This is a genomic window from Mesorhizobium sp. M0062 (genome assembly GCF_040323125.1).
Lineage (GTDB): Bacteria > Pseudomonadota > Alphaproteobacteria > Rhizobiales > Rhizobiaceae > Mesorhizobium.
The window spans coordinates 57,217-114,887 of record NZ_JAMYUO010000008.1; the positions used below are offsets into that span (position 1 = coordinate 57,217).

48 protein-coding genes and 2 pseudogenes (1 of these 50 running past the window's edge) are annotated in these 57,671 nt (G+C 61.9%); 20 read left to right on the forward strand and 30 right to left on the reverse strand.

All coding sequences use genetic code 11. The annotated features are described in order from the left end of the window. On the forward strand, positions 1-494 hold the 3' portion of the coding sequence (locus tag NKJ64_RS12180; protein ID WP_081725414.1) for an AraC family ligand binding domain-containing protein. Its footprint begins 349 nt before the window's first position; 494 of the gene's 843 nt are visible here — the last part of the coding sequence; its start codon lies beyond the left edge, outside the window; it ends in the stop codon at positions 492-494. Between the two features lie 2 nt (positions 495-496). On the opposite strand, the gene NKJ64_RS12185 is transcribed toward NKJ64_RS12180, so the two are convergent. The 7 genes from NKJ64_RS12185 to NKJ64_RS12215 all read right to left on the reverse strand — a co-directional run bounded on the left by NKJ64_RS12185 (position 497) and on the right by NKJ64_RS12215 (position 7,667). Then, positions 497-1,564 carry an ABC transporter ATP-binding protein gene (locus tag NKJ64_RS12185; protein ID WP_023687909.1) on the reverse strand — a complete coding sequence of 356 codons (1,068 nt, stop codon included), beginning with the start codon at positions 1,562-1,564 and terminating at the stop codon, positions 497-499. Positions 1,565-1,567: 3 nt separating this feature from the next. Continuing rightward, positions 1,568-2,416: a carbohydrate ABC transporter permease gene (locus NKJ64_RS12190; RefSeq protein ID WP_023687908.1), complete on the reverse strand. Its 849-nt coding sequence runs from the start codon at positions 2,414-2,416 to the stop codon at positions 1,568-1,570. Continuing rightward, a complete protein-coding gene (locus NKJ64_RS12195) occupies positions 2,416-3,339 on the reverse strand; it encodes a carbohydrate ABC transporter permease (protein WP_023829175.1) in 924 nt (307 codons plus the stop codon). The genes NKJ64_RS12190 and NKJ64_RS12195 overlap by 1 nt, the downstream gene beginning before the upstream one ends. Positions 3,340-3,607: 268 nt before the next feature. Then, positions 3,608-4,885 carry an ABC transporter substrate-binding protein gene (locus tag NKJ64_RS12200; protein ID WP_023687906.1) on the reverse strand — a complete coding sequence of 426 codons (1,278 nt, stop codon included), beginning with the start codon at positions 4,883-4,885 and terminating at the stop codon, positions 3,608-3,610. A gap of 25 nt (positions 4,886-4,910) precedes the next feature. After that, entirely contained in the window at positions 4,911-6,107 is a 1,197-nt protein-coding gene (locus NKJ64_RS12205; RefSeq protein ID WP_023691355.1) for a PLP-dependent transferase, read from the reverse strand. After that, entirely contained in the window at positions 6,104-6,838 is a 735-nt protein-coding gene (locus NKJ64_RS12210; protein WP_023668124.1) for a FadR/GntR family transcriptional regulator, read from the reverse strand. The genes NKJ64_RS12205 and NKJ64_RS12210 overlap by 4 nt, the downstream gene beginning before the upstream one ends. Positions 6,839-6,959: 121 nt before the next feature. Further along, positions 6,960-7,667 carry a DJ-1/PfpI family protein gene (locus NKJ64_RS12215; RefSeq protein WP_023691357.1) on the reverse strand — a complete coding sequence of 236 codons (708 nt, stop codon included), beginning with the start codon at positions 7,665-7,667 and terminating at the stop codon, positions 6,960-6,962. Between the two features lie 86 nt (positions 7,668-7,753). Between NKJ64_RS12215 and NKJ64_RS12220 the strand changes: the two genes are divergently transcribed. Then, complete coding sequence (locus NKJ64_RS12220) at positions 7,754-8,701, forward strand: GlxA family transcriptional regulator (protein WP_352462641.1); 948 nt, start codon at positions 7,754-7,756, stop codon at positions 8,699-8,701. A gap of 62 nt (positions 8,702-8,763) precedes the next feature. Here NKJ64_RS12220 and NKJ64_RS12225 read toward each other — a convergent pair whose 3' ends face one another. The 4 genes from NKJ64_RS12225 to NKJ64_RS12240 all read right to left on the reverse strand — a co-directional run bounded on the left by NKJ64_RS12225 (position 8,764) and on the right by NKJ64_RS12240 (position 13,101). After that, a complete protein-coding gene (locus tag NKJ64_RS12225; RefSeq protein WP_352462642.1) occupies positions 8,764-9,543 on the reverse strand; it encodes an SDR family oxidoreductase in 780 nt (259 codons plus the stop codon). A gap of 24 nt (positions 9,544-9,567) precedes the next feature. Further along, positions 9,568-10,518, reverse strand: coding sequence for an L-arabinose ABC transporter permease AraH (gene araH, locus NKJ64_RS12230; protein ID WP_023687901.1), 951 nt, complete (start codon positions 10,516-10,518; stop codon positions 9,568-9,570). 11 nt (positions 10,519-10,529) lie between these two features. Then, positions 10,530-12,041 (reverse strand): L-arabinose ABC transporter ATP-binding protein AraG, encoded by a 1,512-nt coding sequence (gene araG, locus NKJ64_RS12235; RefSeq protein ID WP_023696262.1) that lies wholly within the window; start codon positions 12,039-12,041, stop codon positions 10,530-10,532. Positions 12,042-12,111: 70 nt separating this feature from the next. Then, positions 12,112-13,101 (reverse strand): arabinose ABC transporter substrate-binding protein, encoded by a 990-nt coding sequence (locus tag NKJ64_RS12240; protein WP_023668118.1) that lies wholly within the window; start codon positions 13,099-13,101, stop codon positions 12,112-12,114. Between the two features lie 245 nt (positions 13,102-13,346). Between NKJ64_RS12240 and NKJ64_RS12245 the strand changes: the two genes are divergently transcribed. Further along, the gene (locus NKJ64_RS12245; protein WP_245259915.1) at positions 13,347-14,036 is read left to right on the forward strand and encodes a FadR/GntR family transcriptional regulator; all 690 of its coding nucleotides are present in this window, start codon (positions 13,347-13,349) and stop codon (positions 14,034-14,036) included. A 7-nt stretch (positions 14,037-14,043) separates the two neighbouring features. Further along, a complete protein-coding gene (gene dgoD / locus NKJ64_RS12250; protein ID WP_352462644.1) occupies positions 14,044-15,192 on the forward strand; it encodes a galactonate dehydratase in 1,149 nt (382 codons plus the stop codon). 239 nt (positions 15,193-15,431) lie between these two features. Here the strand turns inward: dgoD and NKJ64_RS12255 are convergent, their stop codons facing one another. The 5 genes from NKJ64_RS12255 to uxuA all read right to left on the reverse strand — a co-directional run bounded on the left by NKJ64_RS12255 (position 15,432) and on the right by uxuA (position 23,449). Further along, positions 15,432-17,084, reverse strand: a complete 1,653-nt coding sequence (locus tag NKJ64_RS12255) for an FAD-binding dehydrogenase (protein ID WP_023702125.1) — start codon at positions 17,082-17,084, stop codon at positions 15,432-15,434. Positions 17,085-17,133: 49 nt separating this feature from the next. After that, positions 17,134-18,846 (reverse strand): aldehyde dehydrogenase family protein, encoded by a 1,713-nt coding sequence (locus NKJ64_RS12260; RefSeq protein ID WP_023830834.1) that lies wholly within the window; start codon positions 18,844-18,846, stop codon positions 17,134-17,136. A gap of 79 nt (positions 18,847-18,925) precedes the next feature. Continuing rightward, positions 18,926-20,098 carry an alanine racemase gene (locus NKJ64_RS12265; protein ID WP_031193055.1) on the reverse strand — a complete coding sequence of 391 codons (1,173 nt, stop codon included), beginning with the start codon at positions 20,096-20,098 and terminating at the stop codon, positions 18,926-18,928. Next, positions 20,095-21,384: a D-arabinono-1,4-lactone oxidase gene (locus NKJ64_RS12270; RefSeq protein WP_352462646.1), complete on the reverse strand. Its 1,290-nt coding sequence runs from the start codon at positions 21,382-21,384 to the stop codon at positions 20,095-20,097. The genes NKJ64_RS12265 and NKJ64_RS12270 overlap by 4 nt, the downstream gene beginning before the upstream one ends. 880 nt (positions 21,385-22,264) lie before the next feature. Further along, positions 22,265-23,449 carry a mannonate dehydratase gene (gene uxuA, locus NKJ64_RS12275; protein ID WP_352462648.1) on the reverse strand — a complete coding sequence of 395 codons (1,185 nt, stop codon included), beginning with the start codon at positions 23,447-23,449 and terminating at the stop codon, positions 22,265-22,267. Positions 23,450-23,532: 83 nt separating this feature from the next. Here uxuA and NKJ64_RS12280 point away from each other — a divergent pair. Further along, positions 23,533-24,317: pseudogene (locus NKJ64_RS12280) on the forward strand (SDR family NAD(P)-dependent oxidoreductase). 49 nt (positions 24,318-24,366) lie between these two features. Here NKJ64_RS12280 and NKJ64_RS12285 read toward each other — a convergent pair. Beyond that, positions 24,367-25,203, reverse strand: coding sequence for an amidohydrolase family protein (locus NKJ64_RS12285; RefSeq protein WP_352462649.1), 837 nt, complete (start codon positions 25,201-25,203; stop codon positions 24,367-24,369). Between the two features lie 67 nt (positions 25,204-25,270). Then, positions 25,271-26,800 (reverse strand): MDR family MFS transporter, encoded by a 1,530-nt coding sequence (locus tag NKJ64_RS12290; protein WP_352462650.1) that lies wholly within the window; start codon positions 26,798-26,800, stop codon positions 25,271-25,273. Positions 26,801-26,916: 116 nt separating this feature from the next. Between NKJ64_RS12290 and NKJ64_RS12295 the strand changes: the two genes are divergently transcribed. Further along, a complete protein-coding gene (locus NKJ64_RS12295) occupies positions 26,917-27,555 on the forward strand; it encodes a MarR family winged helix-turn-helix transcriptional regulator (RefSeq protein WP_023829168.1) in 639 nt (212 codons plus the stop codon). A gap of 74 nt (positions 27,556-27,629) precedes the next feature. Here NKJ64_RS12295 and NKJ64_RS12300 read toward each other — a convergent pair whose 3' ends face one another. From NKJ64_RS12300 to NKJ64_RS12320, 5 genes are read right to left on the reverse strand one after another with little or no spacing between them, the layout of a single operon-like run. Then, complete coding sequence (locus NKJ64_RS12300; protein ID WP_352462652.1) at positions 27,630-28,832, reverse strand: mandelate racemase/muconate lactonizing enzyme family protein; 1,203 nt, start codon at positions 28,830-28,832, stop codon at positions 27,630-27,632. Between the two features lie 8 nt (positions 28,833-28,840). Then, positions 28,841-29,167 (reverse strand): NIPSNAP family protein, encoded by a 327-nt coding sequence (locus tag NKJ64_RS12305; protein ID WP_352462654.1) that lies wholly within the window; start codon positions 29,165-29,167, stop codon positions 28,841-28,843. A 45-nt stretch (positions 29,168-29,212) separates the two neighbouring features. Beyond that, positions 29,213-30,571 (reverse strand): mandelate racemase/muconate lactonizing enzyme family protein, encoded by a 1,359-nt coding sequence (locus tag NKJ64_RS12310; RefSeq protein ID WP_352462655.1) that lies wholly within the window; start codon positions 30,569-30,571, stop codon positions 29,213-29,215. Between the two features lie 56 nt (positions 30,572-30,627). Continuing rightward, entirely contained in the window at positions 30,628-31,794 is a 1,167-nt protein-coding gene (locus NKJ64_RS12315; RefSeq protein WP_023681194.1) for a mandelate racemase/muconate lactonizing enzyme family protein, read from the reverse strand. 54 nt (positions 31,795-31,848) lie between these two features. Continuing rightward, positions 31,849-32,559: a GntR family transcriptional regulator gene (locus NKJ64_RS12320; RefSeq protein ID WP_023681193.1), complete on the reverse strand. Its 711-nt coding sequence runs from the start codon at positions 32,557-32,559 to the stop codon at positions 31,849-31,851. A gap of 204 nt (positions 32,560-32,763) precedes the next feature. Here NKJ64_RS12320 and NKJ64_RS12325 point away from each other — a divergent pair, with 204 nt between their 5' ends. The 6 genes from NKJ64_RS12325 to NKJ64_RS12350 all read left to right on the forward strand — a co-directional run bounded on the left by NKJ64_RS12325 (position 32,764) and on the right by NKJ64_RS12350 (position 39,354). Further along, complete coding sequence (locus NKJ64_RS12325; protein ID WP_023696294.1) at positions 32,764-34,242, forward strand: ABC transporter substrate-binding protein; 1,479 nt, start codon at positions 32,764-32,766, stop codon at positions 34,240-34,242. Positions 34,243-34,323: 81 nt separating this feature from the next. Beyond that, on the forward strand, positions 34,324-35,283 hold the full coding sequence (locus tag NKJ64_RS12330; RefSeq protein WP_023729477.1) for a carbohydrate ABC transporter permease: 960 nt from the start codon (positions 34,324-34,326) through the stop codon (positions 35,281-35,283). Then, positions 35,280-36,170, forward strand: coding sequence for a carbohydrate ABC transporter permease (locus tag NKJ64_RS12335; RefSeq protein ID WP_023729478.1), 891 nt, complete (start codon positions 35,280-35,282; stop codon positions 36,168-36,170). The genes NKJ64_RS12330 and NKJ64_RS12335 overlap by 4 nt, the downstream gene beginning before the upstream one ends. Before the next feature lie 124 nt (positions 36,171-36,294). Continuing rightward, positions 36,295-37,392 carry an ABC transporter ATP-binding protein gene (locus NKJ64_RS12340; RefSeq protein ID WP_023829164.1) on the forward strand — a complete coding sequence of 366 codons (1,098 nt, stop codon included), beginning with the start codon at positions 36,295-36,297 and terminating at the stop codon, positions 37,390-37,392. Positions 37,393-37,423: 31 nt separating this feature from the next. After that, positions 37,424-38,587: a mandelate racemase/muconate lactonizing enzyme family protein gene (locus NKJ64_RS12345; RefSeq protein ID WP_023829163.1), complete on the forward strand. Its 1,164-nt coding sequence runs from the start codon at positions 37,424-37,426 to the stop codon at positions 38,585-38,587. A gap of 23 nt (positions 38,588-38,610) precedes the next feature. Then, the gene (locus tag NKJ64_RS12350) at positions 38,611-39,354 is read left to right on the forward strand and encodes a ribonuclease activity regulator RraA (RefSeq protein ID WP_023829162.1); all 744 of its coding nucleotides are present in this window, start codon (positions 38,611-38,613) and stop codon (positions 39,352-39,354) included. An 83-nt stretch (positions 39,355-39,437) separates the two neighbouring features. Here NKJ64_RS12350 and NKJ64_RS12355 read toward each other — a convergent pair whose 3' ends face one another. Together NKJ64_RS12355 and NKJ64_RS12360 are read right to left on the reverse strand one after the other, a co-directional pair. Next, positions 39,438-40,544 carry a DUF930 domain-containing protein gene (locus NKJ64_RS12355; RefSeq protein WP_050590963.1) on the reverse strand — a complete coding sequence of 369 codons (1,107 nt, stop codon included), beginning with the start codon at positions 40,542-40,544 and terminating at the stop codon, positions 39,438-39,440. Positions 40,545-40,686: 142 nt separating this feature from the next. Next, a complete protein-coding gene (locus tag NKJ64_RS12360; RefSeq protein WP_081730988.1) occupies positions 40,687-40,842 on the reverse strand; it encodes a YjiS-like domain-containing protein in 156 nt (51 codons plus the stop codon). Between the two features lie 236 nt (positions 40,843-41,078). On the opposite strand from NKJ64_RS12360, the gene NKJ64_RS12365 reads away from it, so the two are divergent. The 7 genes and pseudogenes from NKJ64_RS12365 (at position 41,079) to NKJ64_RS12395 (ending at position 46,510) form a co-directional block, all read left to right on the forward strand. Next, positions 41,079-41,948, forward strand: a complete 870-nt coding sequence (locus NKJ64_RS12365; RefSeq protein ID WP_023829160.1) for a LysR family transcriptional regulator — start codon at positions 41,079-41,081, stop codon at positions 41,946-41,948. A gap of 229 nt (positions 41,949-42,177) precedes the next feature. After that, positions 42,178-43,158, forward strand: coding sequence for a cell division protein FtsZ (gene ftsZ, locus NKJ64_RS12370; RefSeq protein WP_031198409.1), 981 nt, complete (start codon positions 42,178-42,180; stop codon positions 43,156-43,158). A gap of 452 nt (positions 43,159-43,610) precedes the next feature. Next, complete coding sequence (locus NKJ64_RS12375) at positions 43,611-44,120, forward strand: hypothetical protein (protein WP_023829157.1); 510 nt, start codon at positions 43,611-43,613, stop codon at positions 44,118-44,120. A 199-nt stretch (positions 44,121-44,319) separates the two neighbouring features. Next, positions 44,320-45,291, forward strand: a complete 972-nt coding sequence (locus tag NKJ64_RS12380; protein ID WP_023687856.1) for an SDR family oxidoreductase — start codon at positions 44,320-44,322, stop codon at positions 45,289-45,291. 263 nt (positions 45,292-45,554) lie between these two features. Continuing rightward, positions 45,555-45,871 (forward strand): annotated as a pseudogene (locus NKJ64_RS12385) (plasmid stabilization protein). 26 nt (positions 45,872-45,897) lie between these two features. Beyond that, entirely contained in the window at positions 45,898-46,089 is a 192-nt protein-coding gene (locus NKJ64_RS12390; protein WP_023687853.1) for a PPC domain-containing DNA-binding protein, read from the forward strand. After that, positions 46,082-46,510 carry a GFA family protein gene (locus tag NKJ64_RS12395; RefSeq protein ID WP_280799882.1) on the forward strand — a complete coding sequence of 143 codons (429 nt, stop codon included), beginning with the start codon at positions 46,082-46,084 and terminating at the stop codon, positions 46,508-46,510. Before NKJ64_RS12390 ends, NKJ64_RS12395 begins: the two co-directional genes overlap by 8 nt. Positions 46,511-46,635: 125 nt before the next feature. Here the strand turns inward: NKJ64_RS12395 and NKJ64_RS12400 are convergent, their stop codons facing one another. From NKJ64_RS12400 to NKJ64_RS30495, 5 genes are all read right to left on the reverse strand, one after another. Then, positions 46,636-48,774, reverse strand: a complete 2,139-nt coding sequence (locus tag NKJ64_RS12400; protein WP_286488118.1) for a PAS domain-containing hybrid sensor histidine kinase/response regulator — start codon at positions 48,772-48,774, stop codon at positions 46,636-46,638. Beyond that, positions 48,722-54,433 carry a HAMP domain-containing protein gene (locus NKJ64_RS12405; protein ID WP_032900108.1) on the reverse strand — a complete coding sequence of 1,904 codons (5,712 nt, stop codon included), beginning with the start codon at positions 54,431-54,433 and terminating at the stop codon, positions 48,722-48,724. The genes NKJ64_RS12400 and NKJ64_RS12405 overlap by 53 nt, the downstream gene beginning before the upstream one ends. Positions 54,434-54,616: 183 nt before the next feature. Then, on the reverse strand, positions 54,617-54,748 hold the full coding sequence (locus NKJ64_RS12410) for a hypothetical protein (RefSeq protein ID WP_280799881.1): 132 nt from the start codon (positions 54,746-54,748) through the stop codon (positions 54,617-54,619). A gap of 449 nt (positions 54,749-55,197) precedes the next feature. Further along, positions 55,198-55,818 carry a cysteine hydrolase family protein gene (locus NKJ64_RS12415; RefSeq protein WP_023687850.1) on the reverse strand — a complete coding sequence of 207 codons (621 nt, stop codon included), beginning with the start codon at positions 55,816-55,818 and terminating at the stop codon, positions 55,198-55,200. Between the two features lie 23 nt (positions 55,819-55,841). Further along, positions 55,842-56,639 carry a DUF6894 family protein gene (locus NKJ64_RS30495; protein WP_502902863.1) on the reverse strand — a complete coding sequence of 266 codons (798 nt, stop codon included), beginning with the start codon at positions 56,637-56,639 and terminating at the stop codon, positions 55,842-55,844. Between NKJ64_RS30495 and ku the strand changes: the two genes are divergently transcribed. Next, positions 56,538-57,365, forward strand: a complete 828-nt coding sequence (gene ku, locus NKJ64_RS30500; protein WP_023681176.1) for a non-homologous end joining protein Ku — start codon at positions 56,538-56,540, stop codon at positions 57,363-57,365. The two genes, NKJ64_RS30495 and ku, sit on opposite strands and share 102 nt — an antisense overlap. Positions 57,366-57,671 lie beyond the last annotated feature (306 nt).

Here is a 57,671-nt window from a genome sequence, read left to right on the forward strand (position 1 = left end):
TGCAGCCGGAGACGATCGATCATCTCGCCGATTGCAGCCTGCGCCTGATCAAGGGCGGCGCTTCGCCTGGCGCTGCTTCGGCAATCGCCTATGAGGCGGCGATGGCGCTTTACGACGATGTCTTCGGCTCGCACGCCTTCACTGAGAAACAGAGCGTCATGCAGCCGGTCATCGATCATATCAACGCCAATCTCGACAAGCCCTTGCCCGTGGCCGAGCTCGTCCAGATCAGCGGCCTCAGCCGCGCCCATTTCTCGCGCTGCTTCGCCGAGAGCGAAGGCGTTCCGCCGGCCGAGTTCGTGCTGCAGCAGCGGCTGCAGCGGGCGGCGAAGCTGCTAACCAAAGCCGATTTCCTGCCGGTCAAGGAGGTCGCCATCCTGTGCGGCTTCGAGGACGCCAACTATTTCTCGAAAGTCTTCCGCCGGCTCTACGGCATCAACCCGACGCAGTTCCGCACCACCGGCATGTATGCCAGCCTGGGCAGCCTTCGATAGGATTACCCGATGCGGTTGCCACTTGCGGGATCGAACAGATGCAGCGCCGCCGGATCGGCAGACAGCCGCACCTTATCGCCAGGCCGGATAGTGCTGCGTCCCATGACGAAGACACAAACCAGCTGGTTGGCGAGCCGGACATAGAACTGCGTCGACAGGCCGAGCGGCTCGACCACCTCGACCTCTGCCCTGAGCGGACCATCGTCGGCAAGCTGGATGTGCTCCGGCCGTAGCCCGACAGTAAGCACATCGCCATCCTTCAACGGCAAGCCATCAGGCAACCGCAGCTTCTGGCCGTCGGCCAGCACCGCGTCCACCTTGCCGCCCTTGGCCACTGTCGCCGGAAAGAAGTTCATGCCGGGCGAGCCGATGAAGCCGGCGACGAAGGTGTTGATCGGCCGATCGTAGAGTTCGAGCGGATGGCCGACCTGCTGGACGTAACCGTCATGCATGACGACGATGCGGTCGGCCATGGTCATGGCTTCGATCTGGTCGTGGGTGACATAGACCGATGTGGTCTTGAGCTGCTGGTGCAGCGCCTTGATCTCGGCGCGCATATGCACGCGCAATTTGGCGTCGAGATTGCTGAGCGGCTCGTCGAACAGAAACACTTTGGGATCGCGCACGATGGCGCGGCCCATGGCGACGCGCTGGCGCTGGCCGCCGGACAGTTGCCTGGGCAGACGGCCGAGGAAACTGTCGAGGCCGAGGCGCTTGGCCGCCGCCCCTACCCTGCCGTCGATCGTCGTCTTCTCCGCCTTCTTCAAAAGCAGGCTGAAACCCATATTCGACGACACATCCATGTGCGGATAGAGCGCGTAGGACTGGAACACCATGGCAATATCGCGGTCCTTCGGCGCGACATCGTTGACCAGCCGATCGCCGATATGGATCTCGCCGCCCGACACCTCCTCCAGCCCGGCAATCATGCGCAAAAGGGTCGACTTGCCGCAGCCGGACGGGCCGACCAGCACGACGAACTCGCCATCGGCGATCTCGAGGTCGACGCCGTGCAGGATGCGCAGCGAACCGTAATCCTTCTCGACGTTTTGCAGCGTGACGGAAGCCATCGATTATCCTTTGACCGCGCCGGCGGTGAGGCCGGTGACGAGATAGCGTTGCAGGAAGGCGAAGAAGATGCAGACCGGGATCAGCGCCAGGATCGACGCCGCCATCATCTGCCCCCAGTCCACGGCGAACTTGCCGATATAGGTGAGCAGGCCGACGGCAAAGGTCTTCTGGTCGTCGCTGGAGATCAGCATCAGCGCGAACAGCAATTCGCTCCAGGCGGCGGTGAAGACGAAGCCGAGCGTGGCGCCCATGCCGGGCAAGGTCAGCGGCACGATCACCTTGCGCATCGCCTGCGCCCGCGTGCAGCCGTCGATCATCGCCGCTTCCTCCAGATCCTTCGGAATGCCGTCGAAGAAGGACTGCATTAGAAAGGTGGCGAAGGCGGTGTTGAAGGCGGTGTAGATGATGATCAGACCAACCAGACTGTTGGTCAGGCCAAGCTCGCCCATGACGCGGTAGATCGGCGGAATGACCATCACCAGCGGGAAGGTTTGCGTCAGCAAAAGCATGATCGCCAGCGTTGCCTTGCCGCGAAAGGTGAAGCGCGACATGGCGTAGCCGGCGAGCGTGGCGATGACTGTCACCAGGGCCGCCGTCGACACCGAGACGATAACGCTGTTGAGGAAATAGCGGGGGAAGTCAGAGGCTTCCAGGACAGTGATGAAGTTGCGGAAGGAGGTCTGCGACGGCCACAGCGTGATGCCCTCGGAATAGAGCAGCCGCTCCGGCGTTACCGAAATCTTCAGCGTCCAGAAGATCGGAAACAGCGCAAAGATCATATAGGCGGCAATCGCCGCGTAGAGGCCGATGCCGCTGAAGATGCGCGAGGAGGTGGAGCGTCCGGCAATCATCAGACGTGCCTCACCAGCAAGCGGCGGATGGCGATCAGCGCGATCGCATAGGCGATCAGCAAGATCAAGAGCAGCACCGCCACCGCGGAGGCATAGCCCTTGTCCAGCGACTTGAAGGCACTGACATAGATGTAGACCGGCACCGTGCTGGTCGAGCCTGCCGGCCCGCCCTCGGTCATGACGAAGATCAGATCGGCGAAGGTCGCGATCCAGATCGTACGCAGCATGACGGTGATGACGATGGTCGGCGCCAGGAACGGCAGCGTCACCTTGGTGAAGCGCTGCCAAGGCGAAGCGCCGTCGATTGCGGCCGCCTCATGCAGTTCCGACGGGATCGACTTCAGCGCCGCCAGCAGCGTGATGGCGAAGAACGGAATGCCGAACCAGATGTTGGCGATGATCGGCCCCCACATGGCGGTCGCCGGATCGGACAGCACATTGGTCGGCTCGGCCTTCAGCCCGAGCGTGAAGAGCCAATGCGGCAGTGGTCCGATGATCGGATTGAACAGCCACGCCCAGGTCAGGCCCGACAGGAAAGATGGCACCGCCCAGGGCAGGAACACCACCGCCTGCACGAACTTGCGCCCGACAAACGGTTTGTCGAGCAGCAACGCCAGACCCAGGCCGAGGAAGAACTGGAAGAACAGGCTGGCGACGGTCCACCAGAGCGTGTTGACCAGCGCCTGCCCCAGCACCTGGTCGGTCAGCATCGCCTGATACTGGCCGAGGCCGACATATTCGGATTTGAAGGCGGAGAACTTCCGGAACGAATAGCTGATGCCGATGATCAGCGGCACCAGCAGCACCACGCCCAGCAGAACGATCGCCGGGCTGAGATAAAGCCAGGGCTCGATTGCTGCATGCGTCAGCCGCTTCTTTCGCGGTCGGCCTGCGGATCGTATTTCGGGTACGGCGTAGGTCATTGGCTTCTGGATCGTCTCCTGGAGGAGCGGATTGGCAACAAGCGTCGCCGTTCATTGGGGAACAGATGCCGGTCCACCCTCCGTAGCTGCAGCACAGCTGCTGCGGAGGACGGGCAGGCAGATGAGGGGCGGCGCCAGCCTTGGGGTGCTCGAGCTGCCCCTCATCCGGGCCTGTCTGTGCATGTCGTTGTCCCAAAACCGCTACGCACTTTTGGGCGACATGCATTCGGGCCACCTTCTCCCCGTAAACGGGGAGAAGGTGGAAGAACTACTTCTTGTTCTTGGCCAGCCAGTCCTGCTGTTCCTTGGTCAGGAACGCGGCCCATTGATCGGCAACGTCCTTGGCCGACTTCTGGCCGAGCAGCACTTCCTGGAAATTCTTGATCGCCACCTGGTCGACGAAATTGCCGAGGTTCTCCAGATGTGTCGGCGGCGTCACCATTTCATATTTGGAAGCGTCGCTGAGTTCGGTGAACCAGCCTTTGAACTGCTCGGTCTTGAAGTGGGCATCCTGGTCGGCGCCATTGTGGATCGGCACGACGCCGACTTCCTTGGCCCATTCGAGATTGTCCTTGGGCGACAACAGCGTCGCCATCAGCTTCCAGGCATCGTCCTTGTGCTGCGAGTTGGCGAACATCGCCCAGCCGGCATAGCCCAGCGTCGGATAGGATTTGCCGCTTGGCCCCACAGGCAGCGGCGCCACTGCAAAATCGTCGGCACTCATCTTGTCGGCAATGCCGATCAGCGCATCCGGATCCTGGTTGAGCATGGCGCAGGTGCCGGAATAGAAGCCGGTGACGGTCTCGTTAAAGCCCCAGCTCACCGCATCCTTGGGCGCCAGCCCGTCCTTGTACATGTCGGCCAGCATCTGCAGGCCCTTGACCGAGCCCTCCTCGTTGATGGTCGAGGTGCCGTCCTCGTTGAAGTAGCCGCCCTTGCCAGCGGCGATGTTCATGAACATGTGCATGCCGTTGAAGGCGCCCGGCCCACCGCGCAGGCAATAGCCGTACTTGCCTGGAATGGCGGAGATCTTCTTGGAGTCGGCGATGAAGTCGTCGAGTGTCGCCGGCGGGCCGTCGAGACCGGCCTCCTTGAACAACTTCTTGTTCCAGAACAGCGCATTCACATAGTAGCCGTACGGGATCATGAACTGGGTGTTGTTGACGGTCGAGCCGAATTGCTTGGCGCGGTCGCCCAGCGTCTTGGCGTCGTCCCATTTGGCCATGTAAGGGCCGAGATCCTCGAGCTGGCCGTTGGTGGCGTACAGGCCCATCCAGCGCTCCGGCATCTCGACGATGTCGGGCGTATCGCCGGCCTGCACCATGGTGAGGAATTTCTCGAAAGCCTGCCCCCAGGGCAGCGAGACCACCTCGACCTTGACGCCGGCATTGGCGGCCTCGAACTCGGCGATCTGCTTCTTCAGGAATTCGGTGCGCTGCGGGCTGGTGATGACCTCGACCAGCTTGAGGGTGGTATCGGCCAGCGCGCCGCTGGCGGACATCGCCAGGCCGGCAGCGGTGGCAAGCATGATGCTCAGTCGTTTCATGTTCAGAACTCCCATTTGAACCCAGTCATTTTTTTGCTTTGTCGAAGGCCTGGCCGATGTCGGCCCAGAGGTCTTCGACGCTTTCCAATCCGACATTGAAGCGGATGGTTCGGGGGCTGACGCCGAAGCGCGCCATCGAATTGAGACCCGGTGTCTGCTCGAGCGAGGCCTTTGCCGGCACGACCAGGCTTTCATGACCGCCCCAGCTGACGCCGATGCGGAAAAATTTCAGCGCATCGACGAAAGCGGGAATGTCGACATCCTCCGTCACCTCGAAGGAGAACAGCCCGGCATAGCCGGCAAGCGTCTTCTTGCCGGGATGGTTGGAATAGGCGGGATGATTGACCCGCTCGACCTTGTCATGCGCCTTCAAGCGCTCGGCGATGATGAGCCCACTCTTCATGTGATGCGGCAGTCTCAGCGGCAGCGTGCGCAGGCCGCGCAACAGCAGCCAGCCCTCGAAGGGCGACAGCTTTGCGCCGAGCTGCGAATAGGTCTGGTCGTTGATATGCTTGATGTGAGCGGCCGAGCCGGCCACCACGCCGGCGACGGTGTCGCTGTGACCGCCGAGATATTTCGAGGCGGAATGCAGCACCAGATCGACGCCGTGCAGGATCGGCTTCTGGAACACCGGCGTCGCCCAGGAATTGTCGATGGTGGTGACGATGCCCTGCTCTTTCGCCAGCCGCGTCAGATGTTCGAGATCCTGCAGCTCGAACGTCATCGAGGTCGGGCTTTCCAGGTAGAGCAGTTTGGCGCCGGGAAGAGCCGCGGCCACCGCATCCGGATCGGAGCCGTCGACATAGTCGACCTTGATGTGCAGGCGCGGGAACAACCGCTCGAACAGTCGGTAGGCGTCACCATAGCAGTTGCGCACCGCAACGATGCGCTCGCCGGCGCCGACAAAGGCAAGCAATGTCGCGCTGATCGCCGCCATGCCGCTGGAGAATCCGCGCGCGGCTTCCGCACCTTCGAGCGCTGCGACGCGTGACTCGAATTCCATCACCGTCGGGTTGTCGCCGCGCGAATAGATCGGCTGCTTCCTGCGCCCGGCAAAGGTGTCGGCCATGTCGGCATAGCTGGCGAAGGTGAACAGCGAGGTCTGGTAGATCGGCGGCACCACCGCATTGCCAGGGAACGGGTCGTCATGCGCCAGAAGCGTCGCCGCCTCGGCGAGATAGTCGCTGCCGGAAATGCCGGGGTCGAAGCTGTGCTCGTTCATGTGCGGACCGAAAGTTTGAGGTTGGCGGCGCCGCGCTTCAAATCGTCCTCGACCGTGGCGATCAGCTTCAGCGCTTCGGCCCGGGCGCCTTCCGGATCGTGCGCGGCGATGCAGTCGAACATGGTGCGGTGGTAGGGAAAGCTTGCGTGGCCGAAATCGCGCACGCCGAGCGGATGTTCCCAGAAGCGGTGGAACAGTTCGTGCATGGCGGCGATAATCTGCTCGAACAGCGGATTGCCGCAGGCGCGGTAGATCGCCTGATGGAATTCCCAGTCCTCTTCCGACGACATGCCGGCGCGGCTGAGAAACTCTTCCTCCATGATGTCGAGCTTGCGCTCGATCTCGGCGAGGTCGTCCTTGTCGGCACGAATGGCGCAAAGGGCGGCGGCCTCCGCTTCCAGCGCGCGGCGGATTTCCAGCGTGCGCATCAGGCCGGTGAAATCATTGCCGCCGGCAAGCGTCAGCGGCATGTGCAGCATGTCGAGCGAGACGGCGGCCTTGAGATAGGTGCCCGAGCCCTGCCGGCGCTCGACCAGGCCAAGCCCTTCCCAGCGCGTCAGCGCCTCGCGCACCGTGTTGCGGCTGACCTTCAGACGCTCAGCGAGGATGCGTTCGGTCGGCAGCCTCTCACCGGGTTCCAGCTTCTCGCGCATGACGAAGCCGGCCAACGCCTTCAGCACCGCGTCGTCGCGGGCCGTCGTCTGGATCGGCGGAAGGCTGAATTCGGTCACCGGGGCTATTACCGAAGTGGTTCAATGGTCCAACCAATTTCTGCACAGACGAAGGGACCTGTCAACAGTGGAAACGCAGCGAGGCCGAAGGGCCAGGGGATGCACCTTCGGCCTTGCTGCTTCAGCCGTGGATGCGCGCCGGCGCAGCGGCGGCGCGAGCCTCGCGCCAGCGAGCGAAGATTGCCTCGCGAACCCGCCTCGAACCAGAGAGGCGCTTTTTTGCCTGCGCCAGCACCGCAGGCGACGCCTCGGCGGGCGTGCCGGACCGAAAGGGAGGAGCCGGGGCGTATTCGAGCGAGAGCTGCACGATCTCGGCCTCCTCCTGTCCAAGCAGCCTCGCAACCAGCGCCAGGCCGAAGTCGATCCCCGAAGTGACGCCGCCGGCGGTGATGAGCTTGCCGTCTTCGACGATACGCTCGTCGACCGGGATCGCTCCGAACTCCTCAAGGAAATCATGCGCATACCAGTGCGTGGTCGCGCGCTTGCCCCTCAGCAGTCCGGCCGCCCCAAGCACCAGGGCACCGCTGCAAACGGAGGTGATGTAGCGCACCTGCCCCGCGCGCTCCCACACGAAATCGAGGACTGTCTGGTCCTCCAGCAGCGCGTTGACCCCGCCCCCGCCAGGAATGCACAGCACGTCGAGGGGCCGGCAATCGTCAAAGGTCGCGGTTGGCGTCAGCGAGAGGCGCGTCGATGACGTCACCGGGTTGCGATCCTTCCAGATCAGTTCCACCTCGGCATCCTTGGCCGATGCCAGGACTTCGTATGGGCCGGTGAGGTCGAGTTGTTGGACGTCGGGGAATACGAGGATGCCGAAACGAAGGGGCATGGAAATCTCCGTGGGTTGACTTCCGGCAATCTACGGCATCATGGTTTGGCACGATTGCCATTCATCCCTCGCTTCGGGCCAAACCAATGCGCCGTATCGAAGTACTTGCCTATCCCGACATCCAGCTCCTCGACGTCAGCGGACCGCTGCAGGTCTTTGCCAGCGCCAATGATTTCAAAGGGCAGGCCGGCGAACCGGCTCCTTACGAGGTCGTGGTCGTCGCCGCCTCACCGCGCATCCGGACATCGGCCGGTCTCGTGCTGGAGGCAGCAGTGCTGCCAACCCACGGAGGTAAGATCGACACGCTGCTTGTCCCCGGAGGATGGGGCGTCAACGCGGCCTGCGACGATCCCGTGCTGGTCCAGTGGATCGCCGGTCGCTCGCGCGATGCCACCCGAACCGCTTCCGTCTGCAGCGGCGCCATGCTGCTGGCGACGGCTGGCCTGCTCGACGGCCGCCGCGCGGTGACCCATTGGGGACGCTGCGCGGAGTTCGCCCGGCGCTTTCCCGCGGTCCGGCTCGAACCCGATCCGATCTTCATCCGCGACGGCAATGTCTGGACATCCGCCGGCGTAACGGCGGGGATCGATCTCGCCCTCTCCCTCGTCGAGGCCGACCTTGGCCGGCACACGGCGCTCGGCGTGGCGCGCGAGTTGGTGGTCTTCCTGAAACGTCCCGGTGGCCAGGCGCAATTCAGCCAGACCCTCAAGCTGCAGCAAGGCGACGGGCGCTTCGACCGGCTGCATGGCTGGATCCTTGAAAATCTGGCCGGTGACCTGTCGCTCACGCAGTTGGCCGACCACGCCAATATGAGCCCGCGCAGCTTCTCGCGGCGCTATCGCGAGGCCACCGGCCGGACACCTGCCCGCGCGATCGAGGAGATCCGGATCGAGGCGGCGCGGCGGATGCTGGAGCGGGGCCAGCCCGTCAACCAGACGGCCCGCCGCTGCGGTTTCGGCTCGGAAGAAACCATGCGGCGCGGCTTTCTGCGCGTGCTGGGCACCAATCCGCGCGCCTATCGCGAGCGGTTCTGATCGCGACTGCTTGCTCCATTAGGCCGGCGGTCGATGCCGTAGAAATAGAGCCTCTCCAGCGTTCAGGCGGGATGCTGTAGCTGGCTGAGCCCGCCATCGACGACGAGGGTCGCCGCGTTCATGAACGGGCACTCCTCAGAAATCATGAACACAGCGGCCAGCGCGATCTCGCGCGCCGAGGCGATGCGGCCGCCGGGATGCAGCGCCAGCGTCTTGGCGCGCGCCGCAACCGGATCGGCAAAACTGTTCCAATAGTCGGTCGCCTTCTGCGTCTCGACATAACCGGGCGCCAGCGCGTTCACGCGCACGCCCTGCCCGGCATATTCCAGCGCCAGCGACTTGGTCAGCCCAAGCAGCGCGTGCTTGGCCACGGGATAGGGGAAGGTATGAGGGATGATGGTGAAGCTGTGCGTCGAGGCGATGTTGAGGATCGCGCCACCGCCATTTGCGATCATTGCCGGCAGCACCGCCTTGGCGCAGTTCCAGGCGCCTTTGACGTTGACATCGAAATTGCGATTCCACTCCTCCTCGGTCGCCTCGAGCGGCGTCGAGAACACATTCATGCCGGCATTGTTGATCAGCGCGTTGATCGGCCCGATCGCGTCGGTCGCTTGACCGACGGCTGCGGCAATCGCGGCACCGTCGCTGATGTCGGCTGAGACATGCCCGACATGGCCCTGCGGTGCGGCAAGGCCGGCGACCGTTTTGTCCAGCAGCGCGCCGTCGCGATCGACTAGGAACAGCTTTGCCCCTTCGGCCAGGCAGGCCTCGGCGATGGCAACCCCGATGCCTTGCGCGGCGCCGGTGAGGAAGATGCGTTTGCCGGACAGGCGCTCGGCCATGGCTGTCACTCCACTGGAAGATGGTCAGCGCCGGCCCAGTGCCGACGAACGCAGATTGTCGAGCAAAACGGCAAGCAGCAGGATCACGCCGCGCACAATGTATTGGTAGAAGGCTGGGATGTTGAGCAGGTTCATGGCGTTTTCGGCGATGCCCATGATCAGCACGCCGACGATGACGCCCGACATGGTGGCGCGGCCGCCGGCAAGCGAGACGCCGCCGAGCACGCAGGCCGAGATGACCGAGAGTTCAAGCCCCACCGCCGCATTGGGTTGGCCCGACGTGATGCGCGAGGCCAAAAGGATGCCGGCGATGCCGCAAACCACGCCTTGCAGCGCAAAGATCCAGATGCGCGTCCAGTCGACATTGACGCCGGCCAGGCGCGAAGCCTCCGGGTTACCGCCGATGGCCAGCGTGTTCTTGCCGAACACGGTACGATTGAGGACAAAACCGAAGATGCAGAACAGCACGGCCAGGACCCAGACCGGCGTCGGAATGCCGAACAGTTTCGACAGCGCCAGTTGGTAGAAATCCGGGCTGTTGATGCCGACGGCGCGGCCATCGGATGCGATCAGCGCAAGGCCGCGCACGATCTGCATGGTGGCAAGCGTCGTGATCAGCGCGTTGATGCGGAATTTGGCGATGACGACGCCATTGATGAAGCCGACGAAGGCGCCGCAGGCGATTGCCGCGAGAAGCCCGAGCAGGATCGAACCGGTATAGTTCGACGCCATTACCGCGACCATGCCGGCAAAGGCGACGATGGAGCCGACCGAGAGGTCGAAGTCACGCGCGGCAAGGCAGAACATCATCGTGCAGGCGACAATGCCGACGGTGACCACCGACTGCAGCAGGCCGAGCATGTTGCGGTCGGTGAGGAAGTTCGGCACCAGCAGCGACACCAGCACGAAGGCGACGATGAAGATGACGACGAGGCCCTGTTCGCCGAGCAGGATCTTCTTCAACTGATCGGTCATGGTAAAGATCCTCAGGATGCGATCGCGTCGGGGGTTTTCTGATCGGGAAGAGCAGCGGCCAGGATCGCTTTTTCGGCGAACTGGTCGCGGGCGAGTTCGGCGCTGATGCGCCCGCCGCACATCACCAGGATGCGGTCGCAAATGCCCATCACTTCCGGCAGTTCGGACGAGACGACGACGATCGCCATGCCGTCTTCGGCAAGCTGGTAGAGCAACTCGTAGATTTCCGCTTTGGCGCCAACATCGATACCGCGTGTCGGCTCGTCGACGATAAGCACGCGCACGCCCTGCTCCGACAGCCAGCGGCCGAGAATGACCTTCTGCTGGTTGCCACCGGAGAGGTTGATGATGTCCTGCTTGCGCGACGGCGTGCGCACCTTGAGCTTCTTGATGAAGGTCTCGGCGGTGGCGATCTCGCTGGCGCGGTTCAGGATCCCGAAGCGCGTGTGATGACGCCGCGACGAGATGTTGATGTTCTCCTCGATCGAGCGGCCCTGGATGATGCCGTCATGCTTGCGGTCTTCCGAGCACAAAACGATGCCGGCGCGGATCGCGTCATGGGGATCGGTGGCATGAACGACCTTGCCGTCGACGCTGATGGTGCCGCCTGAGCGCCGGTCGGCGCCGAAGACCAGCCGCATCAGTTCCGAGCGCCCCGCGCCGATCAGGCCGAAGAAGCCGACGATCTCGCCGGCCCTTGCCTCGAAGCTGGCAGGCGTCGTCAGTTTTACTCCGGAAACAGCGTCGACCTTCAGCCGGACATCGCCGGCCGGGCGTGGGCGAAACCCCCAGATATCGGAGATTTCGCGGCCGACCATTTCGGCGACGACCTGGTCGCGTGTGACGTTTTTCAGCGACGCATGGTGCGCCGCGAGCTTGCCGTCGCGCAGCACGGTCAGGCTGTCGCAGAGGCGGAACACTTCGTCCAGCCGGTGCGAGACATAGATGATGACCTTGCCCTCGCCGCGCAGGCGGTCGATCAGGGCAAACAGGATTTCGCTTTCGCGCGACGACAATGACGAGGTCGGCTCGTCCAGAGCGATGACGCGCGCGTCGAGCATGATCGCCTTGGCGATCTCGACCATCTGGCGCTCGCCGATCGACAGCGTCTTGACCTTGCGGCTGATATCGATGTCGATGCCGGCTGATTTCAGCTTGGCGCCAACATCGTCCAGCATCCTGGCACGGGCGATGATGCCGGCGTTGGCGGGGAAGCGGCCGAGGCTGAGGTTTTCGGCAACAGTGAGCTCGGGAACCAGCTGCAGTTCCTGGTGGATGACGATGACGCCATTGTCGAAGGCATCTCGCGTCGTTGCATAGGCTTGCATCTTGCCGTCGATGAGGATCTCGCCGTCATCGGCATGCTGGTCGCCGGACAGGATCTTGATCAGCGTGGATTTGCCGGCGCCGTTCTCGCCCATCAGGCCGTGCACGGCGCCCTTGTCGACGCCGAACGAGACGTCCGACAGCGCCTTGACGCCCGGATAGGTCTTGGTGATTTCCGAGAAGTCGAGAAAGGACATGGGGCGCCTATCCTTTTGCCATGCCAAACAGGCGGCGACTGTGAGCCGCCGCCTGTTTGTACAGGGAGGATTATTCGATGCCGAGACCCTTGCGGACCGTCTGGTAGTCGTCGCGCTTGGCCAGCGCACCGGCGGTCAGGATGAGCTTCTCGGGTTCCTTGTTGTTGGCGACCCAGTCATACATGTTGAGCGCAGTCTCGTAGCCGTGACGCTTCGGCGAGATGATCACCGTGCCGACGAAGCCGGTGGCGGTCGGCTTCTTGAACTCGTTGATCGCCGAATCCGCACCGCCGATGCCGACGCCGATCACGTTTTCGGCCGGGATGCCGACGCTTTCGGAAGCGCGCACGGCGCCGAGCACGGCTTCGTCGTTGAGGCCGAAGGAGACCCACTTCTTGATGTCGGCATGGGCGTTGAGCACCACCGTCGCCGCATTCAGTGCAGCCTCGGTGTCGGTCTTGGCCTGAGGCGCGTCGAAGATGTTCTCGGCCTTGAAGCCGTTGGCCTTGAGCACCGAGATGGCGCCTTCGACCCGGTCGACGGCGGTCGGCAACTGATCATAGGAGACGCGGATGGCGCCAACCTCGTCGGCCTTCCAGCCGCGCGCCTTCATTTCGTCGACGATCGCCTGGCCGACGGCCTCGCCGATCTTGGTCGCCGAAATGCCCATATGCGGCACGTCTTCCAGCGCCTTGCCGTCTGCGCCGACCAGACGGTCGTCAACGGTCATCAGCTTGAGATTGTTTGCGGCGGCCTTGGCGACGATGCCGGGGCCGAGTTTCACATCAGGTGTGCAGACGATGAAGCCTTGCGCGCCCTGCGCGCCGAGATTGTCGATCGCCGACATCAGCTTCTCACCGTCCTCGGCGCCGATCTTGACCAGGGTAAAACCCTTCTCCTTGGCGGCCTGGTCGGCGAACTTCCATTCGTCCTGGAACCACGGCTCCTCGGGCTGTTTGACGATAAAACCTATCTTGGTGTCCTGAGCATATGCAGCGATGGTCGTGACGGACAGCACGGCAAGGGCGCCCGCGACGAGCGCGGTCTTCAGAAGTCGCATGATTACCTCCCAGCGGTGGCCGGGCGCTCAGCCCGGATGCAGAGTCTCTAATTCTTTTTATCATACTCGTCAATTGATCTGGTATGATAATTGAGCTACATGCTCTGACCAGGGATCGCTGGCGCAAATCATCCGCATCCGGTAAGGCCGGGGACGCGAGATCAGTGGTTTCGCCGCCTTGGAGGAGGGCTGAGGTGACCGAAACTTCGAAGAAGGCATCAGGCGACACCCGCCGCCCGCGCGTCATGCCCGATGTGACCAAGGCGCTTGCCTCAGACATCTTTTCCGGACGCTATCCCGCCGGCTCGTCTCTGCCGACCGAAAACGAGCTCGGCGTCGAATATGGCGTCAGCCGCACCGTCATCCGCGAGGCGCTGAAGGTGCTGGCCGCCAAGGGGCTGGTGCTGTCGCGGCCGCGCATCGGCACGGTTGTATGTGAACAGGACAACTGGAACATCATCGACCCGCAGGTGCTGGCCTGGCACGCGCCGCATGCGCTGGACGACAAATTGTTCGACGCCATCCTCGAGACGCGCCGCGCCATCGAACCTCTGGTAGCTGAACTGGCGGCGACTCGTGCGACGCTGCAGGAGATCGCCGATCTCGAAGCCGCCTGGCGCGGCATGGCCAATGCCGGCGAGGATCTCGCCGCCTTCTCGCGCTCGGACATCACCTTCCACCAGATCGTCTATGCCGCGAGCCACAACCCGATCTTCCGCCAGATCGGCAATCTGATCGACACCGGGCTGAAATTCTCGCTTGAAGCAACGGCGACCATTTCGCTCGCTCGGCGCATGGAAGCAGTGGCGGCGCACCGCGAGGTGGTGGAGGCACTGCGCATGCGCGATGCCGCGGCGGCGCGTGCGGCGGCAGGCCGGATCCTCGACCTTGCGGCGCGCGACCTGGTCAGCGCCAAGAAACTCAAGAACAACTGAGACCAGCATGAAAATCATCTCGCTCACCACCTACATCGTCCCGCCGCGCTGGCTGTTCCTGAAGATCGAGACTGATGCCGGCGTCACCGGCTGGGGCGAGCCTGTGGTCGAAGGCCGTGCGCTGACGGTCGAGGCAGCGGTCAAGGAACTTGGCGATTATCTGATCGGCAAGGACCCGCGCCTGATCGAGGACCATTGGACGGTGATGCATCGCGGCGGCTTCTACCGCGGCGGGCCGATCCTGATGAGCGCCATTGCCGGCATCGACCAGGCGCTATGGGACATCAAGGGCAAGGCGCTCGGCGTGCCTGTGCACGAACTGCTCGGCGGCAAGCTGCGCGACAGCATCAAGGTCTATTCCTGGATCGGCGGCGACCGGCCGGCGGAAGTGGCTGATGGCGCCAGGGAAGTGGTGGCGCGCGGTTTTCAGGCGCTGAAGATGAATGGCACCGAGGAACTGCAGATCATCGACAACCATGACAGAATAGATGCGGCTGTCGAACGAGTCGCCATGGTGCGCGAGGCCGTTGGGTCCAACATTGGCATCGCCGTCGATTTCCACGGCCGCGTCCACCGGCCGATGGCGCGCATGCTGGTCAAGGAGTTGGAACCCTACCGGCTGATGTTCATCGAGGAGCCGGTGCTGAGCGAAAATCGCGAGGCGCTGAAGGAGATCGCCGCCCTCGGCTCGACGCCGATCGCACTCGGCGAGAGGCTCTACAGCCGCTGGGATTTCAAATCGGTGTTCGAACAAGGCGCCGTCGACATCATCCAACCCGACCTCTCGCATGCCGGTGGCATCACCGAATGCCGCAAGATCGCGGCGATGGCCGAGGCCTATGATATTGCGGTCGCGCCGCACTGCCCGCTCGGCCCGATCGCGCTCGCCGCCTGCCTGCAGCTCGATGCCGTCAGCTACAACTGCTTCATCCAGGAACAGAGCCTCGGCATCCACTACAACGCCGCAAACGATTTGCTCGATTATGCCGCCAACAAGGACGTCTTTCGCTACGAGGATGGCTATGTCGCAATCCCCGATGGTCCCGGCCTCGGCGTCGAAATCGACGAGGACTACGTCAAGGAAAGGGCCAAGGAAGGCCACCGCTGGCGCAACCCGGTCTGGCGTCACAAGGACGGCTCCTTCGCCGAGTGGTAGCCCGGCCGACCTTGCGGCCAGGCCTTCAGGACCTCAAGCTCAATTTCGCGGTGGCGCCAGCGTAACGCAGGCCTCTGATGGGCCGCAGCGCCGAGCACCAGCGCATGGGAACCGTCGGCGCCGGCAAGCCGCAACTCGCTGACCGCCTGGGTTGCCGCAAGCGATCGAAAGCAGTCGCTATCCATGGAACATGGCGGATGTCCTGTTCTCATCGACCTTTTCTTGGCCCGCCAGCCGCGTCACCTGCCCGCGGCGTGCCGGCCTGCGTTCCTGCCGGAGAAGATGCAGCTGCCGAGAAATGTCCCTTCCAGCGCATTGTAGCCGTGATAGCCGCCGCCACCGCCGCCGGCCACCTCGCCTGCCGCATAGAGCCCGGCAATGGGTTCGCCATTGCCGTCGAGAACCTGCGAATTGAGATTGGTGTGCAGGCCGCCAAGCGTTTTGCGCGTCAGGATGTTGAGGCGCACCGCGATCAGCGGCCCGTGCCTGGGATCGAGTATCTTGTGCGGCTTGGTCACCCGGAAGATCTTGTCGCCAATGTAGTTGCGAGCGCCGCGGATGGCTGTGACCTGCGCATCCTTGGTATAGGCATGGTCGACCTCGCGATCGCGCGCCACGATCTGGGCGTTGAGCCGGTCGTAGTCGAGCAGATTGTCGCCTGACAGCGCGTTCATCCCGGCGACCAGGTCGGCCAGGTTGTCGCGGACGACGAAGTCCTCGCCCTTTTCCAGGAACGCCGCCACCGATGGCGGCGCCTTGCCGCCGCGCCGGTTCTTCAGCACGGCCCGAAAATCCTTGGCCGTAAAGTCGAGGTTTTGCTCCGAACCCGAGAGCACGAACTCCTTCGAAGCGATCGTCTTGGTCAGCACGAACCAGGAATAATCGTGTCCCGTCGACAGGATACGCTTCAAGGTGCCGAGCGAATCGAAGCTCGGGAAGAACGGCGCCTCCATGCGTTGTCCGAGAGCGTCGAACCATAGCGGCGACGGCGCAGACAGGATGCGGATGCCGTGGTTCGGCCAGATCGGATTCCAGTTCTTGATCCCCTCGACATAGTGCCACATGCGGTCGGCGTTGATGACGGCCCCGCCGGCGTCCTGGGTGATCGCCACCATGCGGCCGTCGACATGGTGCGGCACGCCGGCAACCATACGCTTCGGCGCCGGCCCCAGCCGCCCGACCGGCCAGACCTTGCGAACCAACTCATGATTGCCGCCGATGCCGCCGGAGGTGACGATCACGACACCGGCCGAAAGGTCGAAATCGCCGACGGCCGTGCGGCTCGACTGCTTGCCGCGCTCGACATCGGATGCCTCCAGGATTTCGCCCGCGACGCCGGTGACCGCGCCGTTGGTCTTGATCAGCCGGCTGACCTGATGACGGAATTTCAAAGTGATCAGCCCTTTGGCGACGTGCTCGCGCACGCGCCTTTCGAACGGCGCGACCACGCCCGGCCCAGTGCCCCATGTCAGGTGGAAGCGCGGCACTGAATTGCCGTGGCCATTGGCCAGCGCGCCGCCGCGCTCGGCCCAGCCGACCACCGGCCACCAGCGCATGCCCATGGCGTAGAGCCACGGCCGCATCTCGCCGGCGGCGAAATCGACATAGGCTTCCGCCACTTTCCTTGGCCAATGGTCCTCGGGCCGGTCGAACTGGGCAGAACCCAGCCAATCCTGCCAGGCGAGGTCGCGGCTGTCCTTGATGCGCAGGCGGCGCTGCTCGGGCGTGTTGACCAAAAACAGGCCGCCGAGCGACCAGAATGCCTGGCCGCCGAGAAAACCGCCACCCTCTTGCTCGACGATGATCACGCGCTTGCCGGCATCGCCGAGTTCCGCGGCTGCGGCCAGGCCGGCCAGCCCGCCGCCAACGATGATTGCGTCCGCGTCAGCCATTGTCGTAGCTCCTGTGCCGGCTTTTGTTTTCGAGATCGGATGCTCGTTGCTAGCCGCGCAGCGCGTTCCAGATGATGCGCGGCAGCTTCAGGAGGCTCGGCTGGTAGTTGAACTCGGTGATCAGGCGGCCGACCATGTGTGCCCTTTTGTGGGTCAGGAACCAGGCCGGCTTCGGCATGATGCGGAACGGCGCTTCGAGCACGCTGCGTTCCGGTCTGTCGAACAAATAGGTGTTGTGGACGACGCCGATGCCGCTCTGCACGTCGTCGAGCGTGTGGCCAGGGAAAGCACCCCAGGTCGGGCGCAGCAGCGCGAACAGAACGCCGCTCCAGGAATTGATGCCGATGCCGCCATAGCGCAGTTCGGCAATGATTTCCTCGAAGCGCTGCCGGCCGATCTCGGCGATCGTCCTGGGATGGATGAGGATGTTGGCGGCAAGCGTGCCGTGCAGCTTTTCATTGGCGTAGGCGACAGCGGCGCGCAGATAGGATTCCGCATTGCCCGCCGGCAGCCGCATGACGCTGAGCGCCGGCGCGAACACCTCGGCATTTTCGAGATAGGTATCCGTGCCCGGCCGGAACGGCACCACCACGCAGGCCGGCCCGCCGGGCCGCTCGAATTTCTGTACGCTGTCGGCATGCGCCTCGAAGGCGGCGAGGCGCTCGGTCGCGCCGGGATAATAGGCCGGGCGCGACGGGGCTTTCTGCATCACCTTTTCGAGGGCCGCCAGAAGCGCGTCGGATTTGTCCCAGCGTTCGGGCAACACGAGCATTTGGCAGGCGATACAGTTGAAACCGGAATTGTTGAGCTTCTGTGTGGCGATCAGTTCGGCATGGTAGGCGATGTCGGCATTCGACCATGGGCCGGGCACCACGATGGTCGGCGCCACGCCGCCAAGCTCAGAGGTGATACGCCGGCTGTTGCGCGGCGTGCCCGCCGCCTTGTTCTTGCGGCCCTCCTCGCCGGGACCCCAGACGATCGCGTCATGCGAGGCGGCGGCACCGGTGATGTGGATGTCGTCAACGAGATCGTGGTTGCACAGATACGCACCGACATCGGCGCTGCCGCGCACGATGCGCAGCGCACCGAATTCGATCAGCGGCCGCAGCGCCGGCCGCAGGAAATCAACGAGGTAATCATTGACCGGGTTCATCTTGAGCAGGACGACCTGATGTTCGACGAGCAGCTTGTGCAGGCAGTCGAGCGGCGCGATCGAGGCGACGTTGCCGGCGCCGAGCACGAGCCCGATCTTGCCCTTGCGGCTGGTGCGCGGCGCGTCATAGGCCGATGCGGTGTTTGCGGCGAGGTTCGCCTTGGTCACGCCGGGCTGCATCCAGATCTCTGCCTTCAGCCCGGTGAACAGCACCTTGTCCCAAAGCGAATTCGGAACCACCGTCACCGCCACCTGTCCGCTAGGCAAGGTGCGGACCGGCAGTCTGTCAAGGAACTTCTTGCCCTCCATCAGGCTCAGCGTGTGGATGAACTGGTTGCAGCCATCCATCAGCGCCGCCGGGCCAGCCAGCCATTCCTCACCTTCCAGCGGCGAGCCGGTCGGGATGCCCTTCTTGCGCGTCGCGGTTTTGACCCACGCCTCGGCGACCTCGCGGATGTGATCCTTGACCTGCCGCAGCAAGGCGATCCGCTCGCCATTCGAGGTCTGCGCCCAGTCGTCCTTCCTGGCGTCGAGATCGGTGAGCGCGAGGTCGAGTTCGGCTGCCCATTCAGGCTGCACGGGCTGGGTTTTGACTGCCTTGGCAACCATCCTATCCTCCTCCACTTCGATCTCTTTGTTTGACGCAATTCCTGTGGGAAAACCGCTTCACACTTTTCCTGGAATTGCTCTACGAAAACGGCAGTGCGGCCCATTGCTCGACGAATTTCCCGCCGGAATAGACCTGGATCGAACCGAACTGCTGTAGCACGAATTCGCTCTGCGTCGGACGCAGGAAGGCGTAGTCGTCAGGCCCGACATTGACGTTGTCGGGCAGCGCCATGAATTGCTGATTGGTCGAAAAGCCGAACGTCTTGTCGGTCTTCATCCCCACGGGATGGACGGGCTTCGCCATCCATTTTCCGCCATAGAGAAAACAGCCGCGCCGCGGCAACAGCCCGAGCTTCTGCAGCAGCCAGGAGCGCTGGTCGAGGCCCGGCGCCTGGACATCGACCACTTTCAGGATCGGCGTCGCGATGAATGCGGCAGGCCGCAATTGGCTGAGGCTCGGCACATCGAAATCGGTCGGCAGCATAAAAGCCGATCCGATGGACAATTCATTGGCGCCGACCCAGCTGTCATAGAGCAATGCGGTGCTGCTGCCGCCAAGATTGAGGATCTTGCGCTGGTCGGCGGCAAGGCAAGCGACATACTGGCGAAACAGGCTGATCGCCTTGACGCGCGCCTTGGCCGGTCCTCCCAGCAGTTTGGGGATATGGCCGATATGCGCCTCGTAGGCCATGACGCCTTCGCATTTCAGCCGCGGGTAATTCGCCAACGCGGAAACTGCCCGGGCCAGTGAGTCGGGATCGCTGATACCGCCGCGATGAAGGCCGACATCGACCTCGAAGCAGACGCGCAGCTCGCGGTCGAGCTCGGCGGCAAGCGAGCCATAGGCGGCCAGCCGCTCCTCGGTATCGATCAGCCAGACGATGCGCGACGTAGCTTCGCCGAGCCCGGCGAGAACGCCCTTCGTCAGCGCGTGCCTGGCGCCGGCAACCGGCATCGGCTTGCCCAACAGGAGATCGACTTGGGGAAACACTTTCAGCATCTCGGCGCTGATCGGCAGATGAAAGGTCATCAGCCTGTCGGTCGCAAACGCCGCGCGGATATAGTCGATCAGCGGCAGGCATGGCAGCGACTTGTCGACGAGGCGCAGATCGAGGCCCGTGGCGAACTTCGCCTTGATCGCAGCGATGTTGTGATCGAGCCGGTCGAGATCGAGCACCAGGCAAGGCTGAAAGATCCCGGCTGCCCTGAGCGCGCCCGACATTTCCGCGAAATAGGTGTCGGTCAGGCTCATGCCGCGACGCCGAGCAGCCTGGCAATATAGGGCGACACGAAGCGGTTGTCCGGGTCCATCTCGCGGCGGACCGCCATCGCATCGTTCCAGCGCGGATAGAGCGCGCTCAATTCCCTTGATGTCAGGCTGTGCATCTTGCCCCAATGCGGGCGGCCGCCGCGCTTCCTGAAGATCGGCTCGGCGGCGTTGAAGAACGCCATCGGATCGCGCTCGACGCCGTGATGGATGGCGATGGAACAGGTTGGGCGCTTGTAGAAGGGGCTGAGCCAGACATTGTCGGGCGCGACGACGCGCACCTCCATCGGAAAATAGACCTCTGGAAACCGCGTCTCGAGCAGCGCAATGATTTCGCTGAGTGCGGCCGCCCCTTCCTCGAACGGCAGGTGGTATTCCATCTCGTTGAACTTGACGTTGCGCTCGGAGGTGAAGACCTTCAGCCACTCCTCGATATAATCCTCGGCTGGCACCTTGGCGAAGGCCGAGCCGATGAGACGGCGGCGCAGCCAAGGGAGCCAGCTGAGATAGTCGCGCAGTTTTCTCAGCGTCGTCACCGCATCGTCGTCTTCCGTCGGCGGACGCACCGTCGCCGGCGCCTCGGTGATGTCGCTGGCAATCAGCAGCGCCTGTTCCGAAAACGGCACGTAGTAGAACTCGGCCGAACGATGCGCCGTCATGGTGCTTTCGAATTGCGCAAGCACATCGGCGATCGGCGCCGTCCAGCGGCGGTGCCGCATCCGGTAGCTCGCCACGTTGCGGATCGTCACTTCGGTGACGGCGCCGAAAGCGCCGAGCGAAGCGCCCATGGCTTCGATCATGTCGGGGCTCTTGGCACGGTCGAACTCTTTCACGGCGCCACGCCCGTCGACGATCTGCATCGCCTCGAGCTGGGTATGGTAAGCGCCGAGCGTGATGCCCGAGCCGTGGGTGGCGGTGCCCAGCGCCCCGCCGAACGCCTGCTTGTCGATGTCGCCCATGTTCGGCAGCGCCTGGCCGACGCCGTGCAACAGCTTTGCCAGCGCGCCGATCTTGGTGCCGGCGCCGACCCGTGCTGTCAGCCTTTCGGGATCGTGCGACCTCAGGCCCTCGAAGCGGTCGAGCGACAGGATGGTGCCGTCATTCTTGACCAGCGGCGTGAAGGAATGGCCCGTGCCAGCGAATCGAACTGGTCCCGGCGCGTTGCGAATGGCACCACTCAGCTCATCGAGACTCTGCGGTTCGGCAAAAGCCTGCGGCGTGGCCGTGACATAGCCCGACCAATTGCTCCACTGGCTGATAGCCTCTCCCAAAATTGCCTCCCTGGGACGCCGGCTTTGCCGGTCTTTCTCCTAGCGCTGAATAATATGATACATACTCAGCTTTTCGGATATGATACATTGTCAGCTTTCTGTCAACCTGGCAATCGGAGGTGTCTTGTGTGGTCCCGTGTTCAAGTGCATGGCTTTCGCCGTGATTGTTCGCATTCCGATAGTGAGATTATCTCTAGGCAATTAAAAGGACAAACAAGGACACAAATATAATTAAAACAATCTGCTTAAATCTCACCACAAGAGCTTTGCGCTCATCCCGTTTTATTCTGATTTTTGTTTCATGTTCGTCATACCTTATATATCCATAAAACATGCAGCATGCTAACAAAAAACCAAAAAAATACCCTCCTACCATGGCTTTCTCGGAAGTCACTGCTGCCAAACGCAACCACCCATCCGCCAATTCCGTAAATAACCAATGTTGAAGTGAATAAAACGAAAAGCATCGAGAAAACGTATAGTTTCTTTAACGCATTCCGACGACCGTCGTGCCCATCCATCACTACAGTTCCTTTGCTTGCACGAACGTAAATCAATACTGCATTATTCATGATTCATACTTGATTTCCGAGTACCCCTCTAGCTCACCTCGGGGCAACGGAACTTCACTACACAATAGCACGCCGCCAGGTCGTGGGGCGAACGGCTAGGTTCCTCGTCCGTCAGCGAGCCGCGCGCCGTACTAAGGGCCGTGCAAATCCATGAGGGCAACCGGCTGTATCACGAGCCTCACCGCGACCGGGCGATCGTGATCGAGCGTGGTATCTGATTGTCATCGGACGACATTCCGCGCCGGCCGCATTATCTACAGCGACGCACGCTGAGCCGGCGTCGGCATTGAACGCAGTTCGTTGCCCCTTCAAGCCAGCCCAAACGTTTCCACGGCCCGCATGATGCCGCGCAATTCGGCCAAACCCTTCAGGCGGCCGATCAGCGAGTAGCCGGGATTGATCCTTGTCTTGCCGATATCGTCGGCGAGCAGGTGGCCATGGTCCGGCCGCATCGGGATTTGCCAGTCGGCGCGGCCCTCCTTGCGGCGGCGCGCCTCCTCCTGCATCAGCGCCAGGATGACATGCGCCATGTCGGTGCCGCCTTCGAGATGCTCGGCCTCGTAGAACGAGCCGTCATCCTCGATGGTGATGTTGCGCAGATGGGCGAAGTGGATGCGGTCGCCGAATTCCTTGACCATGGCGACGATGTCGTTGTCGGCGCGCGTGCCGTAGGACCCGGTGCAGAACGTCAGCCCATTGGCCTGGCTGTCGACGGCATTGAGAATGAAACGCGCATCCTCGGCGGTCGAAACGACGCGCGGCAGGCCGTAGAGCGAAAACGGCGGATCGTCGGGGTGGATACACATGCGCACCCCCTCCTCTTCCGCCACCGGAATGATCTCGCGCAGGAACCACGCGTGGTTGTCGCGCAACTCCTTCGGCCCGATCCCGTCATAGTCCGCAAGCGCCTCGCGAAAACTGTCGCGGTCATACTTGCGCTCTGTAGCCGGCAGGCCGGCGATCAGATTGCGCTCGATCTGGTCGATCTTCTCGGGCGGCAATTCCTTCAGCCGCGCTTCCGCCTGCGCAATACGCGCCGGCGTGTAGCTGTCAGCTCCGTTCTTGCGCTTCAGCACGAACAGATCGTAGGCGGCGAAATCAACGGCATCAAAACGCAGGGCGTAGCCTGTCGTCGGCAGACGGTAGGCTAGATCGGTGCGGGTCCAGTCCACCACCGGCATGAAATTGTAGCAGATCGTGGCGATGCCGGCCTTGGCCAGCGCGCGGATCGAATCGCGGTAATAGCCGGCATAGCGCTCGCGTTCCGGCGCGCCGATCTTGAAGGAATTGTGGACCGGAATGCTCTCGACGACCGACCAGGTCAGTCCTGCTTCCTGGATAATGCGCTTGCGCTCCAGCACTTCGGCCTCAGGCCACGCCCGGCCGTCATAGATATGGTGGAGCGCCGAGACCACGCCGGTGGCGCCCGCCTGCTTGACATGATCGAGCGTCACCGGGTCGTCGGGTCCATACCAGCGCCAGCATTGTTCCATTTTCGGCTTTCCTTCTGCGAGAGGTTGGCAACTTATTGTTGGACCGCGATGGGAGTCGATAGAAAATGGAGGAGTTTTTAGAAATGACGGATTTCGACGGCAAGGTCGCCCTGGTGACGGGAACGACCGGCATTGGCCTGGCAACCGCCAAGCGCCTTGCGGCCGGTGGCGCCGCAATCATCGCCTGCGGCATCGACCGCACCGCCAATGCGGCGATGAAAGCGCAACTAGAAAGCACTGGAGCAGCAGCGCTGGTCATCGACACCGACGTCGCCGTTTCCGATCAGGTGCGCGACGCGGTCGCGGCTGGCGTCGCGAAGTTCGGCGGCCTGGATGTCATCGTCAATTCAGCCGCCGTCCATCCCTATGGCACGGCGACGACCACCGACTGGGAAACCTGGAACCGAACGATGACGGTCAATGTCGGCTCGATCTACCTGACCGCGCATTTCGGCATTCCGGAAATGATCAAGCGCGGAGGCGGCGCCATCGTCAACGTCGCCTCGGTGCAGGGCTTTGCCTGCCAGCAGAACGTCGCCGCCTATGCCACGACCAAGGGCGCCATCCACACGCTGACGCGCTCGCTGGCGCTCGACTACGCGGCATCAGGCATCCGCGTCAATTCGGTCAGCCCGGGCTCGATCCGCACGCCGATCTGGAGAAGGCTGCGCGCGGTGACGGCGGCAGCGATGCCGATGTCGAAGAGGCCTACAAGCGCTTCGGCGCGGCGCATCCGCTCGGCCGTATCGGCGAACCGGAGGAAGTGGCGGAACTCATCGCCTTCCTGTGCTCGTCGAAGGCCGGTTTCTGCACCGGCGCGGACTACAGGATCGATGGCGGCCTGACGGCAGGTATTGGCGTGAAGTAGCGCTATGATGGCGTTCTGCGCGCTTGCAGGCAATCGGTGTCCGACCGCGCTACAGCTTCCACATCCGCTTGGCATTGCCCGACAACAATTTCGTCCTCTCCTCAGGGCTGGCGCCCGCGATCAGCGCGTGTGTCGCCGCCACCCAGGTGGCAAGGCCACCGCCAAGCGTGCACACCGGCCAGTCGCTGCCCCACACGACGCGGTCCCAGCCGAAAATGCCGATCGTGTGCTCGACATAGGGGCGCAAGGTCTCGACGGTCCATGAGCCGGCATCGGCATAGGCGACGACACCGGAGATCTTGCCGATGAAATTGGGACGCCGCGCGATCTCGGTCATATGCTCGCGCCACGGATGTTCCGCACTGGCCTTGATGTCGGGCACGCCGCAATGGTCGAGCACGAACTGCACATCCGGCGCCAGATCGGCGAGCGCAACCGCCCTTGGAATCTGATGCGGCAGGACGACGAGGTCGAAGGTCAGGCCGGTGCCGGCAAGCCGCTTGATGTTTTCGCGAAACAGCGCGCTGTCCGAAAGCTCGTCCGGCATGACATGCAGCACGCGGCGGAACCCCTTGACGAAAGGGTCGGCTTGCTGGCGCCCGAGATAGGCGGCGAAGCCGGCCTCCTCCGGGCGGCAGGAGGCGATCGCCCCGCGCAACAGACTGCCCTTCTCCAGCGACTGCGCCTTCACATGGCTGGTCTCGGCCTGGATGTCGGCTTGATCGACATCGACCTCCATGTGCAGCGCGGCCTCGATGCCGGCCCGGCGGGCCTGGATCGCGTATTCCGCATGCGGGAAATCGCGGTTGAGCGCCGGCACGCCGCCAAGCCAGGGATAGCGCAGCGCCGACAGGTCGATCAGGTGCAGATGGGTGTCGATGATCATGGCTGTCCTCCTCGGTGATTTCAGATCATCGCCAAATGCCTAAGCCCAGCGCATGACATACTCTGGCTCAGGCCCGCTTCGGGATCTCTTTGTCCTCGAGCAGCAGCGTCAGCCCCATGGCGACGAAATAGAGCGCCGCCACCCAGATGAACATCACGTTGAAGCCACTGGAGTAATGGTCGAGCACCACTTCGCGGATCGCGCCCGGCAGGCTCGATGCGAGGTGCGGCGTCAATCCATTCAGGCCCTGCGGCAGCAATACGGCGGCCTCAGTGGGAAGCTCTGACGTCTGCCGGTTCAGCGCCCAGATCATCACCGCGCCGTTCAGCGCCAGACCCAGCGATGCACCGAGCGTCCGCGCCTGGGTGATCAGCGAGGTCACCGCGCCGATATCCTGCAGCGGTGCCGCCGCCTGGATCGCCACGATCAGCACCTGGAACTGCAGGCCCATGCTGATGCCGAACACAGCCATCATCGTTGCCAGCACCCAGATCGGCGTGTGCTGGTTGGTGAGGACAAAGCCCAGCATCAGAAACCCGCCAATACCCATGGCGACCACCGGCATCCATTTGTAGCGTCCGGTTGCGGCAATTACCCGCCCGGCGACGATCGAGATGACCATCGATGTCAGCGACGCCGGCAGGAACAGGAAGCCGACTTCGGCCGGGCTGAGACCCGTCAGCGTCTGCATGTAGAGGGCGAAATAGAAGAACATGCCCAGCGTCACCGTTCCGGCGACCAGCGACACGCCCGAGACGATGCTGACCGTCGAATTGCCGAACAGCCGCAACGGCACGATCGGCTCTTCGGCCCGGCGCTCCACCATGATGAACAAGGTGATGGCGACCAGCGCGAGGAGTGGCAATACGAAGGTGAGCAGGTCCGGCCCGCTGGGGTCGAGCACATGATAGCCCCAATAGACGATCGCCGTCGTGCCGGTGGCGAGCAGCACGCCGCCGAGATAGTCGATGCGGTGCCGCTTTTCGTTGAACCGGCTGCGCATGGCGAAGGCCAGCACCGCCAGCACGATGATCCCTATCGGCAAATTGACCAGGAACACCCAACGCCAGCCGAACAGGCTGGTGATGTAGCCGCCGGCCAGCGGGCCGAGCACCGACGACAGCGCGAACACCGCCGAACTGTAGCCCTGATATTTGGCGCGGTCGCGCGGCGAAAACAGTTCGCCGATCATGGCGAAGGCCGAAACCATCAACCCACCCCCGCCGATACCCTGCAGCACGCGCGCGGCGATCAAGCTCTCCATCGACCATGCCATGCCGCAGACCAGCGAGCCCAGCAGGAACAGGCCGATCGCCGTCAGCACGACGTTCTTGCGGCCATACATGTCGCCAAGCTTGCCGTAGAATGGCGAGACCGCGGCGGTCGAGAGCAGGTAGGCGGCACCGACCCAGCCGAACAAATGCAGATTGCCGAGTTCGCCGGCAATGGTGGGCAAGGCGGTGACGACGATCTGCATGTCGATGGTTGCCATGAACATGGCGATCAGCGCGCCGAAATAGACGATCAAGGTCGTAAGGTCGGGCCTGACTTGGGCCTCCACGGGCGCTGTGTCCGGCAGCGTCTGCTCGACAGTCATCGGTGTCTCCGTAGCTTGGGGCGCGATTTATGTCCCCACAACCAAGAGGTGTCAATCAGATATGTGCGCGTAGCATATAATTGACATCAGCATATATTCTTGCTAACGCGCTATGGATGAGCAGCAACGCATCCGGCAGTCCGGACCGATTTCCAGCCCTGTTCCAGACAAGCGGCGACCGGGATCTCGCCGATCTGGCGCGCGGCAGCGGCCTGTCCGAACCGGCGGCCGAGGCCGTGGCCGCCATCGATGCGGTAATGAGCAAGGTGCGCCGCTCGATCAAGCGCCGCGACTTCGGCCGCATGATCCTGGCGCGCGTAGACCCTTCGCTGGAAGTGAGCCATCTCGATGCGATCAGCGCCATCGCGAACAATCCGTTTTTCAGCGCTACCCAGCAGGATGAGGTGACGGTTGGCGTCATCGCCGAGCGCCTCGAGATCGATCCGTCGCGCGCCAGCCGCATCGCGGCCGACCTCGTCGAACGCGGCTATGCCTGCCGTGTCGCATCGCAACGCGATGCCCGCCGCATCTGCCTCAAACTCACCGCCAAGGGTGAGCGCCTCGTGGCGGCGGTGCGCCAGACCAAATGGCGGATTTTCGCCGGATCGCTGGCACAGTGGGATGAGCAGGACCTAGTAAGGTTCGCCACCTTGCTGGAACGCTTCGCCGGTTGGGCCATGGACGAAGCCGGGATGAAAAGATCCGCCAAGGCCGTCAAGCAGTTGATGGACGAGATGCTGCCCGAAACGAAATAGGCGGCACGGCGTGGACGCTCACCCATGTGTGCGAGCCGTTCGATAGCCCTTGACGCTCAGGTCGCGTCGGATCGTTATCGGTCGAAGAAACCGGCGTCCTCTTCCGCCAGGTATTTCTTCGCTGCCTTGGCGTCGATGTCGAGGCCGAGTCCCGGAGCTTCGAGCAGGTCCACCATACTTTCCCTGACGATCTGCCCCTTGGGCAGGCCGATGACGATGTCCTCCCACCACGGGTCGGAGGCGCTGGGATATTCGAAGGCGATGTAGTTGGCCGGCAGCGTGGCGCAGACATTGATCAGCGCGCCGAGGCCCAGCAGGCCGTTCGCCGTGCCGTGCGGCGCCATCATGATGGAGTGCATATAGGCGTGTTCCGCCACCCATTTGAGCTCGGCGATGCCGCCGATATCGGCGGGGTCCGGACCGATGACACGGACCGCCTGGGTCTCGATCAGTTCCTTGAAGTTATGGCGCAGGTAGATCTGCTCGCCGGTGTGGATGGGGGTGGACGTCGATGTGGTGAGTTCGCGGTAGGCCTGCGGATTGACCCACGGCACATAGTCGCCGGTCAACATGTCCTCCAGCCACATCAGATTATATTTTTCCACCGCCTGCGCGAAGCGGATGGCGTCCGGCAGGAACCAGCCGGGGCCGCAATCCAGCGCCAGCGAGACCTTGTCGCCGAGCACCTCCTTCATGGCGATGACGCAGTCGATCATATGCGCCATGCCGCGCTCGCTGATCTGCCCCTGGTCCATCGCGCCGTGATAGGTCGGCGGCTGGCGCACGCCATAGTGGAAGTCGGGAACGCTGGTCTTCATGTTGGAGTGGAAGCTGATGCCTTGCTTGACCATGAAGAAACCTTCCGGCCGCTCCATCATCCATTTGACGTCGGCCGCGTAATCCTCTGGCCTGTCGCCGGTGCGCTTCTTGCGGATGGAACCGTTATAGACCCGCACCTTGTCGCGCACCTTGCCGCCAAGCAGCTTGTAGACCGGGACACCGGCGGCCTTGCCGGCGATATCCCAGAGAGCGTGCTCGATGGCGCTGACGGCGGCGCCATAGGGCTTGAACGAACCACGCTGACGGATCTTCAGCATGCAACGTTCGACATCGGTCGGGTTCTCGCCGATCAGCGCGTCACGGAAATGCAGCACCCAAGGTTTCAGATAAGGCTTGGTGTACTCGACCTCGCCGAGGCCATACAGGCCCTCGTCGGTAACGATGCGGACGATGGGGTGTTTGCCGATGACGGCACACCTGAGATCGGTGATCTTCATGATGTCCTCTATTTCACCGACGAGAAGGCGGTTGGCGCGAGAAACTGGCTGGAAATATTGGCCAGGATCGGGCCATCGCGCTCGGACTCGTCGCGGGCCTCGAGCCATGCCGGATCGGTGGTGAAGGCCTTCCATTTCACTTCGCGCTCGGCCAAGGATTCCCAGGCGACTAAATAGGTCAGTCGATTGCTATTTTCGCCGACCACCGTGGTGAAGAACCCGGCTTGGCGGATGCCGTGTCTATCCCACAGCGCCAAGGTATGGTCGTTGAAACGCTTGAGCAGCGCCGGGAGTTGGCCCGGCAGGCAGTCATAAATGCGAAGTTCGTAGATCATGGTCCATCCTTCTGTTCACCTCTCCCTCCGGGGAGAGATGTAGAGTCAGCTCCAGGTACGGTCCCAGGAATATTCATCGTCCCAGTGGTCGGTCGGCTGCCAAATGCCTTTGACGCCGTCCTGCAGATGCTGGCTGATGACCTCGTCGACCACATCGTCTATGCCGAGGCCCGGTTTATCGGGCACGGTGATGAACCCGTCCTTGACCAGCGGCTTGGGCAGGCCGGTGACGATGTCGTCCCACCAGTCGACTTCGACGCTGTGATATTCGAGCGCCATGAAGTTTTCCGTCGCTACCGCGACATGCGCGGCGGCCATTGCCGCGATCGGGCTTTCCGCCATGTGAATGGCCATGGCGACGCCATGCTCCTGCGCCGCGTCGCCGATCTTCTTGGTCTCGAGGATGCCGCCGGTGGTCAGCAAGTCCGGGTGGATGACCGAGATGCCTGAATTGAGCAGCGGCTCGAATGCTTCCTTGAGGTAGATGTCCTCACCGGTGCAGATCGGCACCGAGGTCGCCTGCTGCAACTGGCGATACTGCTCGGTGTATTGCCAGGGGATCACGTCTTCGAGCCAGGCCGGTGCGTATTTCTCGATCCGCCGGGCGAGACGGATGCCGTCCTGCAGCGAGATGTGGCCGACATGGTCGATGGCGAGCGGGACCTCGTAGCCGATCACCTCGCGGACCTCGTGGATATACTGATCGAGCAGGTCGAGGCCCTTTTCAGTGAAATGGAGGCCGGTGAAGGGATGCGGCACGTTCTGCGCATCATAGGCGGCGTTGCGCGCCCGGCGCTCGTCCAGCGTGCGTGCCGGGCCGCGAGCGGCATGGCTGCGGAAACCGTCGAGCACGCCGGCCGGCGCCACCACTGCGCCCGGGATATGGGAGATCTGCGCCAGGCCGAGGTCCATCTTGAGGAAGGTGAAACCGAGATCCATCCGCGCCTTGAGCCGCTTTCCGGTCTCGGTGCCGCTGGGCTTGTCCGCGTCGGTGTCGCAATAGACACGCACCTTGTCGCGAAACCGTCCTCCCAGCATCTGGTAGATCGGCACGCCATACGCCTTGCCGGCGAGGTCCCAAAGCGCGATCTCGATCGCCGAGACTCCGCCACCTTGCCGCCCGTGGCCGCCAAATTGCTTGATGCGGCGGAACAGCCGGTCGACGTCACAGGGATTTTCGCCTAGCAACCGGCTCTTCAGCATCAGCGCATAGGTCGCGCTGGCGCCGTCGCGCACTTCGCCCAGGCCGATAATGCCTTGATTGGTATAGATCTTGACCAGCGCGGAGGTGAACGGCGCGCCGACGATCTCGGCAACGCGCAGGTCGGTGATGCGCAGGTCGCTCGGCCTGGAGTTCGTATTTACCCGATTGAGCGCCTCGCCGGCGCTACCCGTCTTTGCCATGGCTTATCCTCGTTCTGATTGGTGGCGCCCCGCACCCCCGGCCTGCATAAGCGTTGCTAGCCAAGCTCTATCTCGTGGGCCTGCAGGTAGTCTCGGTTCATCTCGACACCGAGACCCGGCTTCGACGCCAGCTTGAGGCTGCCGTTCGAGACATCGAGTGGCTCGTCGATGAGGTGATTATATTTGTCCAGGTTCCACTCCGACGTTTCGAGCTTGTAGAAGTTGGGAACCGTCATCATCACCTGCGCTCCCGCAACCACATTGATCGGTCCCGCGGCGTCATGGGGCGAGACCGGGATGTAATAGGCTTCGCACAGGGCGGAAATCTTCTTCAGTTCGGTAATGCCGCCGGTCCAGGTAACGTCCGGCATGATGTAGTCCGCAAGCCTGTTCTCGAGCACCGGCACGAAATCCCATTTGGTGTGGCCGCGCTCGCCCCACGAGATGGCGGCACTGACCTTCTCACGCACTTGCTTGAGAGCATTGAGGCTTTCTGGCGGGCATGGCTCCTCGAACCAGTCGATCTGGCCGGCTTCCTCGAGGCTTCGGCAGAGGCGAATGGCGGTGGGGACGTCGAAGCGGCCATGCGCGTCGATGAGAATGTCGACATCGGGCCCCGCCGTTTCACGGATCAAAGCCGTTAGTTCGGCAGCCTCGCGCTCGTCCTTGCGGGTCATGCTGCCATCGAGGTAGCCGTCCCGCTGTTCGCGCGCCAAGCCATCGGCGATGCGGCCCTGGTGGGGGAAAGGATCGAACTTCAGCCCGGTGTGTCCGGATTCGACGATGTCTCGAATTTCGCGGACCACAGCCTCCTTGCTGGTAAACTTGGCCTGGTTGGGATGGGTATAGAGCGCGATTTCATCGCGCACCGGTCCGCCCAGCAGCTCGTAGATCGGCTTGCCTAGAACTTTGCCGCGAATGTCCCAGAGCGCTATGTCGATAGCGCTCACGCATTCGACTGCGGCGCCGCGGCTGCCCATATAGGTGAAGCTGCGGAAAATCTTGTGCCAGAGATGCTCGATGCGCGCCGGATCCTCACCTGTGACGGCAACACCGATCTGCCGCAGGATCGTGCAGAGCGCGCGGTTGGCGAGCCTTGTGGTGGTGGTGATTTCCCCCCAGCCACTCACCCCTTCGTCGGTCGTCACCTCGACGAACAGGAACTCTCCCCAATAGGAAGCATCGGACTTGATCAGCCACGGCCGAACGCTCGTGATTTTCATCTCTCAACTACCTCTGTCTGATGGCCGGACCAATGATTTTCTGGGCTGGAAATTCTATCCGGCCCGAGCGGCGTTGCGCGCACGCATCTGTTCGAGAACGTGCCGGCCGGAACCCTCGACATGGCGGGCAATGAGTTCGGCCGCCTCGTCGGCATTTCCGGCTTTGATATGCGCGATGAGCTCGCGGTGTTCACGCATGATGGCGGCCCGCCGCGCGAGCGTGAAATTGAAACGCCGGCTCACGGCTCGCAGCACTTCGCGATGCTTCCACCAAAGCTCGGCGGCATGGCGGTTGTAGTGGCGCTGGTACATTACGGTGTGGAAGGCCGTATCCAGTTCACTGTGCCGCAATGTGTCGGTGAAGTTGTTCTCTTCGATCAGAGCCTGGATGCGTTCGAGTTCGGCGATGTCCTCGCCGGTCGCCATGTTCACGAACCATCGCGTCAGGGCCGGCTCGATCAGGACTCCGATCTCGTAGATATCCCGGACAAAATCCTGGTCTATGGGCCGGACGCGCGCGCCACGGTTGGCGACAAAGGTGACGAAGCCCTCCCCTCGCAACAGCTGCAGCGCCTCGCGTACGGGGTTGGTCGAGGTGCCGTGACGCCGGGCGAGATCGGTGACCACAAGCCGTTCGTTGGCGGCGAGCCGTCCCTCGATGATGTCTTCCCGGATCAGCTCATAAAGCGAGGCGCCCTCGCTGGACGCCCCGATGGGATCAATCCCCACGGGTGGCTCTGCTTTGAAATCACTTGTTTCGGCCAAAGCCGGCTCCCCCGATTAGTACATCGCATGCTCGATATCATACACGCGTTTTGCAAACAATGTACGATCGGGTGCGTTGACAGGCAATCCACGATCTGAAAACGTACCAGATGATCGAAGGGATACATTGAGCAGAAGACGCATCCCGCACGGTCGGACGAGCCCCTTGGCGCACAGCGGCATGGGAGAATCTGGGAGGATACTATGACGAGGATTACACTCGGCGGTGCCGTCCTGCGCGGCACTGTCGCCACTGCTTTGATGGCGTCGCTCATGTCGGGATCGGCGCTGGGTGCGCCGCCGGTCGATTTGAGCAAGTGGTCGCCGGAGTATGTGCGCTCCATCGCCGGCACACAGGATTTCGACACGGCCGCCGATTGCGGCAAGGTCACCCCGCTCGACTACAAAGGGCGACTGACGTTCTGGTATCAGGGCGTGTTCGAGGGCGACCCCGACCTGCTGCGTCAGTACTACAAGGATTTCTTCGAGACGTTCCGCAAGACCTATCCGAACATCCAGCTCGAGGATCAGGCCCTCACCTACAACGACCTTCTCGACAAATTCCGCACGGCGCTGCTGGGCAACGCCGCGCCGATGGCGGTCCGCCTGCAAATCCTGGGCGGAACCGAGTTCGCCTCGAAGGGTTATCTGCAGCCGCTCAAGCCGGAAGATGTGGGCTATCCCACAGAGGATTTCTGGCCCGGCGCCATGAAGGCGGTAACCTGGGATGGCGTGACCTACGGCATTCCCACCAACAATGAGACGATGGCGTTCATCTGGAACGCCGACATTTTCAAGCGTGCGGGCCTCGATCCGGACAAGGCTCCGGCTACCTGGGACGACGTCGTCAAATATTCCAAGCAGATCCATGACAAGCTCGGCATTGCCGGCTACGGCCTCGTGGCGCGCAAGAACGCCGGCAACACGCCGTACCGCTTCATGCCGCAGCTATGGGCCTATGGCGGCGGTGTCTTCGACGAAGCCTCCGCGAACCCGACCTATAAGGAGGTCGAGCTCAATAGCCCGCAGAGCAAGGCGGCGTTGCAAGCCTCCTACGACATGTATGTTCGCGACAAGTCGGTTCCGGTCTCGGCCCTCACCAACCAGCAGGCCGATAACCAGCCCCTGTTCGTCGCCGGCCAACTCGGCATGATGGTCTCGCACCCGTCCGACTATAACGTCATGCTCGACCTGCAGAAGAAGGCAACGGGCGCCGACAAGGACAAGGCGCAGACCGTCATCGACAACATGCGCTATGGCCTGATTCCGACCGGCCCCGACGGCAAGCGCGCCGTCGTGTTTGGCGGCTCGAACATTCACATCCTGAAGCCCGAATATGTCGAGGGCGGCAAGGTGGACGAGCCGGCTGCAAAGGCCATCATCTGCATGTGGACGAGCCCTGAATGGTCGCTGAAGATGGCGTATGCCGGCTCGAACCCGGGCAACCTCAACGGCTTCAAGACCAAATGGATGAAGGAACGTCTGGACAACATCAAGTTCCTCGATGTCACGACCTCGATGTTGCCATACGGCATCCCGTTCCCGGCGCTGCCGCAGTCGCCCGAGATCATGAATATCATCGTCCCGGACATGCTGCAGAACGCCCTGACCGGAGCGATGACCGTCGACCAGGCAGCGGACGACGCGGCCGAGAAGGTGAAGAACCTGATGGACGGACTCTAGTCCGGGCCTGACCTGCGATCCGACCGGCTGTGCCGATAGTGCGTGCAGCCGGTTTGCTCCGAAGAACAAGGGCACGCCATCGTGACGATCGTGACCGGCAAGGCCGAGGCTCGCCAAAGATTGCAACCCGGTAGCTCCGGGGCGCTGCGGAATACCTGGGAGCACCGTGCCGACTACGCATACGTGCTTCCAGCGATCGCCGTGATGCTCATCGTCATCGCCTATCCGATCTACTACACGGTCGAGCTGTCGTTCTTTAAAACGCCGCCTGGCCTGCAGCTCCGCGACAAGACCTTCATCGGATTGGACAACTACACGGCCATCCTCACCAGTCAGGTGTTCTGGAAAGTCACCTTGAACACCCTGATCTGGACGATCGCATCCACCTTCGTTGCCTTTGCCTTGGGATTTGCCGCTGCGCTGGCCCTCCACCGCGAGTTTATCGGCCGGGGTGTCCTGCGCGCTATCCTGATCATTCCCTGGGTCATCAGCGCGGTTGCCGCCTCCTATATCTGGAAGTGGATTTACCATTCGGACTTCGGCATCATCGGCGCGGTGCTGGTCGGCCTCGGATTGGCTGACCGGCCGCCGAACTTCATCGACAACGTCAGCACGGTGCTGCCCTCCTTGATCGTCGTCAACATCTGGCGCGAGTTTCCGTTTGCCATGATCATGATGATGGCCGGTTTGCAGACGGTCCCCGACCAGTTGCTGCGCGCCGCGGAAGTCGACGGGGCCAATGCATGGCAGCGTTTCTGGCACGTCACCTTCCCGCATCTGCGCAACGTCTCTACGGTGACAATTCTGCTGCTAGCAGTGGCCAATTTCAATTCCTTCATCATCCCGTGGATCATGACCGGTGGCGGGCCGTCGAACGCTTCGCACATCTGGATCACCCACATTTATGAGCTCGCCTTCGGCCGGCAGCGATGGGGCGTCGCATCGGCCTATTCGGTGCTCCTGTTCCTCATGCTGATGGTGCTGGGCTACTTCTACGTTCGTGCGCTGGCCGGCAACGAGCGCAAGGAGGGCGGCGCATGAGCACGATTGTCGAGACAGTCCCTCAACGTCCGGCCCGGCGCCGCATGCGCATCGACGGATGGCGTTGGGCCGGGCGCATCTTCCTCGTGTTCATGCTGCTTTACACCGCGTTGCCGATGATCTGGATGCTGATCACCTCGATCAAGTCCGGCTTCGCGGCGATGCAGTTCCCGCCGCAATGGTGGCCGGAAGAGCCTACCCTGGCCAGCTACCAAAAGCTGCTGGATCCGCAAAACAGCGTCGGCCAGGACTTCCTGCGTTTTTTCTGGAACAGCCTCTACGTGTCCACGGTCACCACAATCCTTTCGGTGATCGTGGCCGTTCCTGCGGCGTACGCGTTTTCGCGCTTTCGTTTCCCCGGTCGAAACTTCCTGTTCTTCACCGTGCTTTTGCGCAACATGTTCCCGGCGGTGATCTTTCTCGTGCCGCTCTTCATCCTGATGCGCGCGATCGGGCTGGTGAACACGCATGGCTCGCTCATTCTCACCTATCTCACCTTCGGCCTGCCGCTGGCGATCTGGCTGCTCAAGGGCTTTTACGACAACATTCCGGTGCAGCTCGAGCAGGCGGCGCGGATCGATGGGGCGACCCGGTTCCAGGCCTTCATCCTGATCGTGATGCCTCTCTCGACGCCCGGAATCATCGCCACCGCGATCTATTCCTTCATTGGCGCCTGGAACGAGTACATCTATGCCTACACCTTCCTTTCCAAGAACGAGCAGTTGACCCTGCCGGTCGGCATACAGCGTTTCTTCTCGGAGAATACGACGGACTTTCCGGGCCTGATGGCGGCCAGCTTCATGATGAGCGTGCCCGTCGTGGTGCTGTTCCTCCTCCTGCAACGATACTTCGTACGCGCCCTTACAGAAGGCGCGGTCAAACACTAGAGCCGGATGATGTCAGGTCTGTTCGACCTGAAATCTGAATCCGCCTCTAAATCAAAGAGATAGAGCATGATGTCGTCCGAAAACCGCTTCACACTTTTCGGCATCATGCCGTAGGGAGTTGCCGATGGCCCACGTGGTCCTGAGAGATCTCGTCAAGACCTATGGCGGCTTCAAAGCTGTCAACGACGTTTCGCTGACGGTCAATGACGGCGAGTTCGTTGCGCTCGTCGGCCCTTCGGGCTGCGGCAAGACAACCACGCTCAATCTTGTCGCGGGATTGATCCCGGTCACATCGGGCGACATCGTCATCGGCGACCGCGTGGTCAACGACCTCGACCCCAAGGACCGGGACATCGCGATGGTGTTCCAGAACTACGCGCTCTACCCGCAGAAATCGGTCTACAAGAACCTGGCGTTCCCGCTGCAGATGCGCAAGCTGCCCAGGGACGAGATCGACAGGAAGGTCAAGGAAGCGGCGCGCGTGCTCGACATGACGCACCTTCTCGAGCGCAAGCCGCGCGAACTTTCAGGCGGGCAGCAGCAACGTGTCGCCTTGGGGCGCGCCCTCGTCCGCGACCCTGCCGTTTTCCTCATGGACGAGCCGCTCTCCAACCTCGACGCCAAACTGCGCGTCCAGATGCGCTCGGAGATCAAGCGCTTCCACCAGGACCTCAAGGCGACCATCATCTATGTCACGCACGACCAGCTCGAAGCCGTGACCATGGCCGACAAGATGGCGGTGATGAACGGCGGCTACCTGTTGCAATACGATTCTCCGGCGCAGGTCTTTGCCCATCCGGTGAACATGTTCGTCGCCAGCTTCATCGGCAGCCCGGCGATGAGCCTTGTTCCACTGGAGGCATCGACAGCAAACGGCAACACTGCGTTGACCGGCGCGGAGGGCTGGAGCCTTGAGCTCTCGCCGCTCAACGCCCGGAAGGTTGCGGGGGCAACGTCGAGGAAAGTCGTGCTCGGCGCACGTCACTCGACCATCAGGCTCCACAAGAGCGCGGTGTCAGGCAGCGTCCCGGCCAAGGCCTATACAGTGGAGCCGACCGGAGACGTCACCTTCGTGCAGGCGTTGCTGTCAGGCGCCATCGTCAACATCAGCGTGTCCCCCAACATCGCCGTCGCACCTGACGAGCAGATCTGGCTCGAGTTCGACCAGGAGCGGCTGCATCTGTTCGATGGCGAAACTGAACTGGCCCTCAAGGCCGGCTGAGACAAGACGGGGTTCATTGGGAACGTTGGGGATGACTGAAAAGCTTAAGATCACCGCGATCAAACCCTATCCTGTATGGGTTGGAACGCGTAATCAGATGCTCGTCAAGATCGAGACCGACCAAGGCGTCTTCGGCTGGGGCGAGAGCGGCTTGAGCGGGCGCGAAAAGGCCGTTGCCGGCGCGGTCGAGCATTATCGTGAGTTTCTCATCGGCCGCGACCCCATGCAGATCGGGCGGATCTGGCAGGAGGCATATCGCAGCCAGTACTTCGAAGGCGGGCGCGTTCTGCAGGCGGCGATTTCCGCCATTGACGTCGCCCTGCACGACATCAAGGGCAAGGCGCTGGGGGTGCCTGTCTACGAATTGCTGGGCGGCAAGCAGCGCGACCGCATCCCCACCTTCGCCTCGACCGGAGACGAGGCCGAGGGCGACGTCGCCATCGAACGAGCCCGGGAGCTGCGCGCACGGGGGTGGCAGGCGATCCGCTTCTTCCCCGCAGGGCAAAGCAGCAGGGACATCTTCGAACCCCGAGAGTCGATCGGCGCTACCGCGAGCATGCTGAACAAGGCGCGCGAGGCGCTGGGCGACGACGTCGTCCTCGGCATCGACTATCATCATCGGCTGTCGGTGGCAGAGGCGGCGAGCTTCTGCAACAAGCTCGGCCGCGGCGTGCTTGATTTTCTCGAGGAGCCGATCCGCGACGAGACACCTGAAGCCTACGAATCCCTGCGCAGGATGACCGACATTCCCTTTGCCATCGGCGAGGAATTTGCCAGCAAGTGGCAGTTCCTGCCCTACATCGAGCGCGGCATCCATCAGTTCAACCGTCTCGATGTCTGCAATGTCGGCGGGCTCACCGAGGCGATGAAAGTCGCCGGCTGGAGCGAGGCGCACTATGTCGACCTGATGCCGCACAATCCGCTTGGTCCGGTGTGCACGGCCGCGACCCTGCATCTCGCCGCCGCGGTACCCAACTTCGCGTGGCTCGAGACCAGGGAACCCGAGACGAAGCTGGGCTTCGACAATTCCGACTTCTTCCCCGTGCAGCCACGGCTCGATGGCGCCTACTATCCGGTCAGCGACCTGCCGGGGCTTGGCGTCGAGGTCAACGAAGCGGCGGTCCAGGCGGAGGCTTTTCGTTTCTGGGAAGCGCCTCACCTGAAGCGCCGCGACGGGTCTGTTACGAACTGGTAGTCCCCTTTCATCCGGAGTCCACAATGACGCATACCCCTGACATCACGCGGCCGCCCAAAGACCTCATTGACGCCCTGAGGGAAATCGGCGCCGCGACGGTTGCCGGCACGCTTGGCCATATGGGTTTCCGCAATCCCCACATGGTCGGTCCGGTGGCGCAGAACCGTGGGAAGTCGATCGTCGGGCCGGCGCTGACGCTGCAGTTCCTGCCGCAGCGGCCGGACCTCTTCAGCGAGGGAGAATACGCCGACCCGGAAACGCAACTGCACCGGCACGTGCTCTATCACGCGCAGGAAGGCGATGTGGTCGTCGTCGACGCGCGCGGTGACATGAGCTCGGGCGTCTTCGGCGATATGATGTCGACATATTTCAAGGGCAGAGGCGGCGCGGGCATCGTCATTGATGGATGCATGCGCGACCGGCCGAATGTGGAAAAGCTCGATCTGCCGCTATGGCTGCGCGGCTGGACGCCCAACTACCATGTGCAAACCAGCATCTATCCGAACGCCGTCAACGTTCCGATCGCCTGCGGCGGTGTCACGGTGATCCCCGGCGACATCATAGTGGCGGACGACGACGGGGCGGTTGTGCTTCCCGTCGCAATGGCCGCAAAGGTGATCGAAGAATCCCAGAAGCATCATGATTGGGAAGAGTTCTCGCGAGAGAAGCTGATGCAGGGCGCACCGCTGCAGCGCTACTATCCGCTGCATGACGATGCCCGCGGCGAATATGAGGAGTGGCGCAAGGCCAACCGCCCGGCGGATTGAGATGCAACCACGCGGCACCCAATCACAGCGCCTTGGTGTTACATAAACCAGTCGCCCAGCGCGTGGGCATGATAACGCGCAGGCTATCCCCCCGAATGCTGCCGGCGAAGTTCCTGTTCAAGCTGAGCGCTTTCGGCTGGCGAGGCGGCAGACCCGACACGGGAGTCGAAGGACAACACTCGCGTCGCGTCGGTGTCGACCTCACACCGGAAGCTCACATGGTACCATCCGATCGTTGCGCGAAAGGCCGCATCCGGATCTATAACAATATTGCCCGACTTCAGCGGTCTCATTGGTAGCCACTCGGGAGAAAACTCGGCGCCCTTCAGCTCCTCGGCCAACACGTTGGCGCAAAGTGTGGCAACGCGCTCACCGCGAGACATGCCGTCAGTCGCGGTGGTGCCGAATGCATTGCCGGTAGCGCCGTGCGAGAAGAGCTCGCGGACGCCCGGAAGGCCCGAGTAAGCCCCGGCTGAGGCCACCTCCGTGGAGCTAGGCTTCCTGGCGCCTCCGCTTCCAGGCTTCGAGACCTTTGCAGGGCTGCGCTTCGGCGCGTTTTCGGGCCTGGCCTTCGGCGCCTGGGCTGATGCAGGAAGCTCGATCTCACCATCGTCGCCGGGGGCGGCCAACGGCGTCGCGGCTGCCTGCTTGTCAGCATCTTGCGGCTCTTGTTTGTCTGCGCCCTGCTTGCTCGCGTCCTCGGTTGCCTGCTTCTCCTGGGTCGGCTCGGAGGCTGCGGTTGCCGGCTTCTCCTCGGTCTTGGTCGTACCCGCCGGCTCCCCGGAGTCTGGCGACGCGGCGGGTTTGCTCTCGACGTCCTTCGCCTCACCTGGCGGCTTCGTATCCTTGTCCTTGACCGGTGTCGGCGAATTATCCTGCGCGCTGGCTCCATCCAGGGATTTCCTGGGGCCGGTATCCTTGTCGCCGAACTGGAATACAGGTTTCAGCACCTCGAGCGCCGGCGGCTTTTCCGCTACAGGCTCTTCTACTTTCGATTCCGGTTGCTTTTGCGCTTCAGGTGGTTCGGGCGGCGGCACGAGCGCGACGTTCACCGGTTGCTCCTCCTGCGGCTGCTCGGGAGGAATGGGCAGGCCGTAGACCAGGAACGCAGTGATAAGCGCGTGCAGGACCAGCGATGCGGGCAAGGCCCACAGCAAAGTCCGCCGCCGCTCGGATGTCTCGGTCTTCATCCCTTTCGATGTGGAGCGAAACTGCGGCCGCATCAAGCATGGCCACTGCATTGGCACAATTCAGCCGCAGCTCAGCAGTGAGGAGACGACGCCTGATTGCTTCTCGCCGCCGGCTCCATTCTCTGCATGCCCGCCTCCAATCTCAGCGACGCAGGCTGGCGTCGCGGGCACGCTCGCGGATCTCTTCGCGAGGAAGGCCCGCATCCGCCAATATGCTGTCTGGAAGCCGCCTCAAGCTCGCAAGCGTCTGGCGATAGGCAAGCCATCGGGCGAAACGGTGTCGAAGTGCATGCAACATGATCGTCTCCTTGGTGAGCGAAATACCTCACGCTCTTGAGTTGGTCGAAAACGCAAAGCAATCGCGCAAAGCGTATGCACGATCGAACGGATTGGGCTGACTTCCTGGCCACCGAGGCGTGCCTGTCATTTTCCTGCCAGGGCAGGATTATCCAACCCTCCAATGGCTGCATACTTGCGCATGATGTCCGCTTCGCGCTACAGCCACGGTCGCAAGGAGTTTTTCATTTCTGCAAAATGGATATTGGCTGGGACGATCTGAGGTTGTTTCTCCACGTTGCGCGGCTGGGTGGCCTGAGCGCGGCTACGGCAACCACGCGCCTCAGCGCAGCCACACTCGGACGACGCGTCACCGCGCTCGAAAAGCAGATCGGCGAAGCGCTGTTCGTACGTCAGCAGACCGGCTACCGACTAACCCCGGTCGGTGAAGAACTGCTGCGGCGCGCCGAAGACGTCGAAGCAGCAATGCAGTCGCTAACCCGCTGGCGCGAGGGAAACCTGCCCGACCGCATTGTCCGCGTCTCGGCCGGGCCTTGGACCTCGGCCTTCGTTTCGGCCCATATCGGCGAAATCTGGACCGTCGATGACGGCATCAGGGTGGAACTCGTCACCACCACCGACCGGGTCGACATCGGTCGCCGCGCCGCCGATATCGGCATCCGCAGCGAGCGCCCAACCGAACAGTGGCTGGCCGGCCGCCAGAGCGGCAAGGTCGCCTATGCCATCTATTCCGGACGCCACCTGATCAACGGCATCGCCGCCGGCTTGTTCGTCGGCGTCACCGGCGAAGGGGCAAACATTGCCTCGGCGCGCTGGCTGCAAGCCCATCACGGCGATCGCATCGCCGTGCGCGGCAACAACACCCATTCAGTGCGCGAACTGGTGGCCGCCGGCGCCGGCCTTTCCGTCTTTCCGTGCTTTGTCGGTGACAGCGATCCGCGGTTGGTTCGCGTCGCTCAGCCTATCCCCGAACTCGAAACCGACCAGTGGATTGTCACCCATCATGAGGAACGCCACTCCCCGCCGGTACGAAAGGTTGCCGACCGGATTGCCGCCCTGATGCGGGCCCATCAGCCATTGTTTGGCGGCAAGATGCCGATCCGGTAAGTCTCAGGAGTCGATCGGCCGAGCGAATTCCGGAACATCGGACTGGAGACCCATTCAAAAGGTCGGTTCGTGCAGGCGTATATGGTACAAGTCCCACATCTTGTCTTGCCGCAAAGTTCACCCTCTGATTCCCTGTGCCAAGGCGATAGAACCTGATTCTTGCACCTGGCGTGTTCAAGCGGCGCGTTCCGGGAACCTTTTGTCGACCAATTCCAAGGAGAACAAGACGATGAGCACCGCGGCAAGGCCCGTCATCTCTGAAATGCGGCCGAAGATAACCGTTATTGGTGTCGGCGGTGGCGGCGGCAACGCGGTCAACAACATGATTGCCGAAAATCTGCAGGGTGCGGAGTTCATCGTCGCCAACACCGATGCCCAGGCACTGACCATGTCGAAAGCATCGCGGCTGATCCAGCTGGGCGCCCATGTCACGGAAGGCCTGGGCGCCGGGTCGCTGCCCGCGGTCGGCCGCGCGGCAGCCGAGGAATCGATCGACGAGATCAGGGACCACCTTGCGGGAACCCATATGTGCTTCGTGACCGCCGGCATGGGAGGCGGAACTGGAACCGGTGCCGCGCCTGTCATAGCGAACGCTGCACGGGCAGCCGGCATCCTGACGGTGGCGGTCGTCACCAAGCCGTTCACCTTCGAAGGGAAGCGCCGCATGCAAGCCGCCGAAGAGGGCATTGAGCAGCTTCGCGAATGCGCCGATACCGTGATCGTTATTCCGAACCAGAACCTCTTCAGGATCGCCGACGCAAAGACGACTTTCGCGGACGCCTTCGCCATGGCTGATCGCGTCCTTTATTCCGGCGTCGGCTGCATAACCGATCTCATCGTCAAGGAGGGGCTGATCAATCTCGACTTCGCCGACGTGAAGTCGGTGATGCGCGACATGGGCCGCGCAATGATGGGTACCGGGGAAGCCACGGGCGAGGACCGCGCCAGGAAGGCCGCCGAAGCGGCGATAGCAAACCCGCTTCTCGACGAAGCCTCGATGATCGGCGCCAAGGGCGTCCTGGTCTCGATCTCGGGCGGCATGGACATGACGCTGTTCGAAGTCGATGAGGCCGCCACCCGCATCCGCGAGGAGGTCGACGCCGACGCCGACATCATCGTCGGCGCCATATTCGACCGGGCACTCGCCGGAAAGTTCAGGGTCTCAGTCGTGGCGACAGGATTGCGGCAGGGACTGGAGATGCCGCAGTAGGCAGGATCCGGGCTGCTGATTTATGAGTCTGGTGGACGTGGTCATGGGCTTCGCCACCGAAAAGTTTGGCCCGCAAGCCCGCACCATTGAACCTGCCGGTGAATTCGCGTTGCCGGCCTAGGGACCGAATTTGTTTCGAGGCCGCTGCCACGAATGCGCGAATTCGCATCAGCGCCGCCGCGGAACCGCTCCCAACTGCAACCGCGCCGCGAATGCGCTTCGACCCGGATCCCCAAAAGGCCACACAGATTGACCACGGCAGACATTTCGCCTGCGATATGGCCAGCATCTGCTGACCACATGATCGGCCCTTTTTGATCGGTGATGCGGGCTCGCTGGATATGGCACAATAAAACCGGCATGGGTCAGACGTCGGGAGCATCCAGTGGCGGCCAGCCTCGCAAGCACTATATCGAAGAAAAACTCAGGTCGACCCGACAGGAGCATACTCCATGGCCGACACGCCGACACCCGATGCTTCGTTTCTCGCGGCCCTGACGACAGAGCATTTCGTGCAGCAGACAGCGATCAGCACGTCCATAAGTGAAATGGCGTCGCGAACGACCATCTACATTATGTCTCTGTCGAGCGCTCTGGTGGCAACGGGCTTTGTTACGCAGTCCTCCGAGTTCTTCCTGCCGTTTGTCGCGGTTGTGCTGCCATCGGTCTTTTTACTGGGTGCCTTTACCGTCTTGAGGTTGGTCGACATCGCCGCTGAGAACATGCAGGCCCATATCGGCATTGCCCGGATCAGAGCCTACTATCGAACTTTGGGCGACGAGGCTGCCTTCCAGTTTTCCAAGGAATTCGGTCGCTGGCCCGAAAATGACGCCGAACCTTCTCTTCGTACTGGGCCTCTCCTGGCGTACCTGACCACTGCAGCGACTATGATCGCATTCATAAATGCCATCGTCGCTGCGGCCGGCGTTACTCTGCTTGCGTTTCAAACCCTATGGTTCTGAAAAGAGCGTGCTTTGAGCGGGTAATGAATGTGGTGTTTGTCTGAACGCCACCGGCATGGCAATTCCGATCTTATTGACGACCAATGCTCCACGCCCCTCGCAGGCTGTTCGCAATGGCGAGCCCTTTCGGGATCGAGACATTTCCGCAAACTTTTTTGCCCGGCATGCGTTGTTCCTTCTCCGAGCACAGGAGAAAGCCATGCAGACTAAGTCGCAGACTTCAGCCGAAGCCGCCAAGCAACGCCATATCCAGCGTGGTATCGACGCCAAAGACGAGACGAAGAGCAATGGCAAAATGCAACAAGCGATGCAAGCCGGCGCCCGCAAATATCCCGAGCCACCTTTTCCCGAGCAGCATCAACCCAAACCGGGGCATGAATGGGCGATCGAGCCCGCTCCGCTCTACGATGCGCCTTACTACCTCGGATCGAAAAAACTCGACGACAAGGTAGCGCTTATCACGGGTGGTGATTCCGGCATCGGCCGTTCGGTGGCAGTCTTGTTCGCCCGCGAGGGCGCCGACATTGCGATCGTATACTTGAGTGAAGACAGAGACGCCGAAGCGACCAAAAACGCCGTCGAAAAGGAAGGCCGGCGTTGCATACTGATAAAAGCCGATGTCAGTGAACGCGAGCATTGCCGCAACGCCGTGGCGCTGACGGTCGAAAAATTCGGCAGGATCGACGTGCTGGTCAACAACGCCGCTTTCCAAATCCATTCCAGTGACTTCAACGACCTGACCGAGGAACATTTCGACACGACGCTGAAGACCAATCTTTACGGCTATTTTCATATGGCGCAGGAGAGCGTGCCGCACATGGAGCCGGGCTCCGCGATCATCAATACCGGTTCGGTGACCGGCATCGACGGTTCCAAGCAACTGGTTGACTATTCGATGACCAAGGGCGGCATTCATGCCTTCACGCGAGCGCTTTCGGGCAATCTGATCGGCAAGGGCATCCGGGTAAACGCGGTCGCGCCAGGTCCGGTGTGGACGCCGCTCAACCCTTCGGACAAGGAAGCCGACGACGTCTCGAAATTCGGCGCGGATACGCCGATGAAACGGCCAGCGCAACCGGAAGAACTTGCCCCGGCTTACGTGTTCCTCGCCTCGTCGCATTGCTCGAGTTACATCACGGGAGAGATCCTGCCGGTGGTCGGTGGCTACTGAGGTCGCGGAACGTATTTCATTGCATTGGGCTACCGAGTAGACGGCACGCGACGACGTCGTCTCCAGGGAGACGCTTGCCGCGCTCGATCGCTTCAAGAAACGCGTGATCGGTGCCGTGCGCCGCCGCTACACGGCACCCGCCACGGCTCCGGAGCAATAGCGCTCCGTGTTGGCCGAAATCCTCGCTCGCGTTTTCAATTTTCTGAATTTCCGCTTGGAACTCTCCCGCCGGCATACCGTTCAAACATCATTGGAGAACGACCATGCCACGAGGCGACAAATCGAAATACAGCGACAAACAGGAACGCAAAGCCGACCACATTGCCGCAGGCTATGAGAAGCGCGGTGTTTCCGAGAAGGAATCCGAGCGCCGGGCATGGGCGACCGTCAACAAGGACGATGGCGGCGGCAAGAAAGAAGGCGGCCGGGTCGTGGTAAACACACCGGACACCCCGCGGCCCACAAGGGTGGGAAAAGCGGCGGCAAGGCATCGGCTTCACGGTCAGCCGCAAGCCGATCGGAATCGGCAAAGAAGGCAGCGGCAACACGCAAGCGGAATGCCGAGCACCATGCCCATTAACTGCCCCGCAACAGGTTCGGAACGCCATGAAACCCAAGCTCGTCAATCAGGTCAGCGGGCAAAGAATTTTCGTCGTGGTGCTCGACCTCGGCGACGAAGGCTTCGCCGCGCTGACCGCCTTCGCAACCGACAAGAACATCGCCGACAAGAACATCGGCAGTGCCTCTTTGACTGCGATCGGAGCGTTCGGCGCCGCCTTGATCGATGTTAATGCGTGAGGTTGGCAAGCGCCTACCCGGCTCCTTGGCCATCAAGGGCGGATGTCTCTGTGGCAGGATCCGATTCAGCGCCGGGATCGAACCGAGGGCTCACTACTGCCACTGCGATATGTGCAGACGAGCGACCGGCAGCGCGTTTGCAGTTCTTGCCTGGATGCCCTGCCAAAGCCTGACCTGGAATTCCGGAACGCCAACATATCGAAGGTCTTCGCCGATCGCACAAAGAGGCTTCTGCCCAGAATGCGGGTCGCCGCTCAGCCTTTGCTACGACGCGTCGCCAACCGAGATCGCGCTGCACGTCGGTACCTTCGATGATCCGGCTCACCTGGTGCCTCGGTACAACTACGGTTCAGCGCAGCGCCTTGGTTGGGTGTGCTGCGGAATAGACCTACCGGACCGCGACACCGAGGAGCGCTGGTAGCGCCGCCTGTTGCGAATGACCTAGATTGCCGATCAGGAATGCGGCCCTTGTCGCCGTGCCCCGAAAGTGCGGTCTCGATCTGCCCGGCCTGCCGACGTGGCCAGACCGTCGACAAGCCCTAAGCGCTAGCCGGTTTTGATCCTTTGGGGGGCCGCATTCTCTATCGCGAGGAAAATCGCTTCGAACAGATCCTCGTCGCGGAAGGGCTTGCCGAGCAAGGGCACGTCGGCCGGCCGATCGGCAATCTCCCGGGCATCGGCATAGCCCGTGATCATGACCGCTGGCCAGTCCGAGCGCAAATTGCGCGCGAAGCGGATCACGTCGACGCCGGATACGAGTGGCATGGCGAAGTCGGTGATAATGACGTCGAACTGGTTGGGAGTGCGCTCCATCATGGCCAGCGCCTCCGCCCCTCCTCCCGCGCAGGTCACCTCGAAACCACGTTGGCGAAGGGACTCGGCGGTCAATTGCCGCAAAACATGGCTGTCGTCGATCAGGAGGATTGATGGGTGCTCCATCCCGGCATCGGCGAACGCTCGTTCAATGTCGGGTTCCACCACAGGATCGACCGGCTGTTCGGTCGATCGTGGCAGCCAGAGTTGCATGGTAGTTCCGCGGTTGACGACGCTTTCTATGCGAAGTGTCCCACCTGACTGCTTCATGAAGCCGTAGACCGTGCTGAGGCCGAGGCCCGTTCCCTTACCGACCGGCTTGGTGGTGAAGAACGGTTCGACGACCTTGGCGACAAGATCGGGAGGTATGCCGGATCCGGTGTCCTTGACGGCGATCATGACATAGTCGCCCGGCGGAATATCCTCTGTTGGCGTCCCGATCGATCGATTCTGCGCATGCACGGTTATTGTCCCGCCAGAGGGCATGGCGTCACGCGCGTTGAAAACCAGATTCATCAAGGCCAATTCAAGTTGGCCTGCATCGACATGCACCGGCCAGATCGTGTCATCGATCTGCCAGTCGAAACGGATCAACCCCCCCAGCACGGGCGCCACCAATCCGTTCATCGTGTCGCCCAGCGCAGCAAGGCGCACCGCTTCCGGCTTCAGGGTCTGGCGCCGCGAGAATGCCAGCATTCGCGCGACAAGGTCAGCGCCTTGTTTTGCAGAACGCCGCGTCAGGTCGAGTACCTGTTGCGCCTGATCATCCAACGTAGCCCGGCGTTCAAGCAGCCCTAACCCACTGAGAATTGCGGCGAGCAGGTTGTTGAAATCATGCGCCAGGCCGCCGGTTAGCTTGCCGATAGCGTCGATGCGCTGGGATTGAAGCAGCTGATCCTCAAGACCGCGCCGCTCGGTGATGTCAAGCAATGTGCCGATAATTTCCGGTTCACGGCCATCTGAGCCGTCCGACATCACGCCCTGGTCGAGAAAGATGCGATACTCGCCATTGGCGCAATGCCAGCGGAACTCGCACGTATAGGAGCCGGTGGTTTTGGCCGCCAGCAGCGCTTGCTTCAATCGCGGCAGGTCGTCGGGATGAACGCGGCTGAGACCGAACTCCGGATCCGATGTCAGGTATTCAGGCGCAAAGCCGGTCAAGCGCTCGACGCCCTCGGTAACAAAGCGCGCCGCGAAGGGTGGCTCGGCTGCCCGAGCATGAAAGCAGACCGGCAACGAATTCAGGATGGCATCCTGCCGTTGCTCGGCGCTGCGCAGCGCGCGTTCGGCCTGAAGCTTGTCCTTGTGCGCCTGCAACGCCTGCGCCAATAGTCCCTGCTCGACCTCCGCCTTGCGCTGGATCTCGAGCGTCTTCTCGTGGAGTTCGACGAAAACCGCGACTTTCGAACGCAGCATGATCGGATCGAATGGCTTGAACACATAGTCGACCGCGCCGGCATCATAGCCGCGCAGCATATGCGCATCCTCCTTGTTGATGGCGGTCAAGAAGATGATTGGGGTGCGCTTGGATTGCTCGCGCTGGCGGATAAGTGCGGCCGTTTCATACCCGTCCAACCCTGGCATGAGGACATCCAGGAGAATGACGGCGAACTCCTCTTTCAGCAGAAAGCGCAGAGCCTCTTCGCCCGATTGGGCGCAGATGACCTCTCCGACAGTCGCGAGCACTTCGCTGATCGCCAGCAGATTGCGCTCATCGTCGTCCACCGCCAGGATGCGGGCTCTTGCCGGCCCTTCGGCAAGAGCTGCCACCTCAAGTTTCCTTACCCTGTTTCTTGCCAGCTTTTGCATCGAACGGCCGTCAGTTCGCTGCCAGGAGAAGTTTTTCCGGGCTCTCGACACGGGATCGGGCACGCCCGATCCAGACACGAAGCAGTGCCAGCAGGAGATCCAGGTCGACGGGTTTGGCGATGTAGTCGGAAGCCCCGGCATCCAGACATTTTTGCCGATCCCCCTTCATCGCCTTTGCGGTGACGGAAATCAGCGGGATATGAGCAATCGCCGGTGTGCCGCGAATCCGCCGCATCGTCTCGTAGCCGTCCATCTCCGGCATCATGATATCGATCAATGCCACGTCGACATCGGGCGCCTGTTCAAGAAGCGCGATGCCATCACGGCCCCGCTCGGCATGCAGAACCTGTATGTCATAGGTCTCCAGAACACTGGTGAGCGAATAGATATTGCGAATGTCGTCATCGACGATGAGAACTTTCGCCCCGGCGAGATCGGACTTGCCGTTGTGTTCAGTTCCTGCCCAGGCCTCTTGGCGACCTTCTCCCGGCAGCGTTGCCGAAATATGCAGCGCCAATTGAGCGAAGTTCTCCGCCCGCGGTGCTTCCGCCAAGGCCGGGTTCAACGCCAGTACCTGTTCAAGCGCGTCCGGGTGAGGCGTAAAGAACAGCAGCTGCGGCAAGGCTTCGCCGAAGTGGCCGGTGATCTCGTCCAGCGCCTTTGCGTTGTCCTTGGCGGAGCGTCCAAAGCCGAGCACGACGGCATCATAGGAGGCGAGGCCAACGTCTTCTGCATTTGCCGCAACTCGACCGATCGCGGTGACCGACGTTACGCCGTCGCGGATTGCCTCGACCAGCGCCAGACGCCGCTCCGGGTCAGGGTCCACGACCAGAACGCGGCGCTGAACGCGGAGCTTCTTCGAGTGGATATCCTGAAACACCTTCATCAGCTCGTCCGAGGAAACGGGCTTGGTGGAAATGCTGGACGCCCCCTTGCGTGCGAGACTGTCGATGTCTTCGGCACCCGAGATGACATGGATGGGAATTCCCCTCGTCTTCTGGTCATGCCGCAGCAGATCGAAAAGCACCCAGCCATCGATATCCGAAAGCCCGAGATCAAGCGTGATTGCGTCGGGAACGAGCTTGCGGGCCAATGCCAGCGTGCCGGAACCTGCATTCGACAGAACGCCTTTCAGCCCGGCTGACCGGGCGAGGCCGAGCAGCAACCCGCCAAAGGTCGGGTCGTCCTCGACGATCAACACGATCCGATCGGTGGGTAGGATTGAATCGCGGTCGTCGATCAGCTCTGCCGAGGCCGGACTGCTGAGCAGAGCTGTCGCAGTAACCGCCTCCGCCGCCGGAGCCAGGGTCGACTGTACTGTCGTCACGCGGGGGCCGTCGAACGGGATGATGAGGGTAAATGTCGACCCCTTGCCCGGCGTGCTTTCGACCCGCAATTCGCCGCCAAGCAAGCGAGCGATCTCGCGGCTGATCGAGAGCCCAAGGCCGGTGCCGCCATACTTGCGGCTGGTGGTGCCGTCGGCCTGCTGGAAGGCCTCGAAAATCAGCTTCTGTTTGTCTTCTGGAATGCCAATGCCGGTGTCGGTGACGGCGATCGCGAGAGCCTTCACCGGCTGCGTCGCGCCATTGCGGCGGCCGGCCTTTTCAACCCGGAAGTTCAGGCTGACCTCGCCTTCCGAGGTGAATTTGAATGCGTTGGAAAGCAGGTTGAGGACAATCTGCTGCAAGCGTTTCTCATCTGTGCGGACCGTGTCGGGAAGCGCCGGATCGACCTTGATGGTGAAGCCAAGTCCCTTGTCGGCTGCCAGCTGACGAAAAGTTCGTTCCATATGCTGGCGAAGATGCGTCACCGGCATATCGTTGATGTCGATGGAAACAGTGCCCGACTCGATCTTCGACAGATCGAGGATATCGTTGATGAGGCTGAGAAGATCGGTTCCTGCCGAATTGATGGTGCGGGCGAACTCTACCTGTTTTTCGTTGAGGTTGCCGTGCTGGTTGGTCGCCAGCAGGTTTGACAAAATGAGCAGCGAATTGAGCGGCGTGCGCAGTTCGTGGCTCATATTGGCCAGGAACTCGGACTTGTATTTCGACGTGAGTGCCAGTTGCTCGGCTTTCTCCTCCAGCGCGCGTCGCGCCATCTCGATTTCGAGATTCTTGTTTTCGACCTGCTTCTTTTCGTTCTCGAGCAGCTGCGCCTTTTCCTGCAGCTCCTCGTTCGTCGCATGCAGCTCTTCCTGCTTTTTTGTCAGCTCGGTTTGACGCGCTTGCAATTCCGACGTCAGCAGTTGCGACTGCTTGAGCAGGCCCTCCGTGCGCATCGTCGCAGCGATGGTGTTGAGAACGATGCCGACGGATTCCATGAGCTGGTTGAGGAACGACTGGTGTGTGTCACGAAACTCGCCGAACGAGGCGAGCTCGATGACGGCTTTGACTTCATCCTCGAACAGGGCAGGCAGGATGATGACATTGGCTGGCGAGGCGCTGCCAAGACCAGATGTGACCCGAAGGAATTCTGGCGGCACATTGTCCAGCATGATGGCGCGCTTGTCGGCGGCACTTTGCCCAACCAGGCCCTCTCGCAGATCAAGCCGCTGCTTGATGGCAGCTTTGCTCTCGGCGCCATAGGAAGCCGCCAGCTCAAGATAGGATTCCTCCTCGTCGCGATTGGTGACGTAGAACACCCCATACTGGGCGTTCACCAGAGGAGCGAGTTCGGACATGATGAGCCGCGAGACGGTGGCAAGATCGCGCTCGCCTTGCAGCATGCGCGAAAACCGGGCGAGATTGGTCTTCAACCAGTCCTGCTCGGCATTCTTCAGCGTCTGATCCTTCAGATTGCGGATCATTTCGTTGATGTTGTCTTTTAGCGCGGCGACCTCGCCGGACGCTTCGACGCTGATCGAACGGGTAAGATCGCCCTTGGTCACCGCCGTCGAAACCTCGGCGATGGCACGCACCTGGGTGGTCAGATTGGCAGCGAGTTGATTGACGTTGTCGGTGAGGTCGCGCCAGAGGCCGGCGGCACCTGGCACACGCGCCTGACCGCCGAGCTTGCCCTCGATGCCCACCTCACGGGCGACGTTGGTCACCTGGTCGGCAAAGGTGGCAAGCGTCTCGATCATGCCGTTGATGGTGTCGGCCAGCAGGGCGATCTCTCCCTTCGCGTCGACCGTCAGTTTGCGCCTGAGATTGCCTTGCGCGACCGCCGTCACGACATCGGCGATGCCGCGCACCTGATTGGTCAAGTTCGTCGCCATCAGGTTGACGTTGTCGGTCAGGTCCTTCCAGGTACCGGCAACACCTTCGACGCGCGCCTGGCCACCAAGCTTGCCCTCGGTGCCAACCTCACGCGCGACTCGGGTGACCTCGCCGGCGAAGGAGTTCAACTGGTCCACCATGGTGTTGATGGTCGACTTGAGCTCCAGGATTTCGCCCTTCACATCGACGGTGATCTTCTTCGACAGGTCGCCGCGCGCCACGGCGGTCGTGACTTCGGCGATGTTGCGCACCTGGCCGGTCAGATTCTCGGCCATCGAGTTCACATTGTCTGTGAGATCCTTCCACGTGCCGGCAACGCCGCGCACCTGCGCCTGGCCTCCCAACTTGCCTTCCGTGCCGACCTCGCGTGCCACGCGCGTGACTTCCGAAGCGAAGGAATTAAGCTGGTCCACCATTGTGTTGATGGTGTCCTTCAGCTCCAGGATCTCGCCGCGGACATCGACGGTGATCTTCTTCGAAAGGTCCCCGAGCGCCACGGCGGTGGTTACCTCGGCGATGTTGCGCACCTGGCCGGTCAGGTTGGCCGCCATGGCGTTGACGTTTTCGGTCAGATCCTTCCACGTGCCGCCGATGCCGCGCACCTGGGCCTGGCCGCCGAGCTTGCCATCGGAGCCGACCTCGCGCGCCACACGTGTCACTTCCGAAGCGAAGGAATTGAGCTGGTCGACCATCGTGTTGATGACGTCCTTGATCTGCAAGATCTCGCCCAGCGCGTCGACGGTGATCTTCTGGGTCAAGTCGCCGGTCGCGATGGCCGTTGCCACCTTCGACACGTCACGCAACTGCACCGTCAAATTGCCGGCCATGGCGTTGACGTTGTCGGTCAGATCCTTCCAGGTGCCACCGACGCCTTCGACATGCGCCTGGCCACCAAGCTTGCCTTCCGATCCCACTTCGCGGGCCACACGCGTGACCTCAGAGGCGAAGGAGTTCAGTTGGTCGACCATCGTGTTGACGGTGTCCTTGAGCTCCAGGATCTCGCCTTTGACGTCGACGGTGATCTTCTTCGACAGGTCGCCGCGCGCCACGGCGGTGGTGACTTCTGCGATGTTTCGAACCTGGCCAGTCAGGTTGGCGGCCATGAGATTGACGTTGTCGGTCAAATCCTTCCATGTGCCGCCGACGCCCCTCACCTCTGCCTGGCCGCCCAGCTTGCCTTCGGTGCCGACCTCGCGTGCCACGCGCGTCACTTCCGAGGCAAAGGAGTTCAGTTGGTCGACCATCGTGTTGATGGTGTCCTTGAGTTCCAGGATTTCGCCTTGCACGGCGACCGTGATCTTCTTGGACAGATCGCCCGACGCGACCGCCGTGGTCACCTCGGCGATATTGCGCACCTGACCGGTCAGGTTCTCGGCCATCGAGTTGACGTTGTCGGTGAGGTCCTTCCAGGTGCCGGCGACGCCGCGCACCTGCGCCTGGCCGCCAAGCTTGCCTTCGGTGCCAACCTCGCGTGCCACGCGCGTGACCTCGCCCGCGAATGAATTCAGCTGGTCCACCATCGTGTTTATCGTGGATTTCAGCTCGAGAATCTCGCCCTTCACGTCCACCGTAATCTTCTTCGACAGGTCGCCCAAAGCCACCGCGGTCGTCACTTCGGCGATGTTGCGCACCTGGCCAGTCAGGTTCTCGGCCATGGAATTCACATTGTCGGTCAGATCCTTCCACGTACCACCAACACCCTCAACGCGCGCCTGGCCGCCAAGCTTGCCTTCAGTGCCGACCTCGCGCGCCACGCGCGTCACTTCCGAAGCGAAGGAATTAAGCTGGTCCACCATCGTGTTGATGGTGTTCTTCAGTTCTAGGATTTCGCCCTTGACATCGACTGTGATCTTCTTCGACAGGTCGCCCGACGCGACCGCCGTCGTAACCTCCGCGATGTTGCGCACTTGCCCGGTCAGGTTCGTGGCCATCGCGTTGACGTTGTCGGTCAGATCTTTCCACGTGCCGGCGACGCCCTTGACCCGGGCTTGGCCGCCGAGCTTGCCTTCCGTACCGACCTCGCGCGCCACGCGCGTCACCTCAGAGGCGAAGGAGGCCAACTGGCCGACCATGGTGTTGACGATCTTGCCGATGCGCAGGAATTCGCCGCGCAGCGGTCGGCCATCAATTTCGACCATCATGGTCTGCGAAAGGTCGCCCTTGGCGACGGCGCCGATAACGCGCGCAACCTCAGCCGTTGGCTGAACCATGTCTTCGATGAGATCATTGACTGAACGGACACTGGATTCCCAACTGCCGGTGGCATTGCGAACCCGGCCGCGCTCGCCTATCCGCCCCTCCTTGCCGACGACCCGGCTCAAGCGCTCGAACTCGCGCGTCACTTGGTCGTTGAGGTCAGCGATCTCATTGAAAGTCTCAGCTATCTCAGAATCGAGGCCTTCATAAACATTGTCGATGCGGACGGAGAAATCGCCGCGCCGGAAGGCTTTCAGAGAATTCAGGATGCTTCGACGGTCCAATTGCTTCTTGGATGCCTGCACGGTCACAGCGCCACTCCCAGCCCTATGGATTTATACGGATAAAGTTGCCCCCGCGGCCAATGGTGGATCGCGCCGCAAGACCCCAAACGCGGCATCTTCAATTTTGTTCCATCGTGCCGTGAATTCCAGGCCGACGGTTGCGCCTTGGTTTGAACGCCGGATTTTCATGATGCGGTTGTGGATTTATCGTGCTTCAGCCGACGACACGTCATAGCCGTTTGCCATTGCCAGAGAGGCATGAATTGCGTTGCGCAACTCGGAAGGCGAGGCAGCCACCCGGTGGTCGAAGCTCACGGCAATTTTCTTGCCGGACATGGCATGGACCATAAGCCCGACAATTCCTCGTCGTCGCAGCGACACTCAGGAAACTTGCGCGGATTCCATCGACCGCAAACGCCGTCGACACAATGTCGTCAGCGCGATTGCCAGCGACTAGGTTTCAAGGTCAATGACTTCGCTTTTCAGCAAATCACCCTCCCAGCGGAAGGCCGACGGCAGAGGCGCCGGATGTCTCGCAAAGATTGCTAGATGCCGGCATCGAGTCTTCGGCGCTGTATCCTGTCCATTCTATGACGGTTGGCCGCGCTGTCGATAGCTCTGCAAGGCTTTGTACGCTTCCAGACACTGATTCACGCGAGCGAGCAGATCAGGCAATCGTGCCGTTAATATACGTTTTCCGGTTCACTGTAGTGCCGTCCGCCAACTGAAACAGTCCGCCCGACCAGAATGACGATTGTCGGCCCTTTCACTTGAAGCCCCCCAGATCAGCGAGTGAGTTGTGGCCAACACTCCAACACCTCCGCCATGCTGGCCGCCTCAATCTGCTCACTGAAGCGGGAATGGTAGACTTCCATCAGTGCGTCATGGGTCTGGTCGGCAGAGCTGCAGATGGCATCGGTGACGAGAATGACGCGAAAGCCACGATCGATGGCGCCAAGCACGGTCGCGAGAACGCAAACGTCGGTTTCGCCACCGGTGATCACGAGCGCACGCACGCCGGAGCCACTCAGCAGCGCGTCGAGCCGCCCCTCGGTCCAGGGCGAATAGACATGTTTGTCGACCACCGTCGCCGGCGGCACGAATCGTGCAAGTTGAGGCATCAGCTCGATCAGGCGCGGATCGATGTTGGAAAGGGTTACCTCCGCCCACCGACGATAGTAGTTTGCCCACATTCCCGGCGCCTCGCCCGGGCGGGCGGCAGGAATGAAGCGCGTGAACAGGGTACGGCTGGCATGTCTGGCGACCAGTTCTTCGATCGCCGGGACCACCTTTTCAGCCCACGGCACGGGCCAAGGTCCACCCGGCGCAAACAGGCGCTGCATGTCGACGCACAGATGCAGGCCATCGTCGCCTATTGGTCCGTGAATCAATCCTTGGGCGGCCACTGGTGGATTCCGTCGGGTTTGGGTTACTGGCCTGCCTGCCGCGCTGCATCGGCCTCAGCCACATCAACAGTGTAAAGCAATTCACCGTTTTCGTTGGATACCCTCACGAGCCAGCCGGACAGAGCGTCCGTGCCAGGCTGCAGGTCGGCGAGAAGATCGATTGCGCAGCGGATAGCTTCGGACCGGGCCGCCTCAAGGCTCGCCATCCTCGACGGCGGTATGCGTCGGCTGGTTTCGCCATCGCGATACTCAAAGACATATACGTCGCCGGCGCCGTCGCTTGCAGAGGTTATCTCGACCTGGTCGAAATTGCCGTTGCTGCTCGCGTCATATTCATTGGCTGCGAGATCAAAGGTCGCTGTCTGGACCAGGATTGCCTTTGCGCGGGCAAGCACGTCATCTTCAGCATGTATCCCGACGTTTGCCATGTCCACCGTAACGCAGTCGCCGCCCTCGCCGCAAAATATCACCCGGCGAACCGACTGCCCGTCTGGCGCCCTGGCATTCACCACTTCGGTCCGAACGACTTGCATGACACTCTCCTGCCTGTGTCTGACAATGTTCATGGTGCGCTTTCGGTTCCTGCGGATGCAGGCGCCGGCCCGGCTGTCGAGACCGACAGGACTTCCCCGCCGGACATTGACGTGCACCGAGCCCCCGCCGCAGGAACAATTCGAACGGAAACGCGTTGCCCTAGCTGGAAACGGGATAAGCGCAAAATGGCCGCGCCACGTGCTGCCTGGAAGGGCTTCTTGAAGGTTGGTTCGGTTACTTGCGGCGTGAAGATTGTCGGCGCAACCAGCGAAGCATCCAAGATCCATTTCAAGATTTTGAACCGCAAGGACGGTCTGCCGGTCAGGAGCGTCTACGCCGACGAGGAGACCGGAAAGCTGGTGGATGCAGCGGATCAGGTGAAGGGTTTCGAGATCGAAAAAGACGAATTTCTCCAGATCGAACCTGACGACATAAAGGCGTTGAAGCTGACGTCGAAGCACACGCTCGAAGTCGGCGAATTCGTATCGATTGACGATATCGATACGCGCTATCTCGAGAAGCCCTACTATCTGATCCCGGCCGACGGCGCCGCAATCGAAGCATACGGAGTGATCCGCGATGCCATGAAGAACAAGGGCGTGGCCGCTCGATCCTGCGTGGTGCTCTACCAGCGCGGCCGCGAAGTGCTGATTCAGCCCTATGGCAAGGGCATGGTGATGACCGAGCTTCGCAACCACAACGAAATGGTTTCGGAAAGCACTGTGTTCGATGGATTGGCCAAGCAGAAATACGACCCCGATCTGCTCGAAATCGCCGGCATGCTTATTGACAAAAAAGTGACGACCTTCGATCCCTCGAAATTTGAAGACACCTATGAAGACGCGCTGATCGCCATGATCGATGCAAAGCGCAAAGGCAAGAAGCTGCCGAAGCCCGCACCAAGGCCACAGGAGAATGTCATCAACCTCGCTGAGGTGCTGAAGAAGAGCCTCAAACAGGAAGGGCTGGCGAGATCCACAAAGAGAGCCTCACCGAAACGCAAGACAGCATAGTTGATAACTGCCCAGCCAGAAGGTCCGCACAGCAGCTCCAGCCGCCCTTAATAGCTCGGAACAATTCTCGCGGTTGCCCGTTGGCCACCAAGGACGATGCCTTATGGCCGAGATCAAGAACGTCGACAGGGCAGTCCTCAAAGAGCCAGAGGCAGCGGATGCCAACATTGCGCTCAAAGGAGCCGGAACGCAGGACTCTGATCGGGCGCCGACAAGCCCCAGGACCGCTGGCCATCGGTAAAAATACATGGGGTGTGAAAAGACCCTTTCGCCTCCAGACGCGGCGACGCGCGACCTGTGGCGGGC

Bases quoted from the DNA above. Each gene is read 5' to 3' on its own strand.
- NKJ64_RS30495 (WP_502902863.1), bottom strand. From the start codon at position 56,639: ATGGATCTTGGATGCTTCGCTGGTTGCGCCGACAATCTTCACGCCGCA.
- NKJ64_RS12335 (WP_023729478.1), top strand. From the start codon at position 35,280: ATGAGCACGATTGTCGAGACAGTCCCTCAACGTCCGGCCCGGCGCCGC.
- NKJ64_RS12310 (WP_352462655.1), bottom strand. From the start codon at position 30,571: ATGGCAAAGACGGGTAGCGCCGGCGAGGCGCTCAATCGGGTAAATACG.
- NKJ64_RS12225 (WP_352462642.1), bottom strand. From the start codon at position 9,543: ATGGCCGAGCGCCTGTCCGGCAAACGCATCTTCCTCACCGGCGCCGCG.
- NKJ64_RS12185 (WP_023687909.1), bottom strand. From the start codon at position 1,564: ATGGCTTCCGTCACGCTGCAAAACGTCGAGAAGGATTACGGTTCGCTG.
- NKJ64_RS12245 (WP_245259915.1), top strand. From the start codon at position 13,347: ATGCCCGATGTGACCAAGGCGCTTGCCTCAGACATCTTTTCCGGACGC.
- NKJ64_RS12390 (WP_023687853.1), top strand. From the start codon at position 45,898: ATGAAACCCAAGCTCGTCAATCAGGTCAGCGGGCAAAGAATTTTCGTC.
- NKJ64_RS12195 (WP_023829175.1), bottom strand. From the start codon at position 3,339: ATGACCTACGCCGTACCCGAAATACGATCCGCAGGCCGACCGCGAAAG.
- NKJ64_RS12340 (WP_023829164.1), top strand. From the start codon at position 36,295: ATGGCCCACGTGGTCCTGAGAGATCTCGTCAAGACCTATGGCGGCTTC.
- NKJ64_RS12355 (WP_050590963.1), bottom strand. From the start codon at position 40,544: ATGAAGACCGAGACATCCGAGCGGCGGCGGACTTTGCTGTGGGCCTTG.
- NKJ64_RS12360 (WP_081730988.1), bottom strand. From the start codon at position 40,842: ATGTTGCATGCACTTCGACACCGTTTCGCCCGATGGCTTGCCTATCGC.
- NKJ64_RS12375 (WP_023829157.1), top strand. From the start codon at position 43,611: ATGGCCGACACGCCGACACCCGATGCTTCGTTTCTCGCGGCCCTGACG.
- NKJ64_RS12300 (WP_352462652.1), bottom strand. From the start codon at position 28,832: ATGAAGATCACCGATCTCAGGTGTGCCGTCATCGGCAAACACCCCATC.
- NKJ64_RS12200 (WP_023687906.1), bottom strand. From the start codon at position 4,885: ATGAAACGACTGAGCATCATGCTTGCCACCGCTGCCGGCCTGGCGATG.
- NKJ64_RS12255 (WP_023702125.1), bottom strand. From the start codon at position 17,084: ATGGCTGACGCGGACGCAATCATCGTTGGCGGCGGGCTGGCCGGCCTG.
- NKJ64_RS12285 (WP_352462649.1), bottom strand. From the start codon at position 25,203: ATGATCATCGACACCCATCTGCACCTGATCGACCTGTCGGCGCTGCGC.
- NKJ64_RS12380 (WP_023687856.1), top strand. From the start codon at position 44,320: ATGCAGACTAAGTCGCAGACTTCAGCCGAAGCCGCCAAGCAACGCCAT.
- NKJ64_RS12190 (WP_023687908.1), bottom strand. From the start codon at position 2,416: ATGATTGCCGGACGCTCCACCTCCTCGCGCATCTTCAGCGGCATCGGC.
- dgoD (WP_352462644.1), top strand. From the start codon at position 14,044: ATGAAAATCATCTCGCTCACCACCTACATCGTCCCGCCGCGCTGGCTG.
- NKJ64_RS12345 (WP_023829163.1), top strand. From the start codon at position 37,424: ATGACTGAAAAGCTTAAGATCACCGCGATCAAACCCTATCCTGTATGG.
- araH (WP_023687901.1), bottom strand. From the start codon at position 10,518: ATGACCGATCAGTTGAAGAAGATCCTGCTCGGCGAACAGGGCCTCGTC.
- NKJ64_RS12220 (WP_352462641.1), top strand. From the start codon at position 7,754: ATGCGCCGTATCGAAGTACTTGCCTATCCCGACATCCAGCTCCTCGAC.
- NKJ64_RS12260 (WP_023830834.1), bottom strand. From the start codon at position 18,846: ATGGTTGCCAAGGCAGTCAAAACCCAGCCCGTGCAGCCTGAATGGGCA.
- ku (WP_023681176.1), top strand. From the start codon at position 56,538: ATGGCCGCGCCACGTGCTGCCTGGAAGGGCTTCTTGAAGGTTGGTTCG.
- NKJ64_RS12215 (WP_023691357.1), bottom strand. From the start codon at position 7,667: ATGCCCCTTCGTTTCGGCATCCTCGTATTCCCCGACGTCCAACAACTC.
- NKJ64_RS12395 (WP_280799882.1), top strand. From the start codon at position 46,082: ATGCGTGAGGTTGGCAAGCGCCTACCCGGCTCCTTGGCCATCAAGGGC.
- NKJ64_RS12205 (WP_023691355.1), bottom strand. From the start codon at position 6,107: ATGAACGAGCACAGCTTCGACCCCGGCATTTCCGGCAGCGACTATCTC.
- araG (WP_023696262.1), bottom strand. From the start codon at position 12,041: ATGTCCTTTCTCGACTTCTCGGAAATCACCAAGACCTATCCGGGCGTC.
- NKJ64_RS12305 (WP_352462654.1), bottom strand. From the start codon at position 29,167: ATGATCTACGAACTTCGCATTTATGACTGCCTGCCGGGCCAACTCCCG.
- NKJ64_RS12240 (WP_023668118.1), bottom strand. From the start codon at position 13,101: ATGCGACTTCTGAAGACCGCGCTCGTCGCGGGCGCCCTTGCCGTGCTG.
- NKJ64_RS12265 (WP_031193055.1), bottom strand. From the start codon at position 20,098: ATGAGCCTGACCGACACCTATTTCGCGGAAATGTCGGGCGCGCTCAGG.
- NKJ64_RS12410 (WP_280799881.1), bottom strand. From the start codon at position 54,748: ATGTCCGGCAAGAAAATTGCCGTGAGCTTCGACCACCGGGTGGCTGCC.
- NKJ64_RS12365 (WP_023829160.1), top strand. From the start codon at position 41,079: ATGGATATTGGCTGGGACGATCTGAGGTTGTTTCTCCACGTTGCGCGG.
- NKJ64_RS12315 (WP_023681194.1), bottom strand. From the start codon at position 31,794: ATGAAAATCACGAGCGTTCGGCCGTGGCTGATCAAGTCCGATGCTTCC.
- NKJ64_RS12325 (WP_023696294.1), top strand. From the start codon at position 32,764: ATGACGAGGATTACACTCGGCGGTGCCGTCCTGCGCGGCACTGTCGCC.
- NKJ64_RS12295 (WP_023829168.1), top strand. From the start codon at position 26,917: ATGAGCAGCAACGCATCCGGCAGTCCGGACCGATTTCCAGCCCTGTTC.
- NKJ64_RS12350 (WP_023829162.1), top strand. From the start codon at position 38,611: ATGACGCATACCCCTGACATCACGCGGCCGCCCAAAGACCTCATTGAC.
- uxuA (WP_352462648.1), bottom strand. From the start codon at position 23,449: ATGGAACAATGCTGGCGCTGGTATGGACCCGACGACCCGGTGACGCTC.
- ftsZ (WP_031198409.1), top strand. From the start codon at position 42,178: ATGAGCACCGCGGCAAGGCCCGTCATCTCTGAAATGCGGCCGAAGATA.
- NKJ64_RS12290 (WP_352462650.1), bottom strand. From the start codon at position 26,800: ATGACTGTCGAGCAGACGCTGCCGGACACAGCGCCCGTGGAGGCCCAA.